Source organism: Streptosporangium fragile, assembly GCF_039534445.1.
Classification (GTDB): domain Bacteria; phylum Actinomycetota; class Actinomycetes; order Streptosporangiales; family Streptosporangiaceae; genus Streptosporangium; species Streptosporangium fragile.
This window is the reverse complement of sequence record NZ_BAAAVI010000066.1, coordinates 1-49924: the sequence shown is the minus strand read 5'-3', so window position 1 is coordinate 49924 and position 49924 is coordinate 1. Positions and strand designations below refer to the sequence as shown.

The following is a 49924-nucleotide window of genomic DNA, read 5'->3' as shown; positions in this document are numbered from 1 at the left end:
GTGGATGAAGTGTGACTCCGTGCTTCCGTAACCGCCGCGATGAGCGGTGTTCCCACTGTGACCTTCATCCGCAAGCTGCCCGGGCCGACTACACAGGCTGCGAGTAACCCCGGCTGCCGACCGATCGGGGCTCGGCAAACGCGATGCCCCGCCGGGAATTCCCGGCGGGGCATCGGTTCGCGGGTGCGTACCGGTGTGCAGGTCGCCTCGCGGCGAAAGGCGCAACGCGGCTCCAGCCGAACGGTAGTCCGCGAGGGCAGAAGGTGAGGCCCGGGGACACTGGGCACACCGGCCACGCGATACACAACCACCGCCCGGCGCCGCTTGTTCCCGCGGTCCCGAGACAATCCGTGGGATCCGGGCACGACCCCGGCCTCCCGCGCGAGCGCCCCGGAGCCACCGGCACCGCCTCCTCGGGCGGCCGCTCGTACCGGCCGGGACGCCACCGGAAGACCCGCGGACGGATCGCTTCCCGCCGGACTCGAAAAGGCGGCGCGAGAGGTCTCGGACGGCCTCCGTCGCGGGGAAGAGGCGGACGCCGCCGACCACGGGAAAGGCCACGTACTCGGGGAGCGGAAACGCGGAACAGATCTACATTGTAAAGGAATCGGGTCGGGTCTGGGATCACCCGCCGGACCCGAACCCGTTCAGCGGAGCAGTCCGAGCCTGCCGACAAGCTTGTCGACCTTGTTGCGGGGCCCGACGAGGCTGATCGCGCAGTACGTCAGGTCCTCGTTCCTGGTCTCGGCGAGCCGACTGAGGTATTCGTCGTAGACGCGCGAGGTCTGTGCGGGTTCGGGCATGTCGACGACCAGCAGGTCGTCCTTGGCGGCGGCCTTGGCCCGCAGGGCGTGGAGGGTGCCGGCGTCGGCGGCCAGGACCGAGCAGCCGGCCCAGGGCAGGCCGGGGTGGCGGGTGCCGGAGGCGTCCTCGCCGTCGCGCCCGACGAGGTCGGGCAGGGCCTTGCCGACGGCGGCGGCCATGCATGCCGCGGCGTTCGCCGCCCGGCCCGCGGGCAGGCTCTCGTCGACGACGATGACCCACTTGAGCTTCGCCTGCCGGGTCGGCAGGTGTGTCCGGATGTCCTGGTCCAGCGGCCGGGCCGGGGACATGGGAACTCCTTCGGGCGAATGGGGTGCCGTTCGGCCGGGGTCGGGGGCGCCGACCCGGACCGGCTCGGTCGCCGCGCCGCCTTTCTGTGCGTCCATGGCCGGATAGGCTAAGTGAACGTCTGCTGTTTTTCATTCTTTGCCGTACTTGGTTCGGCAGAAAGAAGAATCCGTGAAACTTGATGCGCTGGACCGGGCTCTTTTGCGGGAGTTGCAGAACGATGCACGCCAGACCAACCGTGATCTGGCCGCGAAGACCGGGGTGTCCCCTTCCACCTCGCTGGAGCGCGTGCGCGTCCTGCGTGAGCAGGGCGTCATCACCGGCTACCACGCCGCCGTGGACTTCGAAGCCATCGGGCGCCCCGTCCAGGCCCTGATCTCCGTCCGCATCCGGCCGCCGGCCCGCCCCGTCATCGAGGGATTCCGGGAGTGGGCGGCGCGGCTGCCCGAGACCATCGGCCTGTTCGTGACCTCCGGCGCCCACGACTTCCTGCTCCACATCGCCGTCCCGGACGTGAACGGGCTGTACGCCTTCGTCATCGACCGGCTCACCGAACGCCGTGAGGTCGCCGACGTGCAGACCACGATGATCTACGAGCACGTCCAGTCCCGCCGCATCGACCCCGCCGGTGCCGATCGGCACGGAGCCGCGCGCGACCTCCGCTGACCGCGGCCTCCGCCACCCCGGCGGGACGGCGTCGAGGGATCGGACGGCCGGCCGGGGGCGGTCGTGATCGCCATGGGCCCCTGCGTCCCTTCGGTGCCGCGACGCCCGAGGTTCCCGATCCGGGGCCGAGCCGGCGCCCGTCCGGCCGCCCAGGGTAGGCGGCGTTCCGCGCCGCCTGATGCGCGGAACGACCTCCGCGGGCGGCCGGCGGCGCTTCCCGCCCGCGGCCTGGGCGCGGGGTCAGCCGAGTGTCTTGTAGAAGAAGCTGCAGTCCTTGAGGGAACCGGCCGGGTCGGCGGCGTAGTCGGGGACGATGCCGTAACGGGTCCAGCCGGTGGCGTGGTAGAGGTGATCGGCCGCGCTGCCGGTCTCGGTGTCGAGGAGCAGGAGGGTGACCCCGGCCCGGACGGCCGCTTGTTCGGCGGTGGCGAGGAGTGCGCGTGCCAGGCCCCGGCCGCGGGCGTGGGGGTGGACCATCAGTTTGACGATCTCGGCGCGGTGCCGGCCGTTGGGTTTGCGCTCGAGGGCCAGGCTGATCGTGCCGTTGACGCGTTCGAGGTCGTGGGAGATCCAGATGACGAGGTCGCCGCCGGCCACGGCGGGCGCCTGGGCGTGCCACCAGCCGGCCGCCGAGCTCTGGTCGAAGGGGGAGAGGAAGCCGAGGGAGGCGCCGCCGGCGACGACGTCGGAGAGGAGGCCGGCGAGCCCCTTCACGCTGTCGCGGAAGTCGTCGGCGGACAGGCGGGTGATCGTGTGCATCGTGCGGGTCCTTTGCTGCGGCGGGGGGATGGTACCCGGCGCGCGGGGAGGCGCCGGTTCGGGGAACGGCCCGGGGCGGCCGGCGATCAGCCGGGCGGGCCGGACCGGGGGCGCCGGCCTGTGCCGCCCTCGCTCCTCCCGCCGTTCACGGCAGGACGACCAGTACGGCGTAGCGGACCGGCTCGGGACCCGGGCAGCGGAACCGTGAGCGGCCCCACAGCCGGAACCGCAGGCAGTCTCCCGCCCGGAGCTCGTGCGCGTGCCCGTTGGCGGTGATCTCCACCGTTCCCTCCAGGACCCAGATGTGCTGTTCCAGGCCGGGGACGGGCGGCCCCTCGTAGGAGATGTCCGCTCCCGGGCGCAGGACGCCCTCGATGACCTCGCCGCGCAGGCCGGCGTGGGGCGGGGACACCGACCGCCGGACGAAGCCGGACGTCTCGTCCCGCCACACCGTCTGCTCGCTGGCGCGTACCAGCTGCGGCGGCTCCGACTCCACCTCGGCCAGGAGCCTCGACATCGTCCGCTCGTAGGCGGTGCAGAGCCTGCCCAGCTGGGCCGCCGTCGGGCTGATCTCCGCGCGTTCCAGGCGCGACAGGGTCGAGCGGCTCACTCCCGTCCGCCGGGCCAGTTCCTCCAGTGACCAGCCGCGCTCCACCCGGAGCTCGGCGAGGCGGGCCGCCAGCTGGAGCTCCACCTGGTCGGGTCCGGGGTCCCGGGACGGCCCTTCGTTTCTCATAAAAGGGAGAATATCTCAGATCAGGGATGAGGTTCCGGCGGTGGCCGGCGGATCAGGACCGCGGTGGGCGGCGCGCCGGTACGGGGGTTCCCGGGGAGGGAGCCGGTGACGACCGAGCTGCCCTGTCCGTCCTTTCCCGCCGCCCCGGACCAGGGGCGCCGGTGCCGGTTCCGGAGAGCCGGGCCGCCGCGGATGGCGATAGCGTGCCTTCGGACGGCGCAGGACATCGGGAACGGACTACGCGTTGACGGGGTGGCGAGTGCTGGGTCCGGACAGGAAGACGACACTGCTCGATGTGCTGCTGGAAGCGGCCGAGAAAGCACCCGAACAGGTCATCGTGCACGTGCGCGACGACGGCAGCGAGCGGGTCGTCACCGTCGGTGGGCTGCGCGACGAGTCGATGGGCGTCGCCGGCGGATACCTCGCCGCCGGCGTGGAACCGGGCAGTTGCGTGCTGTTGCTCGCCGACCGGAGCGACGACTTCCAACCGATGTTCTGGGGGGCGCTCGCGGCCGGTCTGATACCGGTGCCGCTGGCTCCCGAGGCGAACCGGGTGCTGCCGGTATGGGAGTCGCTCGACCGGCCGCCGGTCGTCGTCGACGAGGCGACCGCGCACGTGCTCGACGCGTTGCCCGGCATCGCGCACCCGTTGCGGCTGACGGAACTGCGGGGCGGTCACGCACCGGCCCGGCTGCCCGCCCCGGCACCGGAGGACGCGGCGTTCCTGCAGTTCTCCTCGGGAAGCACCGGGACCCCCAAGGGCGTCGAGCTCACCCACGCCGGCGTGCTGGCCAACCTGGAGCAGATCCGTATCGCGGCGGCCCTCACCGCGGACGACGTGGTGGTGAGCTGGATGCCCTACTTCCACGACATGGGGCTCATCGGCACCCATCTGGCTCCGCTCGCGGCGGGGCTCAAGCAGGTGAAGTTGGGGCCGCTGTCGTTCGCCAAGCGGCCGGCGCTGTGGTTCGAGGTCGCTGCCAGGCACCGGGCGACCCTCCTCTCGGCGGCGAACTTCGCGCTGTCCTGGGCCGCGCGGCGTGTCCCGGACGAGGTGCTCACCCGGCTGGATCTCAGCAGCGTGCGACTGGTCTTCGTGGGCGCCGAGCCGATCACGGCGACGGCGTGCCGGGAGTTCACCCGCAAGCTCGGCCCGGCGGGGCTCGACGAACGGGCGCTGCTGCCGGTCTACGGTCTCGCCGAGGCCACCCTGGCGGTCACCTTCCCCCCGTTGGGAGAGGTCGCGGCGCCCCTGGTGCTGGACCGGGCGGCGCTGAGCCGCGGCCGCGCGGAGGACGCCGCCCCCGGCCCGGACGGTGTGGAGCTGATGGACGTCGGGCATCCCCTGCCGGGCTGTGCGGTGCGCATCGTCGACGACGGGGGAAGACGGCTCGGCGACCGGCGGGTCGGTCACATCGAGGTGCGCGGCCCTCAGGTGGCGCGTGGTTACCACCGATCCCCGGAGGCGACCGCCGCCGCGTTCGCCGGCGGATGGCTGCGTACCGGGGACATGGGATTCCTGCGCGACGGCCGGCTCTGTGTGACCGGCCGCCACAAGGACGTCGTCTTCGTCAACGGCCGGACGTTCCACGCCCCCGACATCGAGGAGGTGGCCGCGGGAACGCCCGGGTTGCCTCCCGGCCTGGCCGCGGTGGTCGGTTCCACCGATCCGGTGGGCGGCGGGGAGAGGGTCGTGGTCTTCGTGCAGTGGGCCCGGCCGCCGCGCGAGACCGTGACCGGAGTACTCGACCGGGTGGCTTCGCGGGTGGGCGGGGCCCTGGCCCATGACGACGTCCTGGTTCTGCCGCTGCCCCCGGGGGCGTTTCCCCGCACGACGAGCGGCAAACTGCAGCGGTCGCTGATGCGGACGCGTTTCGAGGCCGGGAGGTACGCGGAGCTTGAGGCGCGGCTGGCCGCGTCCCGCGCCTCATCCGCCTCGTCTGTCCCGCCCGTGGCACCGGCGTCACCCGCCGTACCGATCGCACCCGCCGCGCCGGCCGCACCCGCCGTACCGGCCGCACCCGCCGCGTCGGCGTCGGCGGCGACGGATCCGCCGCGGACCCCCGCCGCCGCGTCCGTCCGCCCGCGCGGGGAGGTCGAGGGAACGATCCTCGGCATCTGGGCGCGGGTGCTGGGCCGCCCCGAGGCCGGGATCGGGTTGCACGACCGTTTCCTCGCGATCGGCGGCTCGTCACTCAAGGCGATGGAGGTGCTCGCCGCCCTGGAGGACGTCTTCGGCGTCACGGTGCCGCCGGCCGTCCTGCGTGACTGCGACACGGTCGCCGCGCTCACCGATCGCGTGCTCGCCCTTGGCGGCGAGCTGACGGCCCCGGCGCCGCGCGCGGCCGGGACCGGTGCCCCGGAGCGCGGGGCCGCCGCGGTCGCGGTCATCGGGATGGCGTGCCGGTTCCCCGGCGCCGACACCCCCGAGGCGTTCTGGGCGCGACTCGCGGCGGGTCACGACGCCGTGACCGGCGTACCGGCGGAACGCTGGACGACCCCGCCGGACGCCGTCGCCCGGTGGGGCGCGTTCCTCGACGACCCGGCCGGATTCGACGCCGAGTTCTTCCGCATCGGCGAAGACGAGGCCCGCGCGACCGACCCGCAGGCCCGGCTCTTCCTCGAACTCGCGCACGAGGCGCTGGAGCGCGCCGGTTACGCGGGGCACCGGCGGCGCGACCGCAGGGTCGGCGTCTTCGCCGCGGTCGGTGAGAACGGCTACCGAGAGGTGCTCACCCGGGCCGCCCAGGGGCGTTCCGGACCGCCGGAGCCGGCGCTGGTCGGCAACCTGCCCAACCTCGTCGCCGCCCGGGTCGCGCAGAGCCTGGACCTGACGGGGCCGGCGCTCGCCGTCGACACGGCCTGCTCGTCGGCGCTCGTCGCGCTGCACCTCGCCCGCCGCAGCCTCCAGGCCGGTGAATGCGACATCGCCGTCGTCGGCGGAGTCAACCTCAACCTGACGCCCACCGGGTACCGGCTGCTGGAGGCGGTCCAAGCGCTCTCGCCCACCGGGCGCTGCCGCGCGTTCAGCGCCGACGCCGACGGCTTCGTCCCCGGCGAGGGCGGCGCGGTGATCGTGCTGGCCCGTCTCGACGACGCGCGACGCGCCGACGATCCGGTGCTCGCCCTGCTGCGCGGCACGGCGGTCAACAACGACGGCCGGTCACTGAGCCTGATGGCGCCCAACCCGCTGCGGCAGCGGGAAGTCATCGTCCAGGCATACCGTGACGCGGGCATCGATCCCGGGTCGGTGTCGTACGTGGAGGCCCACGGAACCGGCACCGCGATCGGCGACCCCGTCGAAGTGCGGTCGCTGGCGCACGCCTTCCCGCCGCGCACGGACGGGCGGCCCCGCTGGCTCGGCTCGGTGAAGACCAACCTCGGGCATCTGCTCAACGCCGCCGGCATGCCCGGTCTGGTGAAGGTGGTGCTGGCGCTGACGCACCGGCAGCTTCCCGCGTCACTGCACCACGAACCACTCTCGCCGAAGCTCGACCTCACCGGCGCGGGCTTCGCGGTGGTCACCGAGCACCGCGACTGGACGGCACCCGGCCCGCTGGTGGCCGGTGTCAACGCGTTCGGCTTCGGCGGCACCAACGCGCACGCCATCCTCGAAGAGGCTCCGCCGCGGCCGGCCCGCCCGTCGTCACCGGCGGACGGCCGCCCTCAGCTGCTCACCCTGTCCGCGCACAGCGCTTCGGCGCTGCGCGCGGCCGCGTCCGATCTCGCGGCGCACCTGCGAGCCCACCCGGAGCTCGACGGGGGCGATGTGTGCGCCGCCGTACGGGCCGCCCGGGACGACGGCCCGCACCGCCTCGCCGTGGCGACGTACGGCGTCGACCTCGCGACGCGGCTGGAGGCCGGGCCGGCCGGCACGCCGGTGCGGTCTCGGCCCCGGCTGGTGTTCCTCCTGCCGGGCCAGGGCGCGCAGCGACCGGGGCAGGCCCGCGCCCTGTACCGGGTGGCGCCGGTGTTCCGGGAGGTCCTGGAGGAGGCGTCCGCGCTCACCGGGCCGGTCCGCGGGCGCAGCCTGGCCGCCTGGTGCCTCGACCCCGGCGTTCCGCCCGCCGCGCTCGCCCGGACCGAGGTCGCCCAGCCCCTGCTCGTCGCCTTCGGGATCGCGCTCGCCCGCCAGTTGCAGGCCTGGGGCATCACCCCGGACGCGGTCGCCGGGCACAGCGTCGGCGAGATCGCCGGGGGCTGCGTCTCCGGTGCGCTCACGCTCGCCGACGCCGTACGGTTCGCCGCCGATCGCGGTCGCCTCATGGGGGAGCTCGCTCCTCCGGGAGCGATGGCGGCGGTGGGCGGCACGGAGGAGACCGTCGCCGGCCTGGTGGCCGCCTCGGGCGGAACGCTGCACGTGGCCGCGGTGAACGGTCCCGCACAGGTGGTGATCGCGGGTGCCCCGGACGTGGTCGACCGGGCCGTCGCCGAGCTGGGAGCACGCGGCGTCCCCGCACGCAGGCTGGCGGTGTCCCACGCGTTCCATTCGCCGTTGATGCGCCCGGCGCTCGATCCGCTCGCCGCCGCCGCCGGAGCCCTCACCTTCCGCATCCCGCCGATACCGTTGCTGAGCTCGGTGACCGCCGAGTGGCAGCCGACCCTGGACCGGTCGTACCTGCGGGAGCACGCGATCCGGCCGGTACGCTTCGGCGCCGCCGTCGGGCGTCTGCTCGACGACGGATACGACACCTTCGTCGAGCTCGGTCCGGGCAGCACACTTCCCGGTCCGGTCCGGGCCGCGGCGCGGGAACGCGGGGCGGAGTCCGACGTGTTCGCGGCGGCCGTGGCGGGGAACGCGCAGAACGCCGACAGCGGGCGGGCGCTGCTGGAGACCGTGGGGCTGCTGTGGGCGCGCGGCGCGGAGCTGGATCACGCGGCACTGGACGCCGGGCGCGGACGCGTCGCCGTGCCGACGTACCCGTTCCAACGCCGCCGGTTCTGGCCCCGTCCCGCGACGGCGCCGCTGCTGCATCGCCTCGCCTGGGACGACGCACCGCCGGCGGCCGGCGACGGGCCACGCGCCGTCTGGCTGGCCGGGCCGGACTGCGCGCTCGGCCGGGCCCTCGCGGACCGGCTCACCGGCCGAGGCGTCCCGGTCCACCGGGCCACCGGCACGCCGCCGGCCGGGACACCGCCGCCGGACGTCGTCGTCCTGCTCGCCGGAGCGGCGCCGGACCCGGACGACGTGGCGTCACTCGACGCCGCCCAGCGCACCGCGGTGACGGCGCTCCGGGATCTGCTCACACTCCTCGGCCCGGCCCGCCCCCAGGTGCTCCTCGTCACCGAGGACGTGCACGCCACCGGCGCAGCCCCCGAACGGCTCCGCCCGGCGCAGGCGCTGCTCACCGGCTTCGCCCTCGCGCTGCCCGAGGAGCTGCCCGGCCTCGCGGCGCGCAGCGTCGACCTGTCCTCCCTGGACGGTACGGCCGCCCACCTCGACGCCCTCGACCGCGAACTCGACACGCGGGACGCGCCCGGCCGGGCCGGTGCGATCGCCTGGCGGGCGGGCCGCCGCCTGGCCCGCACCCCGGTCGCCGCGGTGGCCGGCCCGCCGTCCCCGCCGCTGCCACCCGACGGCACGTACCTGATCACCGGTGGCGCGGGCGGTGTGGGCGCCGCGCTCGCCCGGGACCTGGCCGGCCGCGGCCGGCCGGCGCTGGTGCTCTGCGGCCGTTCCGCGCAGCCGCCCGCGGCGCTGCTGTCCGAGCTGGAGGCTCTCGGCGCCACGGTGGAGTACCGCGTGGCCGACGTGTCCCGCGAGGACGACGTCGACGCCCTGATCTCGGGGTTGCCGCCGCTGGACGCGGTGTTCCACGCCGCCGGTGTGGCCCGCCCCGGCACACTGCGGTCGAAGTCACCCGACGAGATGGGCCGGGTCCTCGCCGCCAAGGTGCGCGGCAGCTACCTGCTCGCCCGGTCCCTGCGGCGGCACGGGCACCGGCCGTCGGTGTGCGTGGCCTTCTCCTCGATCGTCTCGGTACTGCCCGGCCTGGCCGGCGCGCTGGGCGACTACGCCGCCGGGAACGCCTTCCTCGACGCGTTCGCCGCCGCCGAGCGGGCCGCCGGCCGGCCCTGGCAGTCGCTGAACTTCGCCGCGTTCGCCGGGACCGGTCTGGCCGCCGGGCTGCGCGGGCGCGCGGGCCTCCCCGCCCGGTGGGGCACGGCGTTGGCCACGGACGCCGCGCTGGAGGCGATGCGCGTCGCATGCGGCCTCGGCGCCGCCCAACTGCTGATCGCCGACCTGACCGGGGATCCGGCACCGGCCGCCGCCCGGCCCGCGGGCCCGGCGAGCACGGCACCGGCCGCCGCCCCGCCGGACACCACCGGGATCCTGCGCCGGCTGCTGGCCGAGGCGCTGCGTCTCCCGCCCGGCGACATCGCCGACGACACGCCGTTCCTGGGCATGGGGCTGGACTCGCTCACCGCCGTCGACCTCGTCAAGAAGCTGGAGCGGGAGGTGGACCGGCCGCTGCCGGCCACCCTGTTCTTCGAATACCAGACGGTCCGCGAGCTCGTGGACCACCTGCAGACCGGCCCCGTCGGCGGGACGCACGCCGCCGGGGAGCCGCCGACCGCCGGCGACGGCGGGTCGTTCCCGCTCACCCCCGTCCAGCTCGCGTTCCACACCAACGAACGGCTGCACCGGCAGGTCACCGCCTACGGATATGTCAGGCAGACGATCAACGGCGCTCTCGACACCGAACTGCTGGGGCAGGCGTTCGCCTTCCTCGCCGAGCGGCATCCGATGCTCCGGATCCGCATCGAGCCCGGCGGCGCGGCGCCCCGGCAGACCGTGGCGCCCCCCTCACCCGTGGCCGCGTGGTACGAGGTCCGCGACGTGCGCGGCAGGGTCGAAGACCTCGAAGAGACACTGTGCAACCGCCCTTTCGACCTGGCCGTCGAGCCGCCGGTACGCGTGGTGCTCGCTCGTGAGAACGCGGACGTCGCCCACCTCATCCTGGTGATCCACCATGCCGCCGGTGACGGGTTCAGCCTCAACGTCCTCGGCGAGGAACTCTGGTCGGCCTACACCGCGCTCTCGCAGGGCCGCACGCCGGCGCCGGAACCGCCCGGGGCCGGCTTCGCCGACTACGCGGCCGCTCTTGAGGCCGAGCGGGCCTCGGCGGCGTTCACCGAAGACCAGCGGTACTGGCGCGAGATGCTGGCCGCCCACAGCGCACCGCTGTCACTGCCCTACGACGGAGACCCGGACGCGCCGCCCGCGCCGCCGCTCGCCACGCGACAGGTCGCCGTCGATCCGGCGCTCACCGCGGCGTTGCGGGAACGCGCCGCCGCCCACGGCGTCTCACTGTTCCACTTGTTGCTCGCCGCGTACGCGCGCTGCCTGGCCCGGTGGAGCGGGCGGTCCGCCGCGTCTCCGGACACCCCCCTGGTCGTCCCCGTCAACGTCGCCCGCGCCCGCCGCGAGACACGGCTGCCGGGAATCGACCGCCTCGTCGGCCCCCTCGCCGACACGCTGCCGGTCTTCGCCACGGTCGTCCCGGGCGAGTCACCGCTCACACTGGCCGGGCGGCTGCGGCAAGCCTGGCTGGCCGGCGAGCGGCACGCCCGCCTGACCAGCCTCGACCTCGCCCGGCTGCTGCCCGCCCGCGGCGCCGGGCCGCGTACCGTCAGCCCGGCGAGCTTCAGCTTCGCCCGCTTCCCGGCCACCCACGACCCCGGCTGCCCGGTCACGGTGCGGGTGACCGCGGCCGGTACCGCCTCCGCCGCCACCCGGCTCGGACTGCTGTGCTGGGAGACCGACCGGAGCCTGCACTTCTCGTGGAACTTCCCGGCCCGGCTGTTCGCCCGGACCACCGTGGAGCGCCTGGCCCGCGAACACCTCGACGAACTCACCGGCCGGGGCCGGCCGGGGAGACGGCGCCGGAAGCGGCGGCGGCGCCCGCGGCGCCGGGGAGCGGGATCGTCGAGCGCCTGTGCGCCCGGTTCCGCGCCACCCCCGACGCGGTCGCGGTCGACACCGGCGGGGAGACGATGACCTACGCCGCGCTCGACCACGCCTCGGCCGCGCTCGCCGCCCGGCTGCGCGCCTCCGGTGTCACCGCCGGTGACCTGGTCGGCCTGCTCACCGAGCCGGGCACCGGCACCGTCGCCGGCGTCGTCGGCATCCTCCGGGCCGGCGCGGGATGGGTGCCGCTGGACACGACCCACCCGGCCCCGCGCCTGGCCGACCAGCTCGCCCGCTCCGGGGCACGGGTCGTGGTCTGTCACGCCGGGACCCTCGCGGCGGCCGACGCGCTCGCCGGCGTCGTCCAGGTCGCCGTCGACGACCCGTCCACGGCTCCCGGGACCGCCCCCCAGGTGCCCGGTGACCCCGACGCCGTCGCGTACGTGATCTTCACCTCGGGCTCCACCGGCCGTCCGAAGGCGGTGCCGACCACCCACCGGGCGATGGTGAACTACCTGGACTGGGCGCTGGACACGTTCGGCTACCGCGCCGGCGACCGGCTCGCGCAGACCGCCTCCGTCTGCTTCGACGCCTCGGTCCGCCAGATCCTGGCCCCGCTGCTCGTGGGCGCCACCGTGATGACGATGCCCCGGCACGTGGTCCGCGACCCCGCGGCACTGCTGGACCGCGTCGAACAGGGCCGGATCACCGTCTGGAGCTCGGTGCCGACCCTGTGGGAACAGCTGCTCACGGCCGCCGAAGCCCGGGTGCGGCGAGGCGCCGGACCGCCGGACCTGTCGGCGCTGCGCTGGATCCACGTGGGCGGCGAGGCCCTGCCGGTGGCGCATGTCCGCCGCTGGTACGACCTGTTCGGCCCCGGTCACCGTATCGCCAACCTGTACGGTCCCACCGAGGCCACCGTCAACGCGACCTGCCACCTCATCGAGGGCCGGCCCGGCGACGACGCCCGGCAGGTGCCGATCGGCCGCCCGATCGCCGGTACCGACGTCGAGGTGGTCACCGCTGACGGGCGCCCCTGCGCCCCGGGCGAACCCGGCGAACTCCTCATAGCCGGGGTGGGGCTCACCCCGGGCTACCTCGGCGAACCGGAGCTGACGGCGACCACGTTCACCGAGCGCGACGGGAGGCGGTGGTACCGCAGCGGCGACCGGGTCCGCCGCGACCACGCCGGCGTGCTGGAGTTCCTCGGCCGCCTCGACGACCAGGTGAAGATCCGTGGCCACCGGGTGGAGCCCGGCGAGATCGAGGCGGCGCTGCAGACCCACCCCGGCGTCGCCCGCGCCGCCGTCGTCCACCGGAACGACCGCCTGACCGCGTTCGTCCAGCCCCGCCCCGGCGTCCCGGCGCCGGACGCCGCCGCCCTGCGCGCCCACCTCGCCCGCCGCCTGCCGGGCTACATGCTCCCCGCCCGGATCCACATCGTCGGCACACTGCCCCTCACCGGCACCGGCAAGGTCGACCGCGGCCGCCTTGACGCGCCGTCGTCCGGACCCGAGGCCGCCGGGACGGGACCGGACGAGGAGCGGGCAACCCCGCCCGCCACCCCGACCGAGTGCCGCCTGGCCCGGATCTGGTCGGAACTGCTGGACGTTCCGGCGGTCGGCCGCGAGGACGACTTCTTCGCGCTCGGCGGCGACTCTCTTCTCGTCCTGGCGGTCTTCGCGCGGCTGGAGAAAGAAATCCCCGTCCTGCCCAGGCCCACCGTCATCTACGAGCACGGCACGCTCGCCGCCCTCGCCGCGGCGGTGGACGCGGTCGCGAAGGACATGGCGGCGTCCGTGGTTCCCGGAACCGCCGGCGACGCGTCCGTGGTTCCCGGAACCGCCGGCGACGGCGAAACACCGGAGTCCACGGCCACGCCACGCCCGGACGGCACCGGCGGCGCGGATTACGCCCCGGCCGGTGCGGTCCCCCCGCCGTTCCCGCTCACCCCCGCTCAGCGCGGCTTCCTGCTCGCCGAGGCCATCGCTCCCGGCTCCGGCTCCGCATGGCTGGCCTGTCCGAGGCTGCGCGGCCCCGTGCGGCCCGACCTCTTCCAACGCGCCGTTGACGTCCTCCTCGCCCGTCATCCCATGCTGCGCACGGTCTTCCCCTCCGGCGCCCGCCCGCCGGTCCAGCAGGAGCTGCCGCCCGCGCTACGGCTCCCGGTCGACTTCGAGACGCTGCCGGAACCCGGCCTGCTCGCCGAACGGGTCGCCGAGGAACGGCGGCGTCGTTTCGAGCCGTGGGCCTGGCCACTGCTGCGCCTTCGGCTCCTGACCCTCGCGCCCGATGACCATGTGCTTGTCGTCCATGCCCACCACCTCATCGGCGACGGCTACAGCGCGGCGCTGCTGTGCCGGGAACTGCTCACCGTGTACGACCGCCTCGGCCGTGGCGAGCCGGCCGCGCTGCCGCCGCTGCGCTCCACCTTCCGCGACTACGCCGTCCTTCTCGAGCGGCAGACCCCGGTTCCCGGCTCCGATCCGCGGGCCGAGACCCGGCGGGCCCGCCTGGACGCCCCGTACACGAGGCCGGTGCTGCGTGCCGACCCTCCGGAGGACGGCGTGCCGCCCTTCCGGTCCACCGGGTTCACGCTCGACCACGACCAGGTCGGCGCGCTGCGCCGGCTCGCCGCCGGTGCCCGCACCACGCTGTACGCCCCGCTGCTCACCGCGTACTACCGGAGCCTGGCCGACCTCACGGGTCAGGCGGATCTCGTCCTCGGCCTCGCCGTCACCGGCCGTGACCACCCGCTGCCCGACGTCAACCGGGTGTTCGGCCCGTTCGCCGCCGCCGTGCCACTACGGCTCGGCGCCCCGGCGCCCGGTGAGGCGGGCGCGACCGGACAAGCCTTCTCCGACGACCTGCGCCGGATCGGCGCGGAGGTCGCCGCCGCTCGGACATACGGCGCCGGCGGCGCCGGGGCGTCCGGTGTCCTGCCGGCCTTCGCCCAGTTCTTCTTCACCTTCCTCGACTTCTCCGCTCTTGGGCCGCCGACCGGCGAAACCCTGGCCTTCACCTGGGACGACGGGGATTCCGAACTCACCCCGCCGCCCGTGGGCACCGACGTGTTCCTGGCCGCCCGCCCGACCGGCACCGGACTGCGGGTCACCGTGCGCGCCTCCGCCGGCGCCCTCACGCAGACGGCCTTCGCGGCGTTCGCCGACGCGCTGCGCGACCAGCTCAGCCAGGCCGCGGCGGCGGTACCGCCCACGGCGCCGCGGCCACGACCCACCGCACAGGCGTCTACCGTGGACGCGGCGCTCGTCGGCTACCTGCCGGACCCGGCGCGCCTCGCCGCCCTCGCCGGTCTGCCGACGTCGGCGTTCGCCCGCGAAGAGCTGCGCGCGGTGCTCTTCCCGGACGCGCGCCCCCGCCTCGTCGAGGTGACGACCACACCGCTGGGCCGTTCGGGATTCGTCTGCCTGCCGCTGTTCGCCGACGAACTGGCCCCCGGCGGCACCTTGACCGGCCAGACCGCCGACGCCGTGAAGTACGCCGCGTCGCTCGGCGCCCGCTGTGTGTCGCTGGCCGGCATGATTCCCTCGCACACCGGCTACGGCTTCGGGGTGCTGAAGGAGTCGGGCCCGGCGACGGTGGTCACCACCGGGCACGCGGTGACGGCCGTGTCGGTGGTCAAGACCATCCACGCCGCGCTCGAAGCGACCGGCCGTGACCTGGGTGAGCTCACTGTCACCGTGGCCGGCCTCGGCTCCGTCGGCAGCTCGTCCCTGGAACTGCTCCTCACCCGCGCGCCACGCCCACCTGCCCGGTTGCTGCTGTGCGACATCGCCGGCAGCAGGCCCCGCCTGAAGGAGCTCGCCGACTCCCTGCACGCCCGCGGCCTGGCTCCGGCCGCGGAAATCGTCGAGGCCGGCCCGGCGCTGCCCGCGGAGGTCTACGAGGCCGACCTCGTCGTCACCGCGGTCAGCGGCGGCACGGCGGTGCTCGACACCGCCCGGCTGCGGCCCGGCACGATCGTCGTCGACGACTCCTTCCCGCATTGCTTCGACACCGCACAGGCCGTCACCCGGATGCGGCGGACGCGTGACGTGCTCATCGTCGGCGGCGGCCTGCTCGAATGCGGCGACGCGGAACGACACGTCGCCGACGGGCTCCCGCCGGCCGCCGTCGCCGGTTACGCCGCGCGATCCTGGATACCCCGCACGATCGCCTCATGCCGGCTCGAGTCGCTGTTGCACGCCGCCGTGCCCGGTCTGCCGCCGGTCCACGGGCTGGTCGACGCGCGGCTCGCCCTCACGTACTGGAACGCGGTGGAGAAGACAGGGGTGCGTGCCGCGCCGCTGCACCTGCTGGACCACATGCCCGGCCCCGACCCGCTCGCCGGTCTCCCGCCACGCCCGCGAACCTGACAGGTCCACCGTCCGGCATCGGCCTCGGGCCCGCCACGGCGGGATGACGGCCGGGTGCCTCCGCCCGGCCATCCGGACGGGCGGAGGCACCGGGACGCGTCGTGAACTGTCGCAACCGCCCGCTAGTGTCCTTCGATGAGGTGCCGCACATGATTCCGGGGAGCGCACGGTGACCGTGCTCGCGAAGCCGCATCCGGCGGAGGTGGAAGCCTCCGTCGAGCAGCTGGTGTACGTCCGCGAGGACGAGTACACGGTCGCGCGCATGAGCTCCGAGGATCTGGCCGTCTTCGTCGCTTCGGGCCGCGCGCTGGCCGGGGTGCAGCCCGGGGAGACGCTGCGGCTGGCGGGGGAGTGGGACGAGCACCCGCGCCACGGCGGCCGCCTGGTGGTCAAGCGGTGCGAGCGGGTGGTCCCCTCGACCGTGCGCGCCATCACCCTGTACCTCGGCTCGGGTCTGATCCGCGGAATCGGGCCGCGGCTCGCCCACGCCATCGTCAGCCACTTCGGGGAGCGGACGCTCACGGTCATCGACACCGAACCGGAGCGCCTGCGGGAGGTCGTCAACATCGGCGCCGTGCGGCAGGCGCAGATCGTCGAGGCGTGGGCCGAGCAGAAGACGGTCGCCGAGCTGATGGTGTTCCTGCAGGGCCTCGGGATCAGCCCGCTGCTCGCGGCCAAGATCTACCGGGTGTACGGGAACGACTCGCGTGACGTCCTCAGCTCCGACCCGTACCGGCTGATCGGCCAGGTCAGGGGGATCGCCTTCCACACCGCCGACCGGATCGCGCTGCGGTCGGGGGTGTCGGAACGCAGCCCGCAGCGGATCAAAGCCGCGATCGTGGACCGGCTGGAGGCGGCGGCCGCCCGCGACGGGCACTGTTTCCTGCCGCTGCCGGCCCTCGTCGCCGCGGCGGCGAACCTGGTCGAGCAGGAGGAGGACCTGATCCACCGGGCGGTCGACGCGCTGGTCGCCGAGCGCCGGGTGGTCGTCGAGACGTCGCCGGCCGACCCGGGCCGGCTGGTGGTGTACGCCAAGGAGCACCACGGCCGCGAGGTCGCGCTGACGGCGCACCTGACCAGGCTCCTGCGGGCCCGCTCGACGCTCCCGCTGCGCGCGTTCGCGGAGGACGAGGGGCTGCACGAGGACCAGCGGGCGGCCGTGAACCTGGTGCTGACCAGCACCGTGTCCGTCCTGACCGGCGGTCCCGGCTGCGGCAAGAGCCACACGGTGAAGGTGATCGCGGCGACCGTGCGGGCGATGGGCGGCACGGTGACCCTGACCGCGCCGACGGGCAAGGCGGCCAAGCGCCTGTCGGAGCTCACCGGCCTGCCCGCGATGACCGTGCACCGGTTGCTCGCCCAGCAGCCGGAGCGCGAGGAGGGCACGCTGTTCCGGCAGTCTCCCGCGGAGGCGGACCTGGTCGTGGTGGACGAGGCGTCGATGCTGGACCTGCAGCTGGCCACCCGGCTGACGGCCGCGATCCCGGCGGGCAGCCACCTGCTGCTGGTCGGCGACGGCGACCAGTTGCCCAGCATCGGGCCCGGCAGCGTGCTGGCCGACCTGCTCCGCGTGGCGGAGGTCCCGCGCATCCGGCTGACCCATGTCTTCCGGCAGGCGCAGGACAGCGGGATCGTCCGGGCCGCCCACCGGATCCGGGCGGGTGAGGTGCCCGCGCTGCCCGGCCGGGGCGGCTTCTGGTTCGAGGAGCTCGACGACCCGGACGGCGTGGCCGAGCGGGTGGTCCACCTGGCGACGGAGGCGATCCCCCGCAAGCAGAACATCGGCGCCGACCAGGTGCAGGTGCTGTGCCCGATGCGCAAGGGCGCGACGGGAACCGCGGAGCTCGGCCGCAGGCTGCAGGAGCGGCTGAACCCCGCGCGTGAGGGCGCCGCCGAGCACTGGTCGGGGCCGTCGGTCTTCAGGGTGGGCGACCGCGTCATGCCGATCCGCAACAACTACGACAAGGGCGTGTTCAACGGGGAGACCGCCACGGTCACGGCGGTGAACCCGCACGACCGGCTGGTGGAGATCCGCACCGGCGACGGGGAGCGCGTGGAGTACGCCTTCGACGAGCTGGACGAGCTGACCCACGCCTACGCGATCAGCGTGCACCGCTCCCAGGGCAGCGAGTACCCGTTCGTGGTGGCGCCGATCGTGGCCGAGGCCGGAGGCGTGATGCTGCGCCGCAGGCTGCTGTACACGCTGGTCACCAGGGCGAAGTCGTGGGTGGTCCTGGTCGGCCAGCGCGAGGCGCTGGAGCTGGCGGTGCACCGGCTCGGCGACCGCAGGAACACCGGCCTGGCCCCCCGGCTCGCCCTGAGCCTGGGAAGCTGACGGCAGACCCGTCCGGGAACCGGAGCCACCGGCCGCGACATCACCGCGGTCGAGGTGACGCCCGGCCTGTCCTGGCTGGAGACGCTGGGCGCCGCCTCGGGCCGCTTCGGCACCTTCCTCGCCGGGGCGGCCGCGATCGTGCGTCCGCTGTCCGGCGGCCGGACCACCTACGCCTCGGCTCCGTGGGAGACGGCCGGCCGGAGCCCGTCCGACCCGGTGGGCGTGGACGTCCGCCGCGCCGCCTGCAGACCCGGCCCGGCCGGGAAGCCGAGCCCCTCGCTCCCGGCCTCGGTGAGTGCCTGAGCCGTCAGCCCGGGCGGGACCGCGATGATGGGTTCATGGACGTGAACGAGGTACTCCTGCCAGGTGTCGGGCTGCGTTATGAGTTCACCAACCACGAGGGCGACCGGGTCGGCGTCGTCGCGCGGCGGACGGGCGAGTTCGAGCTGATCGTCTACGCCGACGACGACCCCGACGAGGGCCGGCCGATGCTCCGGCTCAACAGCGAGGAGGCCGACACGCTCGCCGAGATCCTCGGCGCGCCGCGGATCGCCGAACGGTTCGCCGACCTCACCAAGGAGGTGCCCGGGCTGAGCGCGGGACAGGTCGAGGTCCGGGCGGGCACCCCCTATGCCGATCGGCCGCTGGGACACACCAGGGCGCGGTCCCGGACCGGTGCGTCCATCGTGGCGATCGTCCGCGGCGAGGACGTGATCGCCTCACCGGCACCCGACCAGGTGCTCCGGGCCGGTGATGTCCTGGTGGTCATCGGCACCCGCGACGGCATCGCCGGCGTGGAACAGATCATCCAGGGCTGAGCCGTGCACACCTCTGTGGCGCTGCTGCTGGAGCTGGGCGTCATCCTGGCCGTCCTCAGCGTGCTCGGCACCCTGGCACGGCGGTTCGCGCTCTCGCCCATCCCGCTCTACCTCCTCGCCGGGCTGTCCCTCGGTGAGGGAGGCATCGCCCCCGTCCCCGCCGCCGGCGAGTTCGTCCAGATCGGAGCGTCCATCGGGGTCGTCCTGCTCCTGCTGGCCCTCGGCCTGGAGTTCTCCATCACCGAGTTCACCGCCAGCCTGCGCCGCCACGTGCCCTCCGCCGCGGTCGACCTCGTGCTGAACGCCGTTCCGGGCGCGGTGGCCGGATGGCTGCTCGGCCTGGACGCCGTCGGCGTCCTGGCCCTGGCCGGGGCCACCTACATCTCCTCCTCCGGCATCATCGCCCGGCTCCTCGGCGACCTGCGGCGACTGGGCAACCGGGAAACCCCGGCGGTGCTGTCGGTGCTGGTGCTGGAGGACTTCGCCATGGCCGCCTACCTGCCCCTGCTCGCCGTCCTGGCCTCCGGCGGCACCTGGTGGCAGGCCGCGCTCGGCGTACTCGTCGCGGTCGGCGCGGTCCTGGCCGCTTTCATCGCGTCCTACCGGTGGGGCCACCATCTCGGCCGGCTGCTCTCGCACCCGGACTCCGAACAGCTCATGCTCCGGGTGCTCGGCATGACACTGATCGTGGCCGCCCTGGCGGAATTCGTTCACGTCTCCGCAGCGATCGGCGCCTTCCTTGTCGGGCTCGCGCTCACCGGCGAGATCGCCGATCGTGCCCGCGCCGTCCTGACCCCGCTGCGGGACCTGTTCGCCGCGGCGTTCTTCCTGGCCATCGGGCTGTCCGTCAGCCCGGAGGAACTCCTGCCGCTGCTTCCGGCCGCCTTCGCGCTGGCCGCGGTCACCGCCGTCACGAAACTGGTCACCGGTCGCTACGCCGCCTCCCGCGACGGCGTGGGCCGGCGCGGCCGGCTGCGAGCCGGGACCGCGCTCATCGCCCGCGGCGAGTTCTCCATCGTCATCATCGGCCTGCTCGGCGCCCAGTACGACAAGCTCGGCCCCCTGGTGGCCGCCTACGTCTTCGTCCTGGCCGTCGCCGGGCCCCTCATCACCCGGCTCACCGGTGCCCCGCCCTCCCGCGCGCCTCTCCGGGAAAGGGCCGACGCCACCGGTTAGCGCGACCGTTGCCGAACGCGAGCCGAGCACCGCGGTCGCGATGACCGGCCCGGCGATGGCGAATCCTGGTCACAGGAGGTAGCGCAGCCACAGATACGGCGTGACCAGGGCGACGGTCACGACGGTGACGACGAGGCCGTACCGGGTGAACTCCCAGAAGCTGATCGGGGTGCGGTTACGCGCGGCGATGCCGACAATGATGACGTTGGCCGCGGCGCCGACCGCGGTGGCGTTGCCGCCCAGGTCGGCGCCGAAGGCCAGCGCCCACCACAAAACCTGGGCGGACTCGTTGCCGCCGTTCGCCTGGACCAGGTCGGCGACGATCGGGCTCATGGTGGCGACGTAGGGGATGTTGTCGACGACGGCCGACAGCCCGGCCGAGGCCCACAGCAGGCCCATGGTGGTCAGCCCGAGTCGTCCCTCGGTGGCGCCCGCCGCGGCCTGGGAGATCTGCCCGATGACGCCGGTGTTGACCAGGGCGCCGACCATGACGAACAGCCCGGCGAAGAACACCAGGGTGGGCCACTCCACCTCGGCGATGGCCTGCTCGGTGGTGACCTTGGTGAGTGCCACCAGAATCCCGGCGCCGAGGAGAGCCACCACCGAGGGCTCGTAGTGCAGCACCGGGTGCAGTACGAAGGCGGTCATGACCAGGGCGAGCACGGTCAGGCTCTGCCTCAGCAGCTTCCGGTCGGCGATGGCCTCGCGCTCGTCCAGCCCCATGATGTCGGCGGCCCGGTCGGGGTCGTAGACGAACGCCCTGCGGAACATGAGCCGGCACAATCCGACGAAGACCGCCATCAGCACCACCACCATGGGTGCCATGTGGATCAGGAAGTCGTTGAAGGACAGGCCGCCCCGGCTGGCGATGATGATGTTGGGCGGATCGCCGACCAGGGTGGCGGCGCCGCCGATGTTGGAGGCCATCGCCTCGGCGATCAGGTAGGGGGCGACCGGCAGCGCCAGCCGCTCGCACACCAGGAACGTCACCGGGGCGATCAGCAGCACGGTGGTGACGTTGTCCAGTAGCGCCGAGGCGCCCGCGGTGATGACGACGAGCAGCACCATCAGCCGGTACGGTCTGCCCCGGGCGCGCTTGGCGGCCCAGATCGCCAGGTATTCGAACACGCCGGTCTGTTTGAGCACCCCGACGATGATCATCATGCCGAGGAGCAGGAAGACGACGTTCCAGTCGATCCCGCTCTGTTCGGAGAAGAACGCGGACTCGGCGTCGGTGGCGTGGACGGTCAGCATGATCCCGGCTCCGCCGAGGGCCGCGACGACCCGGTGGATACGTTCGGTGGCGATCAGCGTGTACGCGCCGAGGAACACGACCACCGCAAGCCACGCGGTGGCGGTCATGAGGCGAGCAGCCGATCCAGCAGCGCCTGCAGCGTGACCGCCCCCCGCAGGCGGCCTGCGTCCACGATCGCGACCAGCGGGCTGCGGGTGCGCGCCATCAGCGCCGCGATCTCCAGCACAGTGGCGTCCGGGTCGGTGACCGGCAACTCGCGCGGCTTGGTGGGCAGGGCCTCGCGCACGGTCCGCCCGGCCAGGGAGCGCAGGAACACGTCCGCGTGCGCCTCGTCCACCACCCGGGCCAGCGCCGGATCGTCCTGGCAGTAACCGGGCACGGCCAGCCGCAGCACCTGCGTGCCCGGCAGGATGCTCAAGGGCAGGCCGTCGTCGTCGATGACGATCAGGCCCGGCAGATCCTGCTCGGTGAGCAACCGCGCGGCGTCGATCACCGGAGTGTCCAGGGAGACGGTCGGGAAAGCGCTGACCAGATCACGAGCACGCATGGCCGGTCCTTTCGGAGCCACTGACACCAGCGCCGACCAGGCTTCCCGGCTCACCTGGAATCAATGTACCAACACCCGCACCGGCCGATCAGAGCGGCGGTGGCGGTCTCTTGCCGCGTCTGCGTCGACTGAGCCGCGATCCCGGGCAGGTCCGCCGGCTGTTGCGGCCCCGGGGCGGCGATCAGAATGGAGGTGAGGTGCCACAATGCGTGGAGGCGAGATGCCGGAGACGACGCCCATCACACCGGTACGGGCACCCCTGGAACGAATGGCACCGATCCTGCGGGCAAACCGGTGGTCGAGCGCCTCGCCGGTCTGCCCGCCGGGCATCCGGCCGGGTCTCGCCCAGCCCGCGCGCCCCGGCCGCGATCCTGGCCGGGTCGGGCGCGCTCAGGTCACCGGCCCAGGCCCGCCAGGTGTCGCGGTCGGTGAGCGGGACGCCGAGCAGCTCGCAGATGACCTGGATCGGCGACGGTCAGCAGGCCGCGCAGATTACTCATGCTCATGACAGCGACTCCAGGATCGTGACGGCGCGACCGGTCCCGTCCTCGGCGCGGATGCGCCGCCCGAGGTCCTCGGCGACGGCCGCCATCTCCGTGTCGGTGGCGGCCAGGCGGATGGCGGCGGCGAGGTTGTCCGGGGTGAGGCGCCGCTGAGGCCGGGGCGGTACGGCCACGCCGGCCGCGTGCGCGCGGGCCGCCCAGAACGGCTGGTCGGCGACGAACGGGCACACCACCTGGGGCCGTCCGGCGGCCAGCGCGGCGCCGGTGGTGCCGCTGCCGCCGTGGTGCACGATCGCGGCCATGCGCGGGAACAGCCAGTCGTGCGGGGCGTGGTCGAGCAGGTGGACGGTGTCCGGCAGGTCGGGGGCCTGGATGCCGCCCCAGCCGGAGGCCAGCACGGCACGCACCCCGGCCAGCCGGAGCGCCTCGGCGGCGATGCGGCCGAGGCGCTGCGGGTCGGTGCCGGCCATACTGCCGAACCCGACGTACACCGGCGCAGGCCCGGCTTCCAGGAAGGCGGCCAGCTCCGCCGACGGCGTCCAGCCGGGCGGGGCGGGCAGGAACCAGAAGCCGGTGGTGTGCACCCACGCCGGGTAGTCCAGGCCGCCGGGCAGGATGTGACGGCTGAACGCCTGCAGCACGGTCGCCGGGCGGCCGTCGGGGCGACGCAGGATGTCGTGCCGTCCGTGCCGCCGTGGCAGATCCAGCCGCCGTCTGCGCAGATCGTCGGCGATGCCGCCGAAGGAGCGCAGCATCAGTTTGATCGGCAGGTAGGAGGCCCGGTTCAGCGCTTTGGGCAGCGGCAGCGGCAGCATCGGGTTGCGGAACGCCCCGGTGGGCACCCACACCGGCTGGAGCGCGGCGGGTACCGCCGGTACCCCCAGCCGCTCGGCGACGTGCTGACCGGGCACGCCCGGCGCGTGCACGACCAGGTCGGCCCCGGCCTCTGCGACGCTCGCCATGTCGTCGAGCACCTTGGCCATGAGCGGCTTGCTGCGGCGCATCACCCGCAGGGCGACCACCTTGCCGGGCAGGCCGCGGTAGTTGCTCTCGATGGCCTGGCGGATCTCGGGCTCGTCGAGCAGCGTGTTCGGCCCGTCGTGCAGCGGGGCGTAGGCGATGCCGTGCGGCTCGGCGAGGGAGGCCATCGCGGCCGGGGCCGCCAGCACCGGCTCGTGCCCGGCCCGTTTGAGCGCCAGCGCGAGAGCGGCGTACGGCTGCACGTCGCCGCGGGTGCCATGGGTGAGGATGAGGACCTTCATCGGCGTTCCTTGCGTGGAGAGACTTCTTCGCTCGCCGACCAGGCTTCCCGGCACACCGACGGCCCCTTGACAGGCCGAATATTGGCAATATAGCTAAAATTCAGAAATTTCAGAAGACTCCTTATCTCCGGCTATCCTGCTGCCGTGGAGGTGGCAGGTGAGCGAGAAGGAGCGGTGGCAGGCCGCAGAACGGCTGGCGCTGGTGTTGACCGAGGGCGGCCTGCAGCGTATGTCGGCGCGGGCTCTGGCGGTGTTCCTGTTCACCGATGCCGAGACGGTCACCATGGGTGAGATCGCCGACCGGCTCGGCGTCAGCGCAGGTTCCGTGTCCGGCGCGGTCAAGACGCTGCTGTCGGTCGGGCTGATCGAACGCCTGCCCGCGCCCGGCAGCCGCCGCGAGCACTACCGGCTGCGCGACGACGCCTGGGCGACCCTGTTCTCCACGCAGAACACCGTCGTCCACGTCATGCTGCAGGCAGCCGAGACCGGCATCGCCACCACCACTTCCGACGACCCGGCCCACGCACGCCTGACGCGAATGCGTGACTTCTATGAGTTCATGCTCAACGAGATCCCCGACCTGATCAGACGCTGGCAGGAGCGGCAGCCCGGCTGAGCCGTCCCCTCCATCCGGGCGCGTGTGGGTGGCATCGGCTCTTCACCGCCACGGCATCCCCGCGCACCGTCGGCGACCAGGTCGTGTCCGCAGCCGGGACAGGCACGAGCCGGGCCGCGACACGGATGGCGGCCGCCGCAGGGTCGCCGAGCCGCACCGGTCCGGTTCAATGGCCATCTGGCGGTGACGGCAGGCTCGGTGGCCGCCACCGCCAGGTGGCGTTGCCGTCGGCGGCCAGGCCCTTGCGCCACAATGGCGCGGGCACCATCCGCAGCAGGGTGACCAACGCCCGGTAGACGGCCCTGGAGGTGCGGTTGGTGCGATGCCCGTCCTTGCGCGCGCCGCGGACGGTGGCCTGGGTGCGCGGGCGGCGTTCGGCGTCGTAGCGGCGCAACGCGCCCTCGATCGTGGGCTCGCCGGCGAGGGCGGCGGCGAGCACGACGGCGTCCTCGATCGACTGCCCGGCGCCCTGGCCGCGATCGGGGCTCATCGCGTGCGCAGCGTCACCGAGCAGCGCCACCCGGCCGCGGACGTAGGTCGGCAGCGGGTCCAGGTCGTGGATATCGATGTGGATCACATCCTCGGGCGGGGTGGCCTCGATCAACGCGGGGATCGGGTCGTGCCAGTCTCCGATCCGGCGGAAGACTTCGGCCTTCTCCCGCTCGTAGCGGATGCCCGGATGGTGGGCCGGGATGATGTAGGCCCAGTACGCGCGGCCGCGCGCGACGGGGTGGATGAGGAAGAAGGCGCCCGGGCCCAGGGTGATGCTGCCGGGCAGGCCGGGGACCTCGGCGATGCCCAGCCAGGCGGTCCGGCCGAGGAAACGTGGCGGTGGCGCGTCCGGCCACAGCAGTCGGCGGACGGTACTGCGGATGCCGTCGGCGGCGATGACCAGGTCGGCGGTCAACTTGTCGCCGCCGAATCCGACGGTCGCACTGCCCGCGTCCTGACGGACGGCGGTGACCTCCGCGTTCGTACGTACGCAGCCGGCGGGTACCGCGTTCAGCAGCACTCGGCGCAGGTCGGCGCGGTGGAAGCCGAGCAGAGGTGTCGCATCGCCAGGCCGGGCGCGCTGCAGGTAGCGGCCGTCCGGCGTCCGCAGGTTACTGGAGGCGTAGGTGGGCACCCCGGCCGCCCGGGCCTGATCTTCGACGCCGAGCTCGGCCAACGCTCGCATGGCGTTGGGAGCCTGGGACATGCCGGCGCCGATCTCGCCCGGCTGTGGCGCGCGTTCCAAAACGATGGTCTGCCAGCCGATCCGCTGCAGGGCCAAGGCGGCGGCCAGTCCGCCGATGCCGCCGCCGACCACGATCGCCTGCCTGGTCACGTCGCCTCCTTGCCGCCGGGGCCGCCGGGGCGCAGGGCTGGTGCGTTGTCGAACACCGTGGCCATCCACGCGAAGGCGGCGTGCGCCTGGCGGATGCGCTGGGCGCGGTCATCGTCCGGGCCGACCAGATCCAGGCCCTCGCGGGTGATGTCCAGGAACGAGGCGATCCCGGCGATCTGTTTGCGGACAACGGCCATCCAGGCGTCCTCGGCCATCCGGTAGTAGACGGTCCGCTCTCCCGGCCGGGTCCGCCAGGCGAGAAACCCCATGCTGGACAGCAGTCGCAGGTTGGAGGTCAGCGAGGCGCGGCTGGCGCCGATGGCCGCGCTGATCTGCCCGGCGGACTGCTCGGGCGGATCACAGATCATCAGCCAGCCCAGCACCCGCCCGGCGATGGGCGGTACTCCGTCGCGCGCCAGGTACATGGCGACCCGCTCCACCCATTCCAGCAACGGATCTTGTTCGGCCATGCCACCCACCTCCTTATTGCAGTTATTTCAGTATGAACTAAAATTAGTGTATCGCCAAGAGGGCTCGTCGGGTGCGCCGGCGAAGGTTCCCGTAGTAGTCAGCGAAAATCCAACGAACCCATCTCCGGCCTGCGGTCATTCGGTCAGCCGAGCGTCAGTCACGGTCGTCGGCACCGCCGATGGCCGTGCCGCGGCCGGATTCGTGGCCTTCCGGGGCGCGGTCGTGGATGTATTCGCGTTCCACCTCAGACAGGGCTACGAGCACGGTGAACACGATCCCGGACGGACCGCGGGAGCCCTGAAGTTCGCCGGTGAGGAACTCCCGGCCGATGTCGACGGCCTGGAACGGTTCGGCCGGTGCGGCGAACTCGATGCCGCGGCCGAGCCGCCTGTGCTCGTGGACCACGAGGGTGACGACCACGCCGGACGCCCCGGGCTCACGGGAGACCTCGACGCTCTGGCATTGCTCCGCCGTCTCCGATCTTGACGCACCCGACAGGGCACTCACAGGCTGGCACCATACCTAGATATGGGAAACAATATTTATATATAGTCACGGGTGTGAGTGACAGTCGTGACAGGCAGTTCGACGATCTGACCGCGCGCGCCCGGATCAGGGACGTCGCGCTGGCGCGGTTCGCCGAGCACGGGGTCAAAGCCACCCGGTTGCAGGACATCGCCCGGGACGCGGGCGTGTCGGTCGGGCTGGTGCAGCACCACTTCGGCACCAAGGACGGGCTGCGCGACGCCTGCGACTCCTACGTGATGGACGTGCTGGTACGCCGCTCGGCCGACGAGGCCGCCAAGCCCGAGCCCGGCGGGCTCGCCGACCTCTACGACGGCAGTGGCCTACTGGCGCGCTACCTCGCCCGTGCCCTGGTGGACGGCTCGCCCGCCGCCGAGATGTTCTTCCGGGGAGCGGTCCGGGTGACCGAGGAGTTCCTGACCGGCACCTGGCCCGACCGGTTCGCGCCCGGCTCGGCCAGGGCACGCGACGCCGCCGCCGTCATGAGCGCGATGCATGCCGGGACGATCGTCCTGCACACCTACCTGACCCGCCGGATGGGTGTGGACGTGCTGGCCCGCGAGCACGCCACCGCCATCGGCGCCGCCATGGCCGACGTGTACGCGGCCATGGGCGACTTCGTTCGGTCCGACTCCGGCCGAAGCATCACCGAGGACATCACCAGGGAGCACGGCGATGACTGACCCGATCGAGATCACCGGCCTGGTCAAGACCTACGGCCGTACCCGCGCCCTGGACGGCCTGGACCTGACCGTGCGGCAGGGCGAGACGCACGGCTTCCTCGGCCCCAACGGCGCAGGCAAGACCAGCACCCTGAGGATCCTGCTCGGTCTGCTGCGCGCCGACGCCGGCCGCGTCCGCCTGCTGGGCGGCGACCCGTGGGCCGACGCGGTCGAGTTGCACCGCAGGCTCGCCTACGTCCCGGGTGACGTCACGCTGTGGCCGAACCTGACCGGCGGAGAGATCATCGACGTGCTCGCGCGGCTGCGAGGTGGGGTCGGCGCGGCCCGCCGTGCGGAGCTGATCGAGCGCTTCGAGCTGGACGCCGGCACCAGGGCCCGCGCCTACTCCAAGGGCAACCGGCAGAAGGTGGCACTGATCGCGGCGTTCGCCTGCGATGCGGAACTGCTGCTGCTCGATGAGCCCACCTCCGGCCTGGACCCGCTGATGGAGGCCGTCTTCCGCGACTGCGTCGCCGAGGCGAAGGCGAAGGGGCGCACCATCCTGCTGTCCAGCCACATCCTGTCGGAGGTGGAGTCGCTGTGCGACCGGGTGTCGATCATCCGCGCCGGGCGCACCGTGGAGTCCGGCACGCTTACCGAGCTGCGCCACCTGACCCGTACGTCCATCACCGCCGAACTGCCCGGCCCGCCCGACGGGCTCGCGGCCCTGCCCGGGGTGCACGACCTGGCCGTCGACTCCGCCGGTCGGGTGCGCTGCCAGGTCGATCCCGCCGAACTGGCCGGCGTGCTGGCCCGCCTGGCGGCGCTCGGCGTACACGACCTCACCGCGCAGCCGCCCACCCTGGAGGAACTGTTCCTGCGCCACTACCAGACGAGGGCGGCCTGAGGTGGCCGGGACAGGTGTGCTGGCCCGGCTGATCCTGCGCCGCGACCGGATCTGGCTGTCGCTGTGGCTGGTGCTGGTCGCCGCCTTCGTCTACGGCACCGTCAGCACCATCGGAACCCTGCTCCCGACGGTGGACGCGCGTCGCTGCCGACGGTGATGTCTGCGCGGCCGTCATCAGTAGGTGACGGCGGGCCGTGTGGCTCAGCCGACGATGATTTTCTCCTCGGGCAGCTCATAGCGGCGGGTCCGGGTCCGCAGGGCCAGCGCGGAGAACAGGGTGGCCGGGCCCACCCGGCCGGCGAACATCAAAAAGGTGACCAGCAGCTGCCCGGCCGCAGTGAGGTCGGCGGTGATGCCGGTCGACAATCCCACCGTGGCGATGGCCGAGATCACCTCGAACAGAACCTGATCCAGGCTGTGGGGGGTCAGCGCCAGCAGCGCATAAGTGGAGACGATGACCAACGCCACACCCAGCAGGGCGATGGCCAGCGCCTGGCGTTGTACGGTGGCGGCCAGGCGACGGTGGCCGGCGTTGACGTGCGTCTCGCCGCGCAGTTCGGCCCACAAAACGTAGGCCAGCACGGCGAAGGTGGTGACCTTGATGCCACCGGCGGTGCCGGCGCTGCCGCCGCCGATGAACATCAGCACATCGGTCGCCAGCCAGCTGGTCGGGTACATGGCCGCGACATCCAGGCTGTTGAACCCGGCGGTGCGCGGCATCACCCCGGTGAAGAACCCGGCCAGCAGCTTGCCGCCCACCTCCATCGGCCCCAGCGTCTTGGGATTGGCCCACTCGGTGATCGTGAAGACCAGGAAGCCCAGGATGAGCAGGACCAGGGTGGCGGCCACGGTGATGCGGGTCAGCACCGACCAGCGGCGCGGGTGGCGCCAGGAGCGGCGCAGCTCGAACACCACCGGGAATCCGAGCCCGCCGACGATGACCGCGAGTGCGATGGGCAGGCAGATCCACGCATCGGTGGAAAACCGCATCAGGTTGTCGGGCAGAAGTCCGAAGCCGGCGTTGTTGAACGCCGAGATGGCGTGGAAGACGCCGAAGTAAGCGGCGCGGCCGAGCGGCTGGTCGTACCCGATGGCGAACCGGGCGGTCAGCGCGATCGCGATGAGCGCCTCGCAAACGAGGCTGAAGATCACCACGTTGCGCACCACCCGGCGCAGGTCGCTCATCGCCAAGGTCTTGGTCTCGGCCTGGGCCCACAAGCGGGCGCGCAGCCCGATCCGTCCGGAGATAATCGCCGCGAACAGGGTGGCCAGTGTCATGATGCCCAGTCCGCCGGCCTGGATGAGTATCAGGATGACGACCTCGCCGAAGGCCGACCAGTGGGTGCCGGTGTCGACGACCACCAGCCCGGTGACGCACACCGCCGAAGTGGCGGTGAACAGCGCGTCGATCAGCTTGGCCGGCGTGCCGGACTCGGTAGCCAGCGGGCTGGCCAAAGCCGCGGTGCCGGCCGCCACCGCGGCGGCGAACGCGGACACGATGATCTGGGCCGGGTGCTGGAAACGGTCCAGCAGCATCTGAGCGAATGGACGGTGGATCACCACACTTATCTTGCCGCCCGGGCCGTGCTCGGGCATCGGCGGGGAGTCTGATCACTTACGGCTGCTTTCCCGTATCGCACGGACCCGAGTGGAGGGCCTGATACTCGGTCGTCCGGCAGGTCACCGCATCAGAGCCTGGTTGGCGGTCGAAGACGGTGCGGGCCGTCCGTATCCGAACCGTCGGGCCGGCGGGCGGCGTCGGTCCTTTCCGCGTCCCATCGGTCGAGGAGCCTGGGGAACTCCCGTGCCATGAAGGCGTACATGTCGCGCATGTGCTCCAGCCGGGCCCGGGCGGCGGGACGGTCGCCCACCACGTCGAGCCCTTGCTCGGCCAGCGCGGCGAAGGCGGCGAACTCGGTCATCTTCGCCCGGAACGCGCGCCCGAAGACGTCCTCGGTCAGCCGGTAGTGATCGCGCCGCGCCCTGGGGGGACGGTAACGCTCGACGAGTCCGCTGCGTTCCAACTGGTGCAGGGCCACGCTCATGCTGCTTTTGGCCACCCCGAGCCTCGCGCACAGTCCCGGCGCGTCGACGGCCTCGCCCGTGTCGGCGAGCAGGCAGCCCATCACCCGGCCGGCGGTGCGGCTGAGCCCCAGCCGCTCGAAGTACAGCCCGGCGCTCTCCACGAACTCCTCGATGTCCGCCATGGAGACATTCTAGTTTGTTCGGAATGTTCCGAACACTTAGGATCGAAACATGTCCCACTCCGAACCTCTCACCATCGCCATCACCGGCGCCAACTCCGGCATCGGCCTGCGGGCGGCGCAGCGGCTGGCCGCACGCGGTCACCGCATCCTGGCCCTGTGCCGCGACCCCCACCGCGGTCGCACCGCCCTGGAGGTGATCAACGCCGGCGCCGCCCACCCCGCGACCCTCGTCCCGGCGGACCTGGCCGATCCCGACTCCATCGACGCGGCGGTCGAGAAGATCTCCCACGCGACCGGCCACCTCGACGTCCTGATCAACAACGCCGCGGTGTTCGACCAGACGATGCGCACCCCTGTGTTCACCTCGTCCGGTCACGAGCTGTTCTGGGCGACCAACCACCTCGGCCCCTTCCGGCTCACCGCGCGCCTCAGCCCGCTGCTGGCCGCCGCCGCACGTCCCCGGGTGATCAACGTCGCGAGCAAGGGCCTGATCACCATGCCGCGCATCGCCATCCGCTTCGACCAGCTCGACGGCCCCGGCTGGTACAGCCCGACCAAGGCCTACTACCATGCCAAACTCGCCCAGATCATGACCACCTACTCGCTGGCCCTGCGGGCCCGCGGCGCGCTGGACGTCGCTTGCGTCCGGGTGCCCGCCGTACGACTCGACGCCGACCGCGTCGCCGCCCTGCCGTGGGCGCTGCGGATGCTGTACGCCCCCAAGAACCGGCTCGCGATCCCGGCCGAGCGCCTGGGCGAGGCGTATGCGGCCCTGGCCACCCGCACCGGCACCTGGCAGCACCCCGGCCCCGCGGCGGAGGGCAGGGCCACGTTGCGCGGCATCTACCTGGACGAGAACCTCCACCCGGTCGACGCTCCCGCCTTCGCCTACGACGCCGCGGCCCGCGAGCGCCTGTGGACCGTCTCACAGGACGCCACCGGCGACCCGTCCTGGGCCTGGTGAAGGGCCCGGTAAAGGTGCCGGGAGTCGTCGAGGAGCGCGCCCGGCGGCTCCGCCCGGGTCACGAGTCGGCGACCCGCCAGAACGGGACCCTTCCTACTGGCCGGTCCCGCCCGTTCGCCGCCGGCCCCCTGCTGTTATGGTGGGGCCCGGTGCGCCGGGAAGTCTGGTCGGCATGATCTTCAAGATGGCTCGGCCGGAGGCACGATGACTTTCCCCCCGCGGTGCCCCTGATGGGCACCACCTTGCTGACCGCGTTCGCGGCCGCGCTGCTGCTGGCCGTGCTGTTGTCCAGTCTGGCCCACCGCACCATCCTGTCCACGGCGGCGCTGTTCCTGGTGGCCGGGTTCGTGCTGGGCGACGGTGTGCTGGGCGTGGTCTCGCTCGACCCGGGGGACGACCTGGTCGCCACACTGGCCGAGCTGGCGCTGTTCACGGTGTTGTTCACCGACGGCATGCGGGTGGGCTGGACCGAGCTGCGCAGCGCCTGGCGGCTGCCGGGCCGGGCGCTCGGCTGGGGCCTGCCGCTCACCCTGGCCATCACCGCCGTCGGCGCGCACTATCTGCTCGGTCTCGGCTGGATCGAGTCATTGCTGATCGGCGCGATCCTGGCGCCCACCGACCCGGTGTTCGCGGCCGCGCTGGTCGGCAACGAGAAGGTGCCGCCCCGGCTGCGGCAGCTGCTCAACGTCGAGTCCGGTGTCAACGACGGGCTGGCGCTGCCGTTCGTCATCCTCTTCCTGGCCGTGGCCTCCGGCTCGGACGACCTGCACCTGGGCGAGCTGGGGCTGGAACTCGGCCTGGGCGTCCTCATCGGCGTCGCCATCCCGTGGGCGGCGATCAAGCTGGAGCAGACACGCTGGTTCTCCGCCTCCACCCAGTACGAGCCGCTCAACGCCCTGGCCATCGGCCTGCTCGTGCTCGCCGTCGGCAAGGCCACGCACGGCAACCTGTTCCTGGCCGCGTTCTCGGCCGGCATCACCGTGGCCACCTTCGGGCCGCGGCAGCGCGAGTCGTTCGAGCACTTCGGCGAGCTCATCGCCGAGGTGTTCAAGCTGGCCGCGCTGCTGGTGTTCGGCGCGCTCATCACCCCGGCGCTGCTCGGCTCGGTCGGCTGGCAGGGCTGGCTGTTCGCCTTGCTCGCGCTGGTCGCGGCCCGGCCGGTCGCGATCTGGCTGTCGTTTTTGCGTTCGGGGCTGTCGGTGCGCGAGCAGGCGGCGGTGGCCTGGTTCGGGCCCAAGGGCTTCGCCTCCGTCGTGTACGGGCTGCTCGTGCTCGGCTCCGGCATCGCGCCCGCCGAGCAGGTGTTCCAGCTCGTGGCCGTGACCATCGTGCTGTCGATCCTGCTGCACAGCTCGACCGACATCGTGGTGGCACGCTGGTTCGATGACGAGCGTGAGGTCCCGGCCTGGTACGGGAACGTCACCCGCAAAATACGCCGACGCGAGTGACCGTGCCAGGGCCGAGCGTGCAGAGGCTGACCCGCCGGGTCGCCCCGGATGTCCGCCCGCCGGTCAGAGGACGTGATCCCCTTTTCGTCCAAGGAGGTACCCTGGTGTCCCCTTCCCACCACACAGCCTTTTCCGAGCGCGCCACCGTCGTCGCGCACCTGCCGGCGGGCCCGGTGGAGTACCGGCTGGAGGGCGAAGGCCCCAGGACGGTCCTGGTGTTCCACGGCGGTCACATGCGGGCGGGACTGGCGCTGGGTGAGGAGATCTTCGCCGACGCCGGCTTCACGGTGCTGGCGCCCTCGCGCCCCGGCTACGGGCGTACGCCGCTGACCACAGGCACCACGCCGGCCAGCTTCGCCGACGCCACCTCCCAGCTGTGCCGAACCTTGGGCATCGAACGCCTCGCCGCGGTCGTGGGCATCTCGGCCGGGGGGCGCACCGCGCTGACCATGGCCGCCCGCCACCCGGACCTGGTCGAGCGCGTCATCCTGCAAAGCGCGGTCGGGTTCCTGCCCTGGCCCGACCGGCTGACCCGGCTGGGCGGCCGGGCAGTGTTCAACGCCCGCCTGGAGGCCGGCACCTGGGCGATCCTGCGGTCCCTGGTCCGCCTCGCACCGTCCCTGGGGCTGCGCCTGCTGCTGCGCGACCTGTCGGTCCTGCCCGCGCGTCAGGTCCTGGCAGGTTTGTCCACCGCCGAGCGGGCCACGCTGGCCGGGCTGTTCACCGTGATGCGCTCAGGGAGCGGCTTCATCGCCGACATGCTCCCCGTGCCGGATTGCGCCGCGCATGTCAGCCAGCCCGCGCTGGTCATCGCCACCCGCCATGACCGGTCGGTGCCCTTCGCCCACGCCGAGTCCTTGGCAGCGGCGATGCCGAACGCAGAACTGGCAGACAGCCGGGCCGGCAGTCACATGATCTGGTTCGGCCCTGACTACCCCCGCGTCGCCGCGAAGATCCGTGATTTCCTCGCCGCCGCCTGAGCGCGGCTACCGCTTCTCGGCGAAGACGAAGCGTTCGAGGCCGGACGCAGGCAGCTCACATCCCACTGGCTCCAGGCGGCGGACCCGGTATTCGGCGACGCCGGTCTGCTCGCGCTCCACCCAGCCATAGCTCGCCGGCAGGCCGCCGACATCGCCCGGAGCCATACCGAACCGCCGTATCCGCTGCTTGACCACGAACTCCTCATACATCACCGACGCCCTGCGGCCGCCACCGTCCGGAAAGTCCCGCAGCACATCGGTGAACAGCGATCAACGACCCGTCCAACGCATCCGTTACCGCAGGCCAAGCGGTACTTCGTTGAAAATTTCCTCGTTGCCACCGAGACCCCGTCCAGGGAGATACGCGCGGCCCGGTACTCCAGATCGAGGTCGTCGGTGCCGCGCGGCATGGCGCGGGTGGTGATGGTGCCGTCGTGCAGCCGCCAACCCGGGATGTTCTTCGACGTCGAGTGGGAGCACGCGTTCTTGCGACTCCGCTCCGGCGAGCACCAGCGGTGGCCGCGCAGAAGCGGTCTCGACGAGCAGCGCCTGACCCTCTGCACGCCGGCGATGCGTCTGTCGCTCGTCGCCGGACCGCTACGGCTCCTCGACGGCGGCTTCCCCGACCACGACGCCATGATGGGGACCGCCGAGCACAACCTCCAGTGAGCTTTTGCCTTCCTGCGCCAGGAGTGCGACACGCCGATCATCACGTCGTCCCGGTCCGCGCACGGTCCCAGGTCGAGGCCGCACAGGTCTGAGCCGGCCCCCTCCTCGTCCGGCGTTTGCCGCACGCCCCGATCCAAGATACCTTCACCATTCAGATGATGAGAACATGTGTTGAGAACATCTGAAACCTGGGAGGATCAATGACCGGAACCGGTCTGGATGCGAGCGGCGTCCCCGAGATCGACCTCACCGACGCCGAGGTGCTGCGTGACCCCTTCACCGCTTACGGACGCGTCCGTGAGCGCTCGCCGCTGGCGCGGCTCCTGATCCCCGGTCTCGGCCCGGTGTGGGTCCTCACCCGGCACGAGGACGCCAGGGCGATGCTGGGCGACCCGCGGTTCGAGATCAACGCCGGCAGCTTCATCCGGCCCGACGTCCCCGAAGACTGCCTGCCCTACATGCGGACCATGAGCGAAATGGACGGGCCGGAGCACGCGCGGCTGCGCAGGCTCGTGTCGCCCGCGTTCACCGCGCGCCGCGCCGCCGGGTTCCGGCCACGGATCGAGCCGCTCGTCGAGAACCTCCTCGACGACCTGCCCGGCCACGCCGAGAACGGCTCCGTGGACCTGCTGCGGCACTTCGCCCGACCGCTGCCGATGGACGTGATCTGCGAGCTGGTCGGCGTTCCCGAGCCCGACCGCCCGCGATGGCGGGAATACGGCGCCACCGTCGCGGCAGGCTCCGGCCAGGGGTTCGGCGAGGCCATACCGGGCATCATGGCGGGCGCCAAGGCGGCGGTCGCGCGCCGCAGGGCCGAACCCGGCGACGACCTCATCTCGGATCTCATCCGCGCCCAGGCCGAGGACGGGGACCGGCTCAGCGACACCGAGATGATCACCCTGATCTGGCATCTGGTCATCGCAGGACAGACACCCACGAACCTCATCGCCAACGCCGTGGCGACCCTGCTCTCCCACCCCGACCGGCTCGCCGCGCTCCGCGCGAATCCCGAGCTCATGCCCCGCGCCGTCGAGGAGCTGATCCGCTGGTGCGGTCCGACGCTGCTGTCGATACCCCGGTACGCGCGGGAGGACGTCGAACTCTGCGGCGTCCCGGTGCGCGAGGGCGAGCCCGTCATCGCCGCGATCGCCGCCGCCAACCGGGACCCGCGCGCGTTCGCCGACGCCGACCGGCTCGACCTCGACCGGCCCGCGGGACCGGTCGGTCACCTGGGCTTCGCCCACGGGCCGCACTTCTGCCTCGGAGCCTCGCTGGCCCGCGTGCAGACCGAGGTCGCGCTCACGGCGCTGCTGCGCCGCTTTCCCGGCCTGGCGCCGGCCGCAGCCCCGGAGGAGGCGCGCGTCCCCGACCCGGGCACCTGGCGCCTGGCGTCGCTGCCCGTGACCCTCTGACCCCCGGACCTGGGCCGGTCCGTCCGGGGCGGGCCCGCGCAACCGCTGGGGAGACGTTCCCGAGCGGCACGCACCGGTGACCGCGGGACCCGCTGAAATGCTCCTTCTGCGGGAAGAACCGGAAACAGGTCAGCGGGAGGCTCATCACGGGCCCCGGGCGGGCGGAGCACACCGGGGACCGGTGGGGAAGCCGCGGTGAGGGGGCCCGGGCGCGGGGATGCCCGCCCGGGCCGTCGCACCGGCGTGTGCTCAGGAGCGGGAGCGGACGCTCAGGGGGCCGGGGCCGGGGTCGGGGGAACTGTTTCCGTCACGCCGGGGGTCGGCGCGGGGGTCTGCGAGGGGATCGGCGCCGGCGTCTGAGAGGTGGTCGGGACAGGGGTGGGCGGCACGGTGGGCGTGTCGGTCACCGTCGGGGCCGGGGCCGGGGTCTGCGGCGGTGTGGGGCAGGGCGTGGGGGTCCGCCACTTGGCCGTGCCGGGCCACGACGGCCGGTGGTACCACCAGCCGTCGCGCCGGTTCTTCTTGCCGGCCGGCCGTGACAGGTCGTAGACATAGGCGGCGGTGGCCGTCTGCCCCTCGCGCGTCGCGGTCAGGGCCACCCAGTCACCCTGCCTGACCTCGCTGTTGCCGCGCTTGCCCGCGACGACGCGTGTGGCGTCGGTGATCGCGTACACCTGCTCGAAGCCGTCACGGCTCCGCACGGTGATCGACTCCTCGGTCACCGCGGTCGCCTCACCCGTCTGGGCGAGCACCGTGACGAACACGCAAGGGTCCTCCGTTCCGGCCAGGAACTCACCGTGCACCGCGCCGGAGAGCTCCAGGGGGTGCACCGTGGGCAGCGCCGTGGCGGTGGGCGTCGGCGGGGGAGTGAGGGTCTCCGTGGGGGTTCCGGTGGGGGTTCCGGTGGGGGTTTCGGCCGGCGGCCCGGTGGGGGTCTCCGCGGGTGTCTCGCTGATCGTCTCCGTCGGGGCCGGAGTCGGCGTCTCCGCCGGCGGCGGCACGGGCGTCGCCGCCGACGCCGCGGCCACCCCGATGCCACCCGATGCCAGCAGTGCCGCGGCCGCGGCGACGATCAGCGGCCGCGGAGCGCCCCGGCGAGGTCCGCCCGCCCTGATCGGCTGCTGTTCGTTCGGCTTGTCACGGTTGGTTGGCGTCACCATGTCCTCCCGTCTGCGGTGTTCCGATTGGACGCCCGCCGGCCCGGGGCGGCATGAGAACACCGTTTCCCACCTCGCCGCGGGTGACGGTCACGGCGGGTCCGCCGTGACGATCTCCCAACGGGCACCCGGAGACTGCCCCCTTCCACGCGGCCCATGCGGCGGCCCCGGCGGACGGCCCCCGCGTGCCGCCGCCTTCCCCCAGCTCACCCCGGCGATCACCCGGCGGGAAAAATTCCGCGTGAGCGGTTCGGGCGCTCAGGGAGCCGGGGCCGCGGCGCAGCCGCGGGCGAATTCCAGAGAGGCGGTGAAGCAGTGCTCGACGTCGTGGTCGGACAGGCCGACCCAGAGGTGGTCGGCGCCGGCGACGGGACGGAAGTCGGCACGGGCGCCCGCCTCCCGTAGCGCTGCGGCCAGCTGCTCGCCCTGGGCGACGGGGATGATGGAGTCGCCGGTGCCGTGGAGGATGAGGAAGGGCGGCGCGTCGGCGGTGACGTAGGTGACGGGGCTGGCGGCGCGGGCGCGGGCGGGGGCGTCGGCGATCGCCGCCCCGATCAGCCGGGCTTCGGGGCTGTGGGGATCGGTGGGGTCGTAGGCGCCGGGCGGGAGGTGCAGGGCGAGGGTGGTGAGGTCGCCGGGGGCGTACCAGACGACGCAGCCGGCGACGGTGCAGCCGTCCGGTACGCGCTGCGGGGCGGTGAGGGCGAGCAGCGCGGCGAGGTGGCCACCGGCGGACTCGCCCCAGGTGATGACGCGGCCGGTGTCGAGGCCGAGCTCGCCGGCGCGGGCGTGGAGCCAGCGCAGGGCGGCGGTGAGGTCGTCGAGCTGGGCGGGATGGACGGCCTCCCCGCTGAGCCGGTAGGAGGGGCAGGCGACGGCGAACCCGGCCCGGGCCAGGCGGGCGAAGGGACCGGGCCACCAGCGGCGGAAGCGCGGTCCCATGTCCTCACGCAGGCCGGTCCGCCAGGCGCCGCCGTGGACGGCGACGATGACCGGCAGCGGGGCCCGCGGCTCGTCGGGGAGCCACAGGTCGAGCTCCAGAGGCCGGATGCCGTCCCGGACGGTGTAGACGGCCCCGCGTACCAGCCGTACCCCGGGAGCGGGACGCGCGGCGGGCGGCAGGGGCAGGGCGACGGGGTCGGGCGGGGCGAGCAACCCGGCCGGGAAAGAGGGCACGGTCATGGATTCCTCCCGGGTACGGCGAGGCGGGGCAGCAGGCGCCGGGCGTTGGCGGTGGTGAGGGACTGCCAGGTGCCGCCGCCGGGCGCCGGGGCGGCGTTGACGGAGGCGACGTGGGCTTCCACGCCCGGGGCGGGGGTCCAGCAGTGGTCGCTGCCGTACAGCAGCCGGTCAGGGCCGACGAGGCCGAGCAGGGCGGGGATCTGGCGGGGGAAGGCGGGGCCGGCCATGTCGTAGTACAGGCGGCGCAGCTGTGCCACGGCGTCGGGGGCGCCGGCGTCCTGCGACGGCGTGAACAGTTTCATGAAGCCGTTGATGCGGTCGGCCAGCACGGGCAGGGCGCCGCCGCAGTGGGGGACGATCACCTTCAGGTCCGGGTGGCGGTCCAGGGTGCCGGCGAACAGCAGGTCGGTGACGGTGCGGGCGGTGTCGAAGACGAACTCCACCATGGGGCGCGGGCGTCCGAGGGCGGACCGCTCCCAGCACACCGGTGAGGTCGGGTGGAGGAAGACCACCGCGCCGCGGCGGTCGAGCTCGGCGAAGACGGGTTCGAGACGCCGGTCGCCGAGGTAGACGCCGTGGGTGTTGGTCTCCAGCACCACGCCGTCCGCGCCGAGGGTGTCGAAGGCGTGGGCGATCTCGGTCAGGGCACCGTCGACGTCGGGCAGCGGCAGGGACGCGAACAGGCCGAAGCGGCCGGGGTGGTCGCGCACCACCCGGGCGCCGTCCTCGTTGACCTCGCGGGCCAGGCGGCGGGCGGCGGCGTCGTCGCCGAAGTGCACGCCGGGGGAGGAGATGGACAGCAGGGAGGTGCGGATGCCGCAGCGGTCCATCAGGTCCAGGTGGGCGGTGGCGGACCAGGTGGGCCAGGCGGGCATGCCGTCGGGCAGGTCGTGGCCGGCGGCGCGGGCCCGGGTCACGTAGGAGTCGGTGACGAAGTGGGCGTGGACGTCGACGAAACCGGGAGGCTCGGGGAGGGTCACGGGGCGTTTCCTTGGTCGGTTCGGGAGCCGGAGGGGCCGGGATCGGTGGAGCGGGCGGCGCGGTGCCGGGCCAGCCGGGAGCGGGCCGCCGTGGCGGCCCGCTCGCCCAGGACGATGCCGAGCAGCCCGGTCAGGCCGAGCAGCGGCGGCGCGGGCGAGGCGACTCCCAGGACCCAGTAGACGGCGCCCATCGCCAGCCCGGCGGCGAAGGCGACTGCGGCACGGCGGACGAACATCCCCGTACGCGTACCGGCCGCGGCGGTCACAGAAGTTCCAGGGCGGCCTGCCCGGCGAGCATGCCGAGCAGGCCGAACAGCGCGACCGGCGGCGGAGCCGGAGACTTCACCCGCAGTGCCGCGTACAGGACGCCGACCAGCGCTCCGGCCAGCAGCGCCTTCGCGTAGACCACGGTGCTCAGCTCCCGGTGCGCCACTGGTGGCCGGGAAGGAACCGCACGTCGTACCGCTGGGGCACGGTGCCGAACTTGTGCGGCTCGGGCACCACGGGGTGCCGCGGCAGGCCGAGCTCCTCGGTGGGGGCACCGAGGTTCTCGAAGAACCGCTCGAAGGTGCCGCCGGGGCCGGCGGCCACGCCGACGATCTGGCTGCCGTGGCGCTCGATGCGGTAGGCGTGCGGGCAGTTCTTCGGCACGAACCCGAAGTCGCCCGGGGTGAGGAGCTTCTCGTACTGCTCGCCGGCGGTGTCCTCGACGAACAGCCGCACCGCCCCGGCGGTGATGTAGAAGACTTCGTAGGTCCCCGGGTGGGAGTGGGCGGGAATGAGGTCGCCCTTGGCGCCCTCGCAGGTGAAGAAGTTGAAGGTGTTCTCCGTCTGCTCGCCGCCGGCGTAGACGGTGAACAGGTCGCCGAACAGGTGGGCCCGGTCGCCCATGCCCTTCTCGATGAAGTAGGGCTTGCCCGGCTCGGCGGGGATGTACGAGCGCGAACGGTGGCGGGTGGCGAACTCCATGGTCATGGAACACCTTTGAACGGTGAGGGGCGACAATATCGTCAGGTTACCTGACATTCACGGCGGTGTAACCCCCGGCGCGCAGCCTCTCACCGACCGTGCCGGTACGCGACACTCCGTTCCCTGGAAGCCCGGGACCGCTCGCGGTCCCCTCGCCGGCTGCCGGGCCCGGAGCCCGTTACGGACGGTCGTTATGCTGGAAGGCCTCCGCTTCCCAGAGGAGCCATGACCGCTTCCGCACGGAACCTGCCCCAGCTGCTCGGCGATGCCAAGCGCTGGTTCGACGACGCCCTCCTGACCAGCATGCAGGCCGCCGGGGAGCGGCCGGTGACCATCGCCCAGGCCGCCGTCTTCGCCACCCTGGACCCCGAGGGCACCTCGATCTCCGAGCTCGCCCGCCGGATCGGCGTCACCCGGCAGACCGTCCACCAGGCCGTGCACGGCCTGATCGGCATGGGCCTGCTGGAGCAGGTCCCCGATCCCGCCTCCGCCCGCAGCCGCCTGGTCCGCGCCACCGCCGAGGGCACCCGGGTCCACCGGCGGGCCCAGGCCACGCTCGCCGTCATCGAAGGCGTTCTCGCCGAACGGATCGGAGCCGCCGCCACCACCGCCCTGCGGGACGCGCTGAGCCTGTCGTGGGGGGAACCGCCCCTGGTGGAGGCGGGCTGACAGAACCCGGGCGGGCCTGGTCCCGGGTGGTTCCGGTGCCGGGCGGGGCCGGCGCGCCGGGTGAGGCGCACCCGCCCCACCCGGGCGGAGCGGCGGGCGGTGATGACGGTCCGCCGCGGATGGCGACCTGCCGCGGGCGGCGGCTCACACCGGATGGCGACCTGCCACGGGCGGCGGCCTACGACGGCGCCGAGGCCGTGACGCGGCCGTCCGGGCCGACGATGGGCGTGCGCAGCGTGCCGAGCCGGTCGATCTCCACTTCGACGACGTCGCCGGGGGTCAGCAGCCACGGCGGGGTGCGCACGTACCCGACGCCGTCGGGGGTGCCGGTGGCGATGACGTCTCCGGGGTTGAGGGTGAGGGTGCGGCTGATCAGGGAGAGCACCTCGCCCACCTCGAAGATCATGTCGCGGGTGTCGCCGTCCTGGACCACGGTCCCGTTGACCCGGGTCCGCACGCGCAGCCCGTCGCGCAGGTCGCCGACCTCGTCGGCGGTGACGATCGGGCCCATCGGCCCGCTGCGGTCGCCGTTCTTGCCCAGGGTCCACTGGCTGGTGAGCTTCTGCGCGCGGCGGGCGGTCAGGTCGTTGAAGGTGGAGTAGCCCAGCACGGCCGCGCGGGCGGTGTCGGCGTCGGCGTCGCACAGCGGCTCGGCGACGTACGCGGCCACCTCGCCCTCCCAGTCGAGTCCCGCCTCGCCGGCCGGGACCGGAGCGGAGGCGCCGCCCGCGGTGAGGGAGGCCGTCCACCGGCCGAACAGGGTCGGGTGCTCGGGCACCGCGAAGGAGCCCTCGGCGGCGTGGGCGCGGTAGTTCAGCCCGACGCAGACGACCCGCGCCGACGGCGGTACCGGCGGCACGAACCGCACCGACCCGACCGGGACGGCGTCTCCGGTGAGCGCGGCGGCTTTCGCCGTCCAGCCCCGGGCGTCGGCCCAGAACCGGGCGACGTCGGTCACGACACGGACCGTGTCGCCGTCCAGGCGGGCGATGCGCACCGTGTCCTCTCCCGGCAGCAGCACTCCGGCGAGCTTCACGCCTTTTCCTCCGTCCAGTCGAGCGGGACCAGTTTGAGATCGAAGTCGATCTCCTCGTGCGGGCCGTCCATCCGCCACTCCTCGCTGCCGGCGTCGCGGGCGACGGGGTGGCAGATCAGCTCGTCCTTGACCGCGAACGCGGCGTCGGAGCCGAGATAGGGGTCCCCGGCCAGGAACACGTGCGTGGTCAGCGGCCGGTAGCCGGGGGCGGTGACCCGGTAGTGCAGGTGGGCCGGGCGCATCGGGTGCCGCCCGATGGCCGTGAGCAGCCGCCCGCCGGTGCCGTCGGTGGGGACGGGGTAGCTGCTGGGCCGGACGGTGCGGAACCAGTAGCGGCCCTGGTCGTCGGCGGTGAACAGCCCGCGCAGGTTCCCCGGGTCCTGGGTGTCGTCCTGGGTGTCGTACAGGCCGGTGTCGTTGGCCTGCCACAGGTCGACCACGGCCCCGGGCAGCGGGGTGCCGTCGCAGTCCAGGACCCGGCCGTGCACGACCGTCGGCACGGCCCGTTCGCGCTCCGGACCGGAGCTGATCCAGGCGCCGAGCTCACGCGCGGGCGCCGGGGAGTGGAAGGGCCCCTCGACGGAGGAGGGGGTCATGCCCGCGGGGCCGATGTGGTTGACGTCGTCGACCGCGGTGGTCAGCCCCAGCATGTCGGAGAGCAGGACGAACTCGTTGCGTTCGGCCGTGCACATCTGCCCGGTCTCGATGAGGAAGTCCAGCCCCGCCCGCCATTCCCGCTCGGTGGGGCGCGCCTCCGCCACGAACGCGTGCAGGTGGGTGACCAGGGCGGAGACGACCTCGTTCAGCCGCGGGTCCGGGCCCTTGATCTGACTCAGCACCTGCCGCAGCAGCGGGGTGCCGTGCTCGCTCCGCCCGGTCACGCGGCGCCCCGCGGACGGCCGGGCGGGAGCGCCGCGGTGGGCCGTGGACGGCCGGGTCGCCCGAGGCGGGCGGCGGCCGGGCCCCGGCCGTTCCGGACGGCGGAACCGTGGCGGGGCGGCGGTTCCCCCGCCGGGCGGACCCGGCGGTCCGCTCGCTGCGCCTGATGGATTGCGGTCACGCGTGCTGCCTTTCGCTGTTCAGGGGGAGTCGGGACACCGGCTCGCGGACGAGCGCCGGGAGGCCTGCGGCGGAGGCGGTGCCAGGCGTGCCGGAGGCGCCGCCGGCCGCCCGCCGCGTGCTCGGGCTTCCAGTGCGCGGCGGCCCCGGCGCGTGCGAGCCCCGCCGCGGCCGGCTCACCGGTCGACACAATAAACACCCGAACCTTTCGGTGGTTATCTTCTCGCGGGAGCGTATCGCCCGCGACGGGAAACGACCAAGAACCTGGTAAATTCGTGCGGGTGGTTAACGCTGCACCTCTGACACGTGCGGAGGCGCTGGCCGCCGACATCGAGTCGATGATCGCCGATCGGGGCCTCGGGCCCGGTGACCTGATCGGCACGATGGACGAGTTCCGCGACCGGTCCGGGTACGGACGCGCGACGATCAGCGAGGCGGCACGGTTGCTCAGCGACCGGGGGACCGTCGAGATCCGTCCCGGTCGCGGTGGCGGCCTGTTCGTGGCCGATCCCAACCCGGTCGTGCGGCTGCGGCACACGCTGCTCACCGTACGGGAGGCGCCCACGACGGTGGCCGACGCGATCGCGGTGCGCGAGGCGCTGGAACTCCTGATCGCCACCGACGCGGCCCGGCACCGCACGCGGCAGGACATCACGGACCTGCGCCGCCTGCTCGCCGCGCTCAGGCGCGCCACGACCGGCACCGACCGGTTCATGCGGGCCAACTGGGCGCTGCACGAGCGCATCGCGGAGATCACCCCCAATCCCCTGGCCAAGGCCGTCTACCTGAGCATGATCCGATGCGTCACGGAGCTGTCCGAGCACGCCGACTCCGACGGGGAGAGCCGCGCCGAGGACCACCTCCGGCTCCGGTTCGACCTGCACGTCGAGCTGGTCGAAGCGATCATCGCCGGGGATGTCACGCGCACCGCCGCGGCCGTGGAACGGCACCGCGCCCTCTAGCGGACGGGTGGAGCCGGCGAGGCTCGTTCCGGCCCGGTGTCCTGTCCGCGGCGCGGGGCGGCTCTGGTACTGTTGCCGTCTCCAGTAGTGATCGCCCCGAGGAGGTGAGACCCATTACCGCTGTATCAGGCTGGGTGCTCCCATCTCACGGCCGTGCGGTCCGTCTGGCATAGGCGACCGCGGGAGCCCCATCGACATCTCGAAAGGCTCCCATGTCGGCTTCGCCGCCACGTCATCGTCTGTCTTCCGTCGTCACCAGGCTCCGGGCCGCCGGCTGCGTCTTCGCCGAGGATGAGGCGCGGTTGCTCGTCTCCACGGCCCGGACACCGGCCGACCTCGACGCCATGGTGGACCGGCGAGTCGCTGGCCTGCCCCTTGAGCACGTCCTCGGCTGGGCGGAGTTCTGCGGCCTGCGCGTAGCCGTGGATCCCGGGGTCTTCGTGCCCCGCCGCCGCACCGAGTTCCTCGTCCGCCAGGCCGCCGCTCTCACCCGGCCCGGAGCCGTCGTCGTCGACCTGTGCTGCGGCTCGGGCGCGGTGGGCGTCGCGCTGGCCGCGGCCCTGGGCCGGGTCGAGCTGCACGCCGCCGACATCGACCCCACCGCGGTGTGGTGCGCCCGCCGCAACGTCACCGCCGCCGGCGGCCGGGTGTACGAGGGCGATCTGTACGAGCCGCTGCCCGCCGCGCTGCGGGGCCGCGTCGACGTCCTGGTCGCCAACGCGCCCTACGTGCCCACCGAGGCGATCGGGCTGCTGCCCCCGGAGGCCCGCGTCCACGAGCCGCGGGTGGCGCTCGACGGCGGCGCGGACGGGCTCGACGTCCAGCGGCGGGTGGCCGCCGCGGCGCCGCTCTGGCTGGCACCGGGTGGTCACCTGCTGATCGAGACGAGCGAGCGTCAGGCGCCGCGGACCGTCGAAGTCTTCGCCCGCAACGGGCTGATCACGCGGGTGACCGGTTCCGGCGAGCTGTACGCCACCGTCGTCATCGGGGCCAGACCCGCGGACTCCGGGCCTCCGGAGGTCGCGTCTCCGGTCTCGGAGCGAGGCGACTGACCCCGTGGCCGGAGCGTGGCGAAGCCCGCGCGGCGGCCGGCGGTCCGGCCGGACGGGGTCACCGGCCGGTGTTTCGCCCCGTTCCGGCGACGGCCGGTTCGTCGAGCCAGTCCGACAGGAGGGCGGCGAAGGCGTGCGGGCGTTCGAGGTGGAGGAAGTGGCCGGTGCCCGGCCAGGTGACGACGCGCGAACCTGACGGGGCGGGGACGGCCGACTCCCACGCGGCGGGTTCGGGCCGCGAGCGCAGGCACAGGACCGGACAGGCCCGCCCGGCCAGGTATTCCTCCGCGGCCGGGCGGGTGCCGAACGCGCCCGGGACGAGGTACATGCCCTCGTAGCACCGGGTGAGCACGTGGCCGGGGGTGGCGAGCATCCGGTCTCGTACGGGGCCGGGCAGGGTGCCGAGCTGGCGTACGGCCGCCGCCGCGCCGTCGGCCCGCAGCGCCGCCAACCGGCCGGCGAAGAGGAGCTCCTCCCGGGCGTCGGCGCCGTAGGCGGGATCGACCACCACCAGGGCGGGGACCCGGGCCGGGTGCTCCACGGCCAGGGCGGTCGCGACCTGGGCGCCCATCGAGTGCCCGACCGGCACAGCCGCCTCGACGCCGAGCCGGTCCATGAGGGCCACCAGGTCACCGGCCATGTCGGCGGGGCGATAGCCGTGCGGCGGCGCCGACGAGCGGCCGTGACCGCGCAGGTCGACGCTGACCACCCGGAAACGCGGCGGCAGCGCGGCGGTCACCGGCTCCCAGGCCCGCGAGTCGCCGCCCCAGCCGTGGACGAGCAGCAGCACCGGCCGGTCGTGCCCGTCCTGGTTCTCGTCGGTGTAGTACAGCGTGACGTCACCGAGTTCCGTGACCGCCATGGGCCCTCCGGGGTAGGTGGTTCGGCGTTCCCCGGAGCCGGGCGCGGTGCTCACGGCGCCCGGTCCGGACGCCGGTCCCGCTCGCCGGCGACGGTCCGGAACGTCGGCCTCCGTTTGGATAGCGCTTTCCAAGCGTAGGCGGCGGCCGCTCCGGACGGCAAGGGGCCGTCTCTCCGGAAAACCTCGCGTCCCGCGCCGGTCCGTCCGCCGCCCGCAGGGCCGGGGACGCCGTACCCGGGCGGCCCGGCCGCGCCGAGGCCCGTCGCCGCGGCGCGGCAGGGCGCCGGTGGCCTCCCGGCCCCGGATAAACCGTTTGCCGAGGACGGACGTGGTGCCTACGGTGGCCCGAATGGAAGAAATCATCATCCGCCGGTACGAGGCGTCGGATGAGGCGGCGGTCGTCGATCTGTGGTCGCGGGCCGTGAAACTCGCCCATCCTTTCATCGAGGGGGAGGGGGAAGGCGAGCGGGCGCGGAAACTCCGCGAGATCTACCTCGTCGCGGCGGACAACTGGGTGGCCGAGACCTCGGGCGCCGCCGTCGGGCTGCTCGGCCTGCTGGGGGCCGAGATCGGCGGCCTGTTCGTCGCCCCCGAGGCGCAGGGGCGCGGCGTCGGCCGGGCCCTGGTGGAGCACGCGGCGGCTCTGCACGGAGAGGTGACGCTGGAGGTGTTCGAGGGCAACACCCGGGCTCGCCGCTTCTACGACCTCATGGGCTTCATCGAGCGCGGCCGCCGGACGGACGAGGAGACCGGCCACGTCCTGATCTCGATGCGCCGCCCGGCCGTGCGGACCACGGAGACCGTGACCGCTCGCTGACGGCCCGCGGGCCGGGCCCCGGACAGGACACCGGGGCCACCTGACGGTGGGTGAGGTTCCGGAACCGTCGCGCCGTCGCCGGTGACGGCGCGGTCCTCCGCCCTTCGCGGAGGGAGAAGACACGGCGCCGTCACCGGAACGCGGTGTCCGCGCGCCGGCCACGGAAGGTGCGCCGGTAGGTGTGGGGTGTGGTGCCCAGGCGCCGGATGAAGTGGTGGCGCAGCGTGTCGGCCGAGCCGAACCCGGTCCGTTCGGCGATGACGGCGATCGGCTCGTCGGTGTTCTCCAGGTGCTGCTGGGCCAGCAGGACGCGCTGGCCGGTGAGCCACTGGAGCGGGGTGGTGCCGATCTCCCGCTGGAAGCGGCGGGCGAAGGTGCGCGGTGACATGTGGGCCTGGCGGGCCATGCTCTCCACGGTCAGCTCCTCGTGGAGGTTGGTCTGCAGCCAGGTCAGCAGCGCCGCGAGCGGCCCGGCACCCGGCTCGGGGTGCGGACGCTTGACGTACTGGGTCTGGCCTCCCTCCCGGTGCGGGGGCGCCACCATGCGCCGGGCGATGTCGTTGGCCACGGCGCTGCCCTGTTCCTTGCGCACCAGGTGCAGGCAGGTGTCGATGCCGGCGGCGGTCCCGGCGCCGGTGATGACCGGATCCTCGTCGACGTAGAGGACGTCCAGCTCCACCCGGGTCCGCGGGTAGCGGCGGGCGAGTTCCGCGCCGTAGCGCCAGTGCGTGGTGCAGCGGCGCCCGTCCAGCAGGCCGGCCTCGCCGAGCAGGAAAGCGCCGGAGCAGATGCTCAGCACGCGGGCGCCGCGCCGTACCGCGGCCCGCAGCGCCGCGAACAACTCCTGCGGGTGCCGCGCGTCCGGATCCGCCGCCGGGACGCCGATGAGGTCCGCCTCCTCCAGCCGCTCCAGCCCGTGCGGGGTCTGGACGCGGAAGCCGTGCCGGGTGCGCACGCTCGTCTCCCCCGTGGGCGAGACGACCGCGAAGTCGTAGACGGGCAGGCCGTCGTCACCGCGGTCGATCCCGAAGATCTCGCAGAACACGCCGAGCTCGAACGCGTGCCCGCCGTCGAGGGCGAGCACGGCGACATTGCGCAGCATCGGATTCTCCTTCCGCGGGACGGGGCGCGGACACGAGGCGAAGGGGTGGCAGGAATTTCAGCTTAATCGGCGTTTCTGCCGCTTTCACCGCGCGCTGTTCCCCATCGAGCCGAGGGCCGGAGACCGTCGCCGAGGGCTCCACCCGGGCCGGCCGCGGCACGTTCACCGACCCGGGCTCCACCGCTTGGAAAGGAGTGGCGCGGTCCGGCCGTCCGCTTCGCGGAGACTCCGGCGAGACGCTTGGCCGGTCTCCGGCTACCCGGGGCCGTCGCGGGGATCCGGAGCCTTCGGCTCACGTGAAGATCCGTACTCCGTACGGAACCTAGCAGTCGCAGCTGCAGTTGCAGCCGTCGGAGCTGCAGCAACTGCAACACTCGCAGCAATTGGAGCAGGCGTCGCAGCACTGCCCGCAGATGTCGCAACCGCCGCTGTCGCAGCGCTCGCTGCACGGCTTGTACCGGTCCTCGTCCCACGGCGGCCGGTACAGCCCGCACGTGCAGCACGCCGCCGACAGGCACAGCAGCGAGAGCAGCCCGCCGGGGTCCGGCTTCAACCGCGGATCACGCGGAGGTGCCTCCGGGCTCTCCGGCTCGGCCGCGCCGAAGACCCGGTCGGCGGCGCGGCCGGTCTCCCTGACCAGCAGCGCGTTCACCAGGCCGCGCCGCTCCAGGTCCAGGTCGGCCACCGCGAGGCGCAGCCCGTGCAGCGCGTCGTCGCAGTGCCGCCGCGCGGCGGCCAGGTCGGTGCCCGAGGCGGCCAGCGGGTTGTAGGCCCCGCGGTCGCGGTCGCGGGCCAGGTCCTCGACGGCGTCGAGCAGGTGCGCCAGGCGGCCGAAGTAGCGCCCGGCCTCCTCCAGCGCCTCCCGGTTGTGCGGCTTGCCGGCCAGTACGGCGGTGTGCCCGAAGGCGGCGGCGACCGCGGCCTCGGTGGGGGCGGTGAGCTGGAGCAGGCTCGGATTCGGCAGGCGCTCCAGCCGGGCCTGCTCCTCGACCGCCGCGAGGAGCGGGGCGGGGTCGAACCCGAGGGCGGCGGCCGTGCCCGACCCGGCGGCCGACCAGCGCGCGGCCACGCGTCCGGCGCCGGCCGCCACCAGCCGGCGGGCGTAGACGCCGTCACCGTCCTCGACGTGGTCCCTGACCTTGCCCGCCGCCAGGATCAGCGAGACCGCGGCCGCCAGCCGCGCCCCTTCGGCCTCCACGACGTCCGCGCCCTTGAACCCCCGCAGAGCGCAGGCCGCCGCGCGCCGGTGCGGGGAGGACGCGGGCGCCTGCGCCTCGGTGAGCACGGACACCAGCAGACCGTCATAGTTGGTCACCAGCCGGGAGGCGTGCCCGTGCTCGTCCCTGAGCGCCAGGCAGAGCCCGCACAGGTGCGCCATCCACTCCTTGAAAAGCCCGCCGCACATCCCGTGCCGGCACGGACGAACGATCCCGAACATATGCCCCTTCCGCGTACGACGGCGCCCAGCTTGCCAGCCGCCACTTGTTACTCACTTGCAAGGGGGCGAATCGGCCACCGCGGCGAGGCGTCAGCGGCCCGTCGCCGCGGGGGAAGTCTCCGCGATTTCAGGGGGTCGCCGTGTGAGAGACTTTACCGATCTTGAAGTTGAGCTATGGAGTTGTCCATGCGTCCACGCATCATCGCCTGCCTTCCGGTGCTGTTGCTCTCCCTGAGCGCCTGCGGGGGGAGTTCCGAACCTGAGGCGGCACCGCCCGCCCCCGGTGCGGCGGCCCCGGCGACGCCCGTCACGGCGGCGCCGCCGGCGTTCGGGAAGCCCGTGCCGCAGGTGAACGCGCAGGTGGCCTGGTCAACGCCCGAGCACGCGCTCGCCAAGGCCGGCGCTGTGTGCGGCAAGCTCCGGCTGCCCCAGAGCGGCACCAAGGCCTCGATCAAGGTCGTCACGGGTCGCGTCACCTGCGCGACGGCCCTGCGGGTCTTCCGCGTCTACTACCGGCCGGACACCCCCAAGCAGGGCAGCGGCGGAGCCGCGGTCGTCGCCGGGTGGTACTGCTCCAGCGCCTCGGCCGCGGAGGCGAGCGCCAGCGGCCGGCTCTCCACGTGCAAGAAGGGTGCCGCCAGAATCGTGGCGAACGCCGTCCGGTAACCACCGGCCGCCCGCCACGGGTGCTCCGGCCTCTCGGATCGGCGTCGGCGGGCAGACCGCCGTGGGATTCGGGGTGGCCCGGCACGCGCCGGACACGCCGTCGGCGGCCGGCGGCGCGGGTTCCTGCGCCGTGTCATCTTCCTCGCGCGCCGGCGGGCCGGTGAGCGGAGGTCACCGGGGCCGGCAGACGATCGAGCCCGTCAGGCCCCGGCGCACGGCGGCTGTGGAGTGCGAGCGCGCCCGGCGTTCACGCCTGCTCGCTCACCTCGATGGCGGCGGCGGGGCAGACGGCCGCGGCCTCGCGGACCAGCGCGTGCTGGTCCGCGCCGG

The 49924-nt window shown here is 73.4% G+C and carries 44 protein-coding genes; 21 read left to right on the top strand and 23 right to left on the bottom strand.

From position 1 onward, the window contains the following. Positions 1-647 precede the first annotated feature (647 nt). Positions 648-1112, bottom strand: a complete 465-nt coding sequence (locus tag ABD841_RS32165; RefSeq protein WP_344979646.1) for a DUF2000 domain-containing protein — start codon at positions 1110-1112, stop codon at positions 648-650. A gap of 169 nt (positions 1113-1281) precedes the next feature. Between ABD841_RS32165 and ABD841_RS32160 the strand changes: the two genes are divergently transcribed. Beyond that, positions 1282-1776 (top strand): Lrp/AsnC family transcriptional regulator, encoded by a 495-nt coding sequence (locus ABD841_RS32160; RefSeq protein WP_344979644.1) that lies wholly within the window; start codon positions 1282-1284, stop codon positions 1774-1776. Positions 1777-2016: 240 nt separating this feature from the next. Here ABD841_RS32160 and ABD841_RS32155 read toward each other — a convergent pair whose 3' ends face one another. After that, a complete protein-coding gene (locus ABD841_RS32155; RefSeq protein ID WP_344979642.1) occupies positions 2017-2535 on the bottom strand; it encodes a GNAT family N-acetyltransferase in 519 nt (172 codons plus the stop codon). A 145-nt stretch (positions 2536-2680) separates the two neighbouring features. After that, positions 2681-3271 carry a helix-turn-helix domain-containing protein gene (locus ABD841_RS32150; protein ID WP_344979640.1) on the bottom strand — a complete coding sequence of 197 codons (591 nt, stop codon included), beginning with the start codon at positions 3269-3271 and terminating at the stop codon, positions 2681-2683. 244 nt (positions 3272-3515) lie between these two features. On the opposite strand from ABD841_RS32150, the gene ABD841_RS32145 reads away from it, so the two are divergent. The 6 genes from ABD841_RS32145 to ABD841_RS32120 all read left to right on the top strand — a co-directional run bounded on the left by ABD841_RS32145 (position 3516) and on the right by ABD841_RS32120 (position 19888). Next, positions 3516-11273: an SDR family NAD(P)-dependent oxidoreductase gene (locus ABD841_RS32145; RefSeq protein ID WP_344979638.1), complete on the top strand. Its 7758-nt coding sequence runs from the start codon at positions 3516-3518 to the stop codon at positions 11271-11273. After that, positions 11270-15559, top strand: a complete 4290-nt coding sequence (locus ABD841_RS32140; RefSeq protein WP_344979636.1) for an amino acid adenylation domain-containing protein — start codon at positions 11270-11272, stop codon at positions 15557-15559. Before ABD841_RS32145 ends, ABD841_RS32140 begins: the two co-directional genes overlap by 4 nt. 169 nt (positions 15560-15728) lie before the next feature. Continuing rightward, the gene (recD2, locus tag ABD841_RS32135) at positions 15729-17894 is read left to right on the top strand and encodes an SF1B family DNA helicase RecD2 (protein WP_344979634.1); all 2166 of its coding nucleotides are present in this window, start codon (positions 15729-15731) and stop codon (positions 17892-17894) included. 54 nt (positions 17895-17948) lie between these two features. Next, complete coding sequence (locus tag ABD841_RS32130; protein ID WP_344979632.1) at positions 17949-18197, top strand: hypothetical protein; 249 nt, start codon at positions 17949-17951, stop codon at positions 18195-18197. 35 nt (positions 18198-18232) lie between these two features. Further along, positions 18233-18712, top strand: a complete 480-nt coding sequence (locus ABD841_RS32125) for a cation:proton antiporter regulatory subunit (RefSeq protein WP_344979630.1) — start codon at positions 18233-18235, stop codon at positions 18710-18712. Positions 18713-18715: 3 nt separating this feature from the next. After that, positions 18716-19888, top strand: a complete 1173-nt coding sequence (locus ABD841_RS32120; protein ID WP_344979628.1) for a cation:proton antiporter — start codon at positions 18716-18718, stop codon at positions 19886-19888. A gap of 69 nt (positions 19889-19957) precedes the next feature. Here ABD841_RS32120 and ABD841_RS32115 read toward each other — a convergent pair whose 3' ends face one another. The 3 genes from ABD841_RS32115 to ABD841_RS32105 form a co-directional block, all read right to left on the bottom strand. Next, the gene (locus ABD841_RS32115; RefSeq protein WP_344979626.1) at positions 19958-21250 is read right to left on the bottom strand and encodes an ArsB/NhaD family transporter; all 1293 of its coding nucleotides are present in this window, start codon (positions 21248-21250) and stop codon (positions 19958-19960) included. Beyond that, the gene (locus ABD841_RS32110; protein WP_344979624.1) at positions 21247-21690 is read right to left on the bottom strand and encodes a CBS domain-containing protein; all 444 of its coding nucleotides are present in this window, start codon (positions 21688-21690) and stop codon (positions 21247-21249) included. The genes ABD841_RS32115 and ABD841_RS32110 overlap by 4 nt, the downstream gene beginning before the upstream one ends. Positions 21691-22192: 502 nt before the next feature. Further along, positions 22193-23455, bottom strand: a complete 1263-nt coding sequence (locus ABD841_RS32105) for a glycosyltransferase (RefSeq protein WP_344979622.1) — start codon at positions 23453-23455, stop codon at positions 22193-22195. Positions 23456-23612: 157 nt separating this feature from the next. Here ABD841_RS32105 and ABD841_RS32100 point away from each other — a divergent pair, with 157 nt between their 5' ends. Next, positions 23613-24071, top strand: coding sequence for a GbsR/MarR family transcriptional regulator (locus ABD841_RS32100; protein ID WP_344979619.1), 459 nt, complete (start codon positions 23613-23615; stop codon positions 24069-24071). 166 nt (positions 24072-24237) lie between these two features. Here ABD841_RS32100 and ABD841_RS32095 read toward each other — a convergent pair whose 3' ends face one another. From ABD841_RS32095 to ABD841_RS32085, 3 genes are all read right to left on the bottom strand, one after another. Beyond that, positions 24238-25398, bottom strand: a complete 1161-nt coding sequence (locus tag ABD841_RS32095) for an FAD-dependent monooxygenase (RefSeq protein WP_344979617.1) — start codon at positions 25396-25398, stop codon at positions 24238-24240. Further along, on the bottom strand, positions 25395-25868 hold the full coding sequence (locus ABD841_RS32090; RefSeq protein WP_344979615.1) for a GbsR/MarR family transcriptional regulator: 474 nt from the start codon (positions 25866-25868) through the stop codon (positions 25395-25397). The genes ABD841_RS32095 and ABD841_RS32090 overlap by 4 nt, the downstream gene beginning before the upstream one ends. Positions 25869-26022: 154 nt before the next feature. After that, positions 26023-26376, bottom strand: a complete 354-nt coding sequence (locus ABD841_RS32085) for a recombinase family protein (RefSeq protein WP_344979613.1) — start codon at positions 26374-26376, stop codon at positions 26023-26025. A gap of 53 nt (positions 26377-26429) precedes the next feature. Here ABD841_RS32085 and ABD841_RS32080 point away from each other — a divergent pair, with 53 nt between their 5' ends. The 3 genes from ABD841_RS32080 to ABD841_RS32070 are packed head-to-tail and all read left to right on the top strand — an operon-like array spanning position 26430 to position 28120. After that, positions 26430-27077: a TetR/AcrR family transcriptional regulator gene (locus tag ABD841_RS32080; protein ID WP_344979611.1), complete on the top strand. Its 648-nt coding sequence runs from the start codon at positions 26430-26432 to the stop codon at positions 27075-27077. Next, a complete protein-coding gene (locus ABD841_RS32075) occupies positions 27070-27963 on the top strand; it encodes an ABC transporter ATP-binding protein (RefSeq protein WP_344979609.1) in 894 nt (297 codons plus the stop codon). The genes ABD841_RS32080 and ABD841_RS32075 overlap by 8 nt, the downstream gene beginning before the upstream one ends. Before the next feature lies 1 nt (position 27964). Then, positions 27965-28120, top strand: a complete 156-nt coding sequence (locus ABD841_RS32070; protein ID WP_344979607.1) for a hypothetical protein — start codon at positions 27965-27967, stop codon at positions 28118-28120. Between the two features lie 44 nt (positions 28121-28164). Here the strand turns inward: ABD841_RS32070 and ABD841_RS32065 are convergent, their stop codons facing one another. Together ABD841_RS32065 and ABD841_RS32060 are read right to left on the bottom strand one after the other, a co-directional pair. Continuing rightward, positions 28165-29559, bottom strand: coding sequence for a TrkH family potassium uptake protein (locus tag ABD841_RS32065; protein WP_425582075.1), 1395 nt, complete (start codon positions 29557-29559; stop codon positions 28165-28167). Between the two features lie 92 nt (positions 29560-29651). Further along, positions 29652-30170, bottom strand: a complete 519-nt coding sequence (locus ABD841_RS32060) for a GbsR/MarR family transcriptional regulator (protein WP_344979605.1) — start codon at positions 30168-30170, stop codon at positions 29652-29654. Positions 30171-30219: 49 nt separating this feature from the next. Between ABD841_RS32060 and ABD841_RS32055 the strand changes: the two genes are divergently transcribed. From ABD841_RS32055 to ABD841_RS32045, 3 genes are all read left to right on the top strand, one after another. Then, entirely contained in the window at positions 30220-31134 is a 915-nt protein-coding gene (locus ABD841_RS32055) for an SDR family NAD(P)-dependent oxidoreductase (RefSeq protein WP_344979603.1), read from the top strand. Positions 31135-31364: 230 nt separating this feature from the next. After that, entirely contained in the window at positions 31365-32582 is a 1218-nt protein-coding gene (locus ABD841_RS32050) for a cation:proton antiporter (protein WP_344979601.1), read from the top strand. 104 nt (positions 32583-32686) lie between these two features. Further along, the gene (locus ABD841_RS32045; protein WP_344979599.1) at positions 32687-33562 is read left to right on the top strand and encodes an alpha/beta fold hydrolase; all 876 of its coding nucleotides are present in this window, start codon (positions 32687-32689) and stop codon (positions 33560-33562) included. Positions 33563-33568: 6 nt separating this feature from the next. On the opposite strand, the gene ABD841_RS32040 is transcribed toward ABD841_RS32045, so the two are convergent. After that, on the bottom strand, positions 33569-33772 hold the full coding sequence (locus ABD841_RS32040; protein ID WP_344979597.1) for a hypothetical protein: 204 nt from the start codon (positions 33770-33772) through the stop codon (positions 33569-33571). Positions 33773-33958: 186 nt separating this feature from the next. Between ABD841_RS32040 and ABD841_RS32035 the strand changes: the two genes are divergently transcribed. Continuing rightward, positions 33959-34231 carry a hypothetical protein gene (locus ABD841_RS32035; protein ID WP_344979595.1) on the top strand — a complete coding sequence of 91 codons (273 nt, stop codon included), beginning with the start codon at positions 33959-33961 and terminating at the stop codon, positions 34229-34231. A 200-nt stretch (positions 34232-34431) separates the two neighbouring features. Further along, on the top strand, positions 34432-35643 hold the full coding sequence (locus ABD841_RS32030) for a cytochrome P450 family protein (RefSeq protein ID WP_344979593.1): 1212 nt from the start codon (positions 34432-34434) through the stop codon (positions 35641-35643). Positions 35644-35912: 269 nt separating this feature from the next. On the opposite strand, the gene ABD841_RS32025 is transcribed toward ABD841_RS32030, so the two are convergent. From ABD841_RS32025 to ABD841_RS32000, 6 genes are all read right to left on the bottom strand, one after another. Further along, complete coding sequence (locus ABD841_RS32025) at positions 35913-36803, bottom strand: hypothetical protein (protein WP_344979591.1); 891 nt, start codon at positions 36801-36803, stop codon at positions 35913-35915. Positions 36804-37058: 255 nt separating this feature from the next. Beyond that, positions 37059-37982: an alpha/beta fold hydrolase gene (locus tag ABD841_RS32020; RefSeq protein ID WP_344979589.1), complete on the bottom strand. Its 924-nt coding sequence runs from the start codon at positions 37980-37982 to the stop codon at positions 37059-37061. Continuing rightward, complete coding sequence (locus ABD841_RS32015; RefSeq protein ID WP_344979587.1) at positions 37979-38962, bottom strand: amidohydrolase family protein; 984 nt, start codon at positions 38960-38962, stop codon at positions 37979-37981. The genes ABD841_RS32020 and ABD841_RS32015 overlap by 4 nt, the downstream gene beginning before the upstream one ends. Continuing rightward, positions 38959-39198: a DUF1427 family protein gene (locus tag ABD841_RS32010; RefSeq protein WP_344979585.1), complete on the bottom strand. Its 240-nt coding sequence runs from the start codon at positions 39196-39198 to the stop codon at positions 38959-38961. The genes ABD841_RS32015 and ABD841_RS32010 overlap by 4 nt, the downstream gene beginning before the upstream one ends. A gap of 26 nt (positions 39199-39224) precedes the next feature. Next, positions 39225-39371, bottom strand: a complete 147-nt coding sequence (locus ABD841_RS32005) for a DUF1427 family protein (RefSeq protein ID WP_344979583.1) — start codon at positions 39369-39371, stop codon at positions 39225-39227. 5 nt (positions 39372-39376) lie between these two features. Further along, positions 39377-39937 carry a quercetin 2,3-dioxygenase gene (locus ABD841_RS32000; RefSeq protein ID WP_344979581.1) on the bottom strand — a complete coding sequence of 187 codons (561 nt, stop codon included), beginning with the start codon at positions 39935-39937 and terminating at the stop codon, positions 39377-39379. Positions 39938-40156: 219 nt separating this feature from the next. Here ABD841_RS32000 and ABD841_RS31995 point away from each other — a divergent pair, with 219 nt between their 5' ends. Beyond that, positions 40157-40600 carry a MarR family winged helix-turn-helix transcriptional regulator gene (locus ABD841_RS31995; protein ID WP_344979579.1) on the top strand — a complete coding sequence of 148 codons (444 nt, stop codon included), beginning with the start codon at positions 40157-40159 and terminating at the stop codon, positions 40598-40600. Positions 40601-40778: 178 nt separating this feature from the next. On the opposite strand, the gene ABD841_RS31990 is transcribed toward ABD841_RS31995, so the two are convergent. Then, entirely contained in the window at positions 40779-41636 is an 858-nt protein-coding gene (locus ABD841_RS31990) for a fumarylacetoacetate hydrolase family protein (RefSeq protein WP_344979577.1), read from the bottom strand. Next, positions 41633-42517 (bottom strand): dioxygenase family protein, encoded by an 885-nt coding sequence (locus ABD841_RS31985; RefSeq protein WP_344979575.1) that lies wholly within the window; start codon positions 42515-42517, stop codon positions 41633-41635. Before ABD841_RS31985 ends, ABD841_RS31990 begins: the two co-directional genes overlap by 4 nt. 459 nt (positions 42518-42976) lie before the next feature. Between ABD841_RS31985 and ABD841_RS31980 the strand changes: the two genes are divergently transcribed. Continuing rightward, positions 42977-43657: a FadR/GntR family transcriptional regulator gene (locus ABD841_RS31980; RefSeq protein ID WP_344979573.1), complete on the top strand. Its 681-nt coding sequence runs from the start codon at positions 42977-42979 to the stop codon at positions 43655-43657. A 212-nt stretch (positions 43658-43869) separates the two neighbouring features. Beyond that, positions 43870-44709: a putative protein N(5)-glutamine methyltransferase gene (locus ABD841_RS31975; RefSeq protein ID WP_344979571.1), complete on the top strand. Its 840-nt coding sequence runs from the start codon at positions 43870-43872 to the stop codon at positions 44707-44709. Between the two features lie 58 nt (positions 44710-44767). On the opposite strand, the gene ABD841_RS31970 is transcribed toward ABD841_RS31975, so the two are convergent. Next, positions 44768-45571, bottom strand: coding sequence for an alpha/beta fold hydrolase (locus ABD841_RS31970; RefSeq protein ID WP_344979569.1), 804 nt, complete (start codon positions 45569-45571; stop codon positions 44768-44770). Positions 45572-45920: 349 nt separating this feature from the next. Here ABD841_RS31970 and ABD841_RS31965 point away from each other — a divergent pair, with 349 nt between their 5' ends. Continuing rightward, positions 45921-46388 (top strand): GNAT family N-acetyltransferase, encoded by a 468-nt coding sequence (locus ABD841_RS31965; RefSeq protein ID WP_344979567.1) that lies wholly within the window; start codon positions 45921-45923, stop codon positions 46386-46388. Positions 46389-46518: 130 nt separating this feature from the next. Here the strand turns inward: ABD841_RS31965 and ABD841_RS31960 are convergent, their stop codons facing one another. Both ABD841_RS31960 and ABD841_RS31955 read right to left on the bottom strand, forming a co-directional pair. Then, positions 46519-47487: a helix-turn-helix domain-containing protein gene (locus ABD841_RS31960; protein WP_425582076.1), complete on the bottom strand. Its 969-nt coding sequence runs from the start codon at positions 47485-47487 to the stop codon at positions 46519-46521. A 325-nt stretch (positions 47488-47812) separates the two neighbouring features. After that, complete coding sequence (locus tag ABD841_RS31955) at positions 47813-48928, bottom strand: DUF5685 family protein (protein WP_344979563.1); 1116 nt, start codon at positions 48926-48928, stop codon at positions 47813-47815. Between the two features lie 186 nt (positions 48929-49114). Here ABD841_RS31955 and ABD841_RS31950 point away from each other — a divergent pair, with 186 nt between their 5' ends. Continuing rightward, positions 49115-49594, top strand: a complete 480-nt coding sequence (locus ABD841_RS31950; protein WP_344979561.1) for a hypothetical protein — start codon at positions 49115-49117, stop codon at positions 49592-49594. Positions 49595-49924: the final 330 nt, after the last annotated feature.

Bases quoted from the DNA above. Each gene is read 5' to 3' on its own strand.
- ABD841_RS32020 (WP_344979589.1), bottom strand. From the start codon at position 37,982: ATGACCGTGCCCTCTTTCCCGGCCGGGTTGCTCGCCCCGCCCGACCCC.
- ABD841_RS32030 (WP_344979593.1), top strand. From the start codon at position 34,432: ATGACCGGAACCGGTCTGGATGCGAGCGGCGTCCCCGAGATCGACCTC.
- ABD841_RS31955 (WP_344979563.1), bottom strand. From the start codon at position 48,928: ATGTTCGGGATCGTTCGTCCGTGCCGGCACGGGATGTGCGGCGGGCTT.
- ABD841_RS31965 (WP_344979567.1), top strand. From the start codon at position 45,921: ATGGAAGAAATCATCATCCGCCGGTACGAGGCGTCGGATGAGGCGGCG.
- ABD841_RS32125 (WP_344979630.1), top strand. From the start codon at position 18,233: ATGGACGTGAACGAGGTACTCCTGCCAGGTGTCGGGCTGCGTTATGAG.
- ABD841_RS32010 (WP_344979585.1), bottom strand. From the start codon at position 39,198: ATGTTCGTCCGCCGTGCCGCAGTCGCCTTCGCCGCCGGGCTGGCGATG.
- ABD841_RS32140 (WP_344979636.1), top strand. From the start codon at position 11,270: ATGACCTACGCCGCGCTCGACCACGCCTCGGCCGCGCTCGCCGCCCGG.
- ABD841_RS32065 (WP_425582075.1), bottom strand. From the start codon at position 29,559: ATGCCCGAGCACGGCCCGGGCGGCAAGATAAGTGTGGTGATCCACCGT.
- ABD841_RS32060 (WP_344979605.1), bottom strand. From the start codon at position 30,170: ATGGCGGACATCGAGGAGTTCGTGGAGAGCGCCGGGCTGTACTTCGAG.
- ABD841_RS32115 (WP_344979626.1), bottom strand. From the start codon at position 21,250: ATGACCGCCACCGCGTGGCTTGCGGTGGTCGTGTTCCTCGGCGCGTAC.
- ABD841_RS32155 (WP_344979642.1), bottom strand. From the start codon at position 2,535: ATGCACACGATCACCCGCCTGTCCGCCGACGACTTCCGCGACAGCGTG.
- ABD841_RS32055 (WP_344979603.1), top strand. From the start codon at position 30,220: ATGTCCCACTCCGAACCTCTCACCATCGCCATCACCGGCGCCAACTCC.
- ABD841_RS32040 (WP_344979597.1), bottom strand. From the start codon at position 33,772: ATGTATGAGGAGTTCGTGGTCAAGCAGCGGATACGGCGGTTCGGTATG.
- ABD841_RS32150 (WP_344979640.1), bottom strand. From the start codon at position 3,271: ATGAGAAACGAAGGGCCGTCCCGGGACCCCGGACCCGACCAGGTGGAG.
- ABD841_RS32105 (WP_344979622.1), bottom strand. From the start codon at position 23,455: ATGAAGGTCCTCATCCTCACCCATGGCACCCGCGGCGACGTGCAGCCG.
- ABD841_RS31975 (WP_344979571.1), top strand. From the start codon at position 43,870: ATGTCGGCTTCGCCGCCACGTCATCGTCTGTCTTCCGTCGTCACCAGG.
- ABD841_RS32075 (WP_344979609.1), top strand. From the start codon at position 27,070: ATGACTGACCCGATCGAGATCACCGGCCTGGTCAAGACCTACGGCCGT.
- ABD841_RS32050 (WP_344979601.1), top strand. From the start codon at position 31,365: ATGGGCACCACCTTGCTGACCGCGTTCGCGGCCGCGCTGCTGCTGGCC.
- ABD841_RS32000 (WP_344979581.1), bottom strand. From the start codon at position 39,937: ATGACCATGGAGTTCGCCACCCGCCACCGTTCGCGCTCGTACATCCCC.
- ABD841_RS31970 (WP_344979569.1), bottom strand. From the start codon at position 45,571: ATGGCGGTCACGGAACTCGGTGACGTCACGCTGTACTACACCGACGAG.
- ABD841_RS32025 (WP_344979591.1), bottom strand. From the start codon at position 36,803: ATGGTGACGCCAACCAACCGTGACAAGCCGAACGAACAGCAGCCGATC.
- ABD841_RS31950 (WP_344979561.1), top strand. From the start codon at position 49,115: ATGCGTCCACGCATCATCGCCTGCCTTCCGGTGCTGTTGCTCTCCCTG.
- ABD841_RS32090 (WP_344979615.1), bottom strand. From the start codon at position 25,868: ATGGCCGAACAAGATCCGTTGCTGGAATGGGTGGAGCGGGTCGCCATG.
- ABD841_RS31995 (WP_344979579.1), top strand. From the start codon at position 40,157: ATGACCGCTTCCGCACGGAACCTGCCCCAGCTGCTCGGCGATGCCAAG.
- ABD841_RS32110 (WP_344979624.1), bottom strand. From the start codon at position 21,690: ATGCGTGCTCGTGATCTGGTCAGCGCTTTCCCGACCGTCTCCCTGGAC.
- ABD841_RS32165 (WP_344979646.1), bottom strand. From the start codon at position 1,112: ATGTCCCCGGCCCGGCCGCTGGACCAGGACATCCGGACACACCTGCCG.